Below are 55,320 nucleotides of genomic sequence, written 5' to 3'. Positions count from 1 at the left end.
AACGGCGGGCGCATTGCGCTTGGATGAGTGCTGCTGCATGTGACAGTCGGAAGCGTTGAACGGAGGTGCCGGCCATGGGGGTGACGGACGACGGAGTGGCTACGCGGTCATTGATGCGCACCTGGCATGTACGCGGCAGCACCAGGCTGAAATCCAGCGGTGCATGGCCCTCGAGGCGGAACTGCACCTGATCGGGTTGTGCATTCCACTCGGTGAGGCGGGCATTGGCTTCCGAGAGGGCGATGGGTGCGGACGGCGCATCCGCAGCGGTGCGCAGCAGGGCGGAGCTGCCGGTCAGGTGCACATAGGTATTGGCATCGGCGGTTTTGCTGCCGGCAATGCCTTCGCTGTGCGCCAGATCCACTGCACCCCAGGATTGGGGGATGCGCACGGTGCGCAGATCGCCGCGGCTGCGGATGCGCCAGCCCTCCCCATCACGCGCCAGTGCCATGGCATAGAAATCGTGCACCTTGCGGATGTACTCCGAAGCGAACACCGGGTGCAAGGGCTGCTTCATGGCCCAGCCATACACCTGGTGCAGCGCGGTCAGACTGGCTGGCTTGCTGGCGGAATAGGTGTGGTAGTAAATGTCCACAGCCTTGAGCCGGCGCGGCGTTTCCGTCATGGAGAAGGTTTCGATGACCCGCTCGAAGCCGTAGAACGGACCCCGCCAGAGGTTGGTGTAGAGGTTCTCGTTGGTGATGGGGGCGTAGACCTGCAGATTGCCTTTCTTGAAGATGCCGTGGCTTCTGACGGCTGTCAGCGATGCGCGGCTGCGGGTGATGAAGGTGTCCCCGCCGTTCATGTTCAGCAGACCGTTCTTGGCCACGATCTCCAGCGCATCGGCGCCAGGGGAGGTATCGCCTGACCACAGCAGGATGTTGACGGGCTTGCCTCCGGCCAGACGGTCGCGGATGTACTGCACCGAGCCCACGATTTCGCGCTCCAGGTCGATCTCATAGCCGGGAATTCCCAGATTGATCGCGGCTTCATGGTTGTGCTCGAACAAGCCATGGCGTACCGAGGGGTCCCAGAGATAGGGGTGCGAGTAGCTGTGGCTGGCAATTTCCACGTGGGGCAGCGCGAAGATGCGTTTGGCAATGTCCTCCAGCTGCGCGCTGAACTGTGGATAGATACCCTGTGGCGACACTTCCGCTTCAATGACGGAGACGGTGTGCGGGATGCGGTACTTCTGCAGGATGTCGGTCAGTAGCCAGTCGGCCGCAAAGCGGTTGCCCGGCATTTCCGCCTTGGAGGGAAATGCGTCGCCATCGATGTGGGCGAAAAGCAGGCGGCGTCCGTTTTCGGTGGTGACATCGGGCGCCGGCAGGGGTGTCAGGCGCAGCGCCTGCTGCAGAAAGGCAAAGGGATTCAGGGCCCAGCGTGAGTCCTCCGTGCCGGGCACATCCTGTATGACATAGGGGGTGTGCATGAACCCGCCCCATGCCGTGACGGCTCCGGCCGTGTAGCTTTGCCCCTTGCTGTCCTTGAGCGTCAGCAGCGCGCGCGCATTGGGGGCGGAGGGGGCGAGCAGCACGTCCTGGGGGGTGCGGTCGGCCGGGAAGTCGCGGATTTCAAAGCCGACCATGGCATCTTGCTGCGAGATCTGCAGCAATCCCGTGGAAGGCTCCTTGGTCTGCAGACCCAGTAGTCGGCTCCAGGTGGGCGTGAGGTCGAAGCCGAACTGTCCCATGGCGGCCCAGGGGAGTTGCTGCTGCACGACCTGGTACAGCCAGCGCTGCAGGGCGGGCTGGGACGCACTGGCCACATCGCCGCCCAGCCAGGTCACCACCCCTGCGTAACGGTCTCCATACAGGTTGGGCGGCAGCGGTTGGCGAACATCGAAGTACTCCGAGATGTAGCCCAGATAGTTGGTGGGCATGTCCAGGAACCGGTGCACATCGGAATAGTTGGGGGCCGGGTACTCGTCGCTGCTGTAGAGGACGGCAATGCGGCGCGGCACAAACTCCACACTGCCGATGCCGATGGTGTTGAGCTGCTGGTCCGTGACCCAGGGGGTGAATCCCAGGTCCTTGATCTGGCGGGCGGTTTCACGCGTCTTGGCGCGGTCCTGGGGTGGTACGTAGTCAATCACCAGCACGGGGATGCCCAGCTGATCACGCGTGTTCTGCAGCTGCTGCAGCAGCCATTCACGGTCTTTGGCACTGACCGGGGTGTACTGCTTGCTTTGGGCATTCCAGCCTTGGAACAGTGATTCCGCCGCCACCATCTGGACCTTGTCCTTGACGCGCGGCAGCACGTCAAAGCCGCGGTTCAGAATCAGCCGGATGCCGGGAAAGCGGCGGTGGAGTTCTTCCAGCACCGCGACGACACCGTCTTGCTGCTGCTGTTCATCGAAGCGGGCCGCCAGACGGTAGGAGTCCAGGGTGTCCAGAAAGAAACCCCGAAAGCCCCGTTCCCACAACGGTGCGATCACCTGCTCGGCAAAGAAGCGGGGCCATTCCGGCTGGCTCTGGTCCACCAGCACCGAATCCCAGTCGGCGTTGCGGCCCAGGCGCCACTGCGCCGGAATGCGCTGGAAGTAGCTGCGGGTGGGGTGGACCTCGGTCAGGGCCGCGTAGGCATAGAGCTGACTGTCCTGGCTGCGGTAGGTGGACGGGCTGTAGCCATGGTCGGCATCCACCACCACGATGTCGAATACCTTCAGGTCCTCCAGCGGGGCTTGTGCACCGTAGTGCAGCGCCACGGAGGGCGCGGCCTTGGAAGGGGCGGAAGGAGCGGGAAAAGCGGCTGCTGCCAGGCCCATGCTCAGTGCCATCACGCAGAATCGAACCAGGTTCAACACGTAAGCCACCTCCCCAGGTTTTATAGATCTTCGCTATTAATTTCTCACTCTGATTGCCTGCCGGTCGCTGTGCGTCGGAGAAGGCTGTTACATGCGCGCAATGGACCTTGTCTTCCGTTATGGTTGATTGAAGCCGTGCAACTTGAAAAGTGCAATGGTTGGGCGACGTACGTACATTTGCACAAGGAGGAATAAATTTGATTCTCATTACTGGTGGCGCTGGATTCATTGGCTCACATACCTGCGTAGCGCTCGCGGCCTGCGGTGAGCCGTTTCTGATACTGGATCATTTCGGCAACAGCCGACGGTCGGTACTGGAACGCATGGGGCGCATCAGCGGGAGGGTTCCACAGTGCATCGAAGGCGATATCCGCGATGCCGGGTTGCTGCGGCGGATCTTTGCGCAGCACCCGATCACCGAGGTGATCCACTTTGCGGCGCTCAAGTCGGTGGGCGAGTCGGTGCGCGAACCTCTGCGCTATTACGACAACAACATTGCCGGTACCGTGACCCTGCTGCAGGCCATGCGCGCGGCGAATGTCCGCAGCATGGTGTTTTCCTCGTCGGCCACGGTGTATGGCGACCCCGCCTCGCTGCCCATCCGCGAGGACTTTCCGTTGTCCGCCACCAACCCCTATGGCCAGACCAAGCTGATGATGGAACAGGTGCTGGCCGATACGTCCGCCTCCGAGCCCGGGCAGTGGCGCATTGCGCGGTTGCGCTACTTCAACCCGGTCGGGGCGCATGAAAGCGGCCTGATCGGTGAAGACCCGCAGGACGTGCCCAACAACCTGGTGCCTTATGTGGCCCAGGTGGCGGCCGGTCAGCGCCCTTGCCTGAGCGTGTTCGGCAATGACTACCCCACGCCCGATGGCACGGGGACGCGCGACTACATCCATGTGATGGACCTGGCGGCAGGCCATGTGGCGGCCTTGCGCTATCTGCGCCAGAACACGGGACTGCTGACCGTGAACCTGGGTACCGGCCGTCCGGTGTCGGTGCTGGAGATGGTGCGCAGCTTTGAAAAAGCCAGCGGCCGTCCCGTGCCCTATGCGGTGGTGGCGCGCCGCCCGGGCGATGTGGCGCAGTGCTGGGCCGACCCCGGTCTGGCCGAGCGGCTGCTGGGTTGGAAGGCCGAACTGGATGTCGATCGCATGTGTGCCGATGCCTGGCGTTGGCAGAACGGCGTGGCACGCAGCTTGCTGGAAGAAAGTGCCCTGGCGGCGCACTGAGCGCCGGCTGTGGCAGAGGGGCGGATGCTCGCGTGGGCCGCAGTGCCATGCCTGGGCGCTGGAAAGCATGACCAGGCCGATGGGCGGCGGTACGCGTGGTATCTTGTGACCCTTTTCCAACCCGCCATACGCTTTTCAGTCCCTATGCTCGCCAAACGCATCATCCCCTGCCTGGACGTGACCGGTGGTCGTGTCGTCAAAGGCGTTAATTTTCAGGAGTTGCGGGATGCCGGCGATCCGGTGGAAATCGCGGCGCGCTACAACGCCCAGGGCGCGGACGAGCTGACGTTTCTGGACATCACCGCCACCAGCGACGGGCGTGATCTGATCCTGCCCATCATCGAGTCCGTGGCTTCCCAGGTGTTCATTCCTTTGACAGTGGGCGGCGGCGTGCGCACGGTAGACGATGTGCGCCGCCTACTCAACGCCGGCGCGGACAAGACCAGCTTCAATTCCGCCGCCATTGCGAACCCTGCCACCATCAACGCCTGCAGCGACAAATATGGCGCGCAGTGCATCGTGGTGGCGATTGATGCCAAGCGCCGTACGCCCGAAGACGAGCAGCGCATCGGCCCCGGCGGCACGGCCATGGGCCCCGGCTGGGATGTCTACAGCCACGGTGGCCGCAAGAACGTAGGCCTGGATGTGGTGCGTTGGGCGGCGGAAATGGCGCAACGCGGCGCCGGCGAGATTTTGCTGACCAGCATGGACAAGGACGGCACCAAGAGCGGCTTCGATCTGCAGCTGACCCGTGCAGTGGCCGATGCCGTGGGCGTGCCGGTCATCGCCTCGGGTGGGGTGGGCAATCTGGACCACCTGGCCGACGGCGTGCAGCAAGGTGGCGCCGATGCGGTGCTGGCGGCCAGCATCTTCCACTACGGGGAGTACACGGTGCAGCAGGCCAAGGAGCGCATGCGCGAGCGCGGCATTCCGGTGCGTCTGTAAAAGATTTTCAACATGCGGGCTGCAGGTGCTTTGGCCGCGCAGTCCCCGGGTTTTGTCTTCAAAATGGCAGCCAGGGCGGACCTGGCCGCCAGGCTATCAGGGAATTGCCAATGAACTGGCTTGACGAAGTGAAGTGGGACGACCAAGGCCTGGTGCCTGTGATCGCCCAGGAAAAAGGCTCGGGCGATGTGCTCATGTTCGCCTGGATGAACCGCGAAGCCCTGCAAAAGACGGCCGAACTGGGCCGCGCGGTCTATTTCAGCCGCTCGCGCGGCAAGCTGTGGTTCAAGGGCGAAGAATCCGGCCATGTGCAGACCGTGCACGAGATGCGCATCGACTGCGACAACGATGTGGTGCTGCTGCAGGTCACCCAGCTGGGGCATGAACCCGGCATCGCCTGCCACACCGGCCGCCACAGCTGTTTTTTCAGCATTTACAAGGACGGGGCCTGGGTTGCCAGCGATCCGGTCTTGAAAGACCCCGAATCCATCTACAAGTGAAGTGCACCATGTCTGAATCCTCTCCCAGCGCATCGGTGGAAGGCGGCCTGGCCCGTCTGGCCGCCGTGATCGAAAGCCGCAAGGTCGCCAACGGCGGCGACCCCGAGAAAAGCTATGTCGCCCGCCTGCTGCACAAGGGCCCGGATGCTTTTCTGAAGAAGATTGGCGAAGAGGCCACCGAAGTGGTGATGGCCGCCAAGGATGTGGACCATGGCGGCGACAAAGGCAAAATCCTCTACGAGGTTGCGGATTTGTGGTTCCACTCCATGATTGCGCTGTCGCACTATGGGTTGACCCCTGCCGACGTGGTGGCCGAGCTGGAACGCCGTGAAGGCACCAGCGGTCTGGAAGAAAAAGCATTGCGCAAAGCCAAGGAAAGGGCCGCGCAGGAAGGAGCTGCCGAGTGAACAACGACATCGTCGACGTCCACGCCGTGGACCAGGCCACCCTCGATGGGCTGAAGGCCTGGGGCTGGGTCAGTTACGTGCTGCACCTGATCGTGGCGGTCACCGCCGTGCTGCCGGGCACACAGGCCTCGGTGGCGCTGCTGATCGTGGCGCTGGTCATCGATCTAGTCAAACGCTCGGCCGCCAAAGGCACCTGGCACGAATCGCACTTTGAATGGCGCATCCGCAGCGTGATCTGGAGCGGGGTGCTGTATGTGCTCACCGCCCCGCTGTGGCTGTTGTTCCTGATCCCCGGTTGGATTGCCTGGGCGCTGATCTCGCTGTGGTTTCTCTACCGCATTGTGCGCGGCATGCTGGCCATGAGCCGGCAAGAGCCCTTGCCCGCCTGATTCTTTCTTTTTCAGCACTGCTACACCGCCCATGGCCGCACGCCAAGCCAGCGCTCCCACCTGTCTGAACCTGGCCTTGCAGGGTGGCGGCTCCCATGGGGCTTTCACCTGGGGGGTGCTGGATGCCCTGCTGGAGGACGGCGGTTTTGGCTTTCCCGGTGTCAGCGGCACCAGCGCCGGTGCCATGAATGCGGCGGCCCTGGTCAACGGGTTTGCCAGTGCGGCACTGGAATTCCCGGACGACGCCGAACGCCGCCATACCGAGGGCTGCGTCCGTGCCCGCGAGAGCCTGAAGGCCTTGTGGGACGGGGTTGGAACCATGGGCAGTCTGATGTGGGGCGTGCCGGCCGCCCACCAGGCGCTGATGGGCATGATGACCCAGTGGCTGTCGCCCTACCAAACCAACCCGCTGGACTTCAACCCGCTGCGCAGCCAACTGGAGCGGGTGGTGGATTTCGCGGCGCTGCAGCGCGCCGCCGGCCTGAAAGGCGTGCCCCAGGCCTTTGTCTGTGCCACCAATGTGCGCACCGGCCGGGGCAAGATCTTCAAAGGCGCGGAAATCACGGCCGATGCGGTGATGGCATCGGCCTGCCTGCCGCAGATGTTCCGTGCGGTGGAAATCGACGGCGAGCATTACTGGGACGGCGGCTATTCCGGCAACCCGGCGCTGTACCCGCTGATCTACGACACGCAGTGCAGCGACATGCTGCTGGTGCAGATCAACCCCATCGAACATGCCGACCTGCCCAATACCGCCGCCGAAATCATGGAACGCATGAACGAAGTCACGTTCAACGCGGGCCTGCTGGGGGAGCTGCGCGCGATTGATTTCGTGCGCCGCCTGCTGGCCGAAGGCCGGCTGGATGCCAGCCGCTACAAGAGCGTGCTGCTGCACCGCATCGACGGCGGCGCGGCGCTGGCGGAATTCGGTGCGGCCAGCAAGACGCGCGCCGACAGCAGCTTTTTGCGCAAGCTGTTTGCGCTGGGCCGTGCCGAGGGCGAACGCTGGATCACCGCCCACCGCGACGATGTGGGTGTGCGCCAGACGCTGCAGATCGTCGACAATCCCTGAGTTTGTGAACCCTTGCCCGAGCCAACCGGCCGGGCGCCTTGCCTGAGCCATGACCGCTACCCACCACGACCACGATCCGAATTGCATCTTCTGCAAGATCATTGCAGGGCAGATTCCCTCGCGCAAGGTGTACGAGGATGAAGACGTCTTCGCCTTCCACGACATCCAGCCCTGGGCCCCGGTGCACTTCTTGCTGGTGCCCAAGAAGCACATTGTCTCCATGGCCCATCTGACCGCCGAAGACGCACCGCTGATGGGGCAGCTCATGGCACTGGTGCCCCGGCTGGCCCAGGAACAGGGCTGCAACCCCTATCCGGAAGGCGGCTTCCGCGTGGTGATCAACACGGGCGCCGAAGGGGGGCAGGAAGTGCACCACCTGCATGTGCATGTGATCGGCGGCCCCCGTCCCTGGAAAAAGGGCTGAGGCATCAGCTGATCTGACCCTTATTACTGGCCGCAGCCATACCCCTAATGCCGCGATAGCCCTAAGGCTTGGTCGAGCAATGAGGCATGGCGGGCCGTCTACAATGAAACGCATTCGTTAGGAGAATATTCATGGGCTCGTTATCCCTTTGGCACTGGCTGATCGTGCTGCTCATCGTGGTTCTGGTGTTCGGCACCAAGAAGCTCAAGAACATTGGCAACGACCTGGGCGGTGCCGTCAAGGGCTTCAAGGATGGCATGAAGGAAGGCGGTGTCGGTCCGGCTGCGGACGCCAGCAAGACCGAGGCCCCTGCAGGCCAGGTCACCGCCACCACCACGGCCGACAAGGCCACCATCGACGTCGAAGCCAAGCAAAAGAGCTGAGCGGCGTGAAGGTGTGCGCACATGATTGATATCGGCCTGTCGAAAATGGCGTTGATCGGTGCGGTGGCCCTGGTGGTCATCGGTCCCGAGAAACTGCCGCGCGTGGCCCGCACCGTGGGCACGTTGCTGGGCAAGGCACAGCGTTATGTGTCGGACGTCAAGGCCGAGGTCAACCGCTCCATGGAGCTCGATGAGCTGCGCAAGATGAAGGAGACCGTGGAAACCGCCGCACGCGACGTGGAAAAGTCGGTGCACGAAACCTCCTCCAGCCTGGAAAAGGACTGGCGCGAGGCCACCGACTTCGACGGCGACAGCGGCAGCGACAGCCCGGGCACCGCCTATGACAGCTACAGCACCGTCACCCCGGTGTACAAGCACCCGGGCAAGAACTTCCGCCTCAAGCGGGGGGCCGTGCCCCAGTGGTACAAGGCCCGCTCCCGCGTGCGCACCAAGGTGCAGTCGGGGGCGGCGCGTGTGGCGCGGTTCCGGCCGAAGCGCTTTCACTGACACAGCGCAGGCATTGCCTGCAGGGCCGGCAACCCCCTAGGTGGTGACCGGCCCGTTTTCGTTTCAGGGCATCGGGCCTGCATGGCAGGCGATGTCCGGTACATTTCCCCCACCATGTCCGAAAAACCTTCCCGCGAAGACGAAATGGCCGGCACCGAGCAGCCCTTTGTGCAGCACCTGATGGAGCTGCGCGACCGCCTGCTGTACTGCATCTACGGCATTGCCCTGGCGGTCGCGGTCCTGGCCATCTGGCCCGGTCCCAACGGGCTGATCGATTTCATCGCCCACCCCATCAAGATGCACATGCCGCCCGATGCGAAGCTGATTGCGGTGGGCGTGTTCTCGCCGTTCTTTGTGCCGCTGAAGGTGCTGATGATGGTGGCCGTGCTGGCCGTGCTGCCATGGATCATGTACCAGCTGTGGGCCTTCGTCGCCCCGGGCCTGTACAGCCATGAAAAGAAGTTTGCCCTGCCGCTGATCATCTTTGGCAGCTTCCTGGCTTATGTGGGCATCGCTTTTGTGCAGTTCTTCGTGCTGGACAAGATGTTCGCCTTCATCCAGGGTTTCACGCCCGAGAGCGTGGCCGCCACACCGGACATCGCCTCCTATGTCGAAGCCATCCTGTCGCTGTATCTGGCATTCGGTCTGGCTTTCCAGGTGCCCATCGTGGTGATGCTGCTGGTGCGCTTTGGCGTGGTGGACATCGACAAGCTCAAGAGCTTCCGCGGCTACTTCATCGTGCTGTCCTTCGTGATTGCCGCCGTAGTCACGCCGCCGGACGTGATTTCGCAACTGGCGCTGGCCATTCCCATGTGCGTTCTGTATGAGGTGGGCATCATCGGCGCGCGCTGGTTCAAGAAGGCTGCGCCCGATTCCGAGCCCGAGGAAGAGGGCAAGACCTCGGTGGACAGCCACAGCTGATGTCTGGTGCGGCAGGCCGCACCTGCTCCAATCCCTGAAGCCCGGCGCAGACCGATCTGCCCGGGCTTTTTTGTGCCCGGCGGTCGTGTGCAAAGGGCCGCACCGTAGCCGCCTTCATGCAGGCCCGTTGAAGGCATGGTCCACGGGGTCAGGGCGGAGGGAGCGCCGCCGCCTGCAGACCGGGGTTGCCGCCATGGACGGCGCGCGCACTGACTGCGTGCCGCTGCACAGGGGCTGTGGGGACATGCCGGTCCGGCACCGGCACAAAAAAGCCCGGCCAAGGGGCCGGGCGGGTGGTGTGCGATGGCGCTGCTGGCGGACTGCCAGCAGGCACCTCAACGCCGGTTCACCTGTTGCGGCGGGCTGGGGCGCACGCCCGGAGTGATTTGCAAGGTGGTGCTGCCGTCGGCGCGCTGCACGGTGAAAGGCGCCGCCGTGCCGGGCGGCAGCGCGGCGACGTTGGTCATCAGCTCAGCCACATTGCGCACCGGCTTGCCGGCCACTTCGGTGATCACATCGCCTGGGCGCATACCGCCCAGGGCGGCCGGGCCGTTGTGCAGCACACCGGTGATGATGATGCCCTGCCCGGCCTTTACCCCGAAGGTCTCGGCCAGTTCGGGCGACAGCTCATTGGGCTCCACGCCAATCCAGCCGCGCGTGACCTTGCCTTCCTTGACGATGCCGTCCAGCACCAGCTTGGCGGTTGAGACGGGGATGGCAAAGCCGATGCCCAGGCTGCCGCCGGAGCGCGAATAGATGGCCGTGTTGATGCCCAGCAGATTGCCGTTGATGTCCACCAGCGCGCCGCCGGAGTTGCCGGGGTTGATGGCCGCATCCGTCTGGATGAAGTTCTCGAAGGTGTTGATGCCCAACTGGTTGCGTCCCAGCGCACTGACGATGCCGCTGGTTACGGTCTGGCCCACGCCGAAGGGGTTGCCGATGGCCAGCACGGTGTCGCCCACGGCGGCCTGGTCGGAATTGCCCAGCACGATGACCGGCAGCTTGTCCAGTTCCACTTTCAGCACGGCCAGGTCGGTCTCCGGGTCGGTGCCGATGATGCGGGCCTTGGCGCGGCGGCTGTCGGAGAGGGTGACTTCGATCTCGTCCGCACCGGACACCACGTGGTTGTTGGTCAGGATGTAGCCATCGGGGCTGATGATCACGCCGCTGCCCAGGCCCGCCTGCTCCTGCGTGCCGGCCTGGTCACCGAAGAAGAACTGGAACCAGGGATCGTTGGCGCGCGGATTGGGGATGGACTTGCTGGTGTTGATGCTGACCACCGCCGGCATGGCCTGCTTCGCTGCGGCGCTGAGGCTGCCGGGAACGGGCTCCGGGCGCGGCTCGGACGGGGCTTCGAGCAGGGAGATGCCGGCGCGGCTCACGGTGGCGCCGCTGCGCAGCCAGCTGGGTTGCAGCGTGGCCACAATGAAATAGGCCGCCAGCAGCACGGTGACCGCTTGCGAGAACAAAAGCCAGTAACGCTTCATACAGAGGTGATCAGAGGGTGGGTGAGGGCGTCGATGCCGCCCAGAAACCTGAGCGTACGTCGATTTGCGCCAGGCCGCAGCGATTGTGCGCCATCGCGGCTGGGAATGGCTGACTTCGCCGTCCGTGTGGGTGCGGGGTTAATGTCGGCAGGGCGTCAGTTACATAGTGTTAACCCTAGAATATTTGCTCGACTGCGCCACGCCGCGTTCACTCTCCGTCCCGCACACCCGCGAGGCGGGGAGATGGTTCAAGCCTCCCCATCCAGAAGTCTTGCAGAACGGTCCGCCACCGCATGTTCACCCCTGCCGTGGCACCCACCGCGCTGTCTGGCCGAATAGATTTCTGGAAAGACGCTCCTATGAGTAAGACTGCCAATGCACGCGCCCACCAAGTGGCGGGCGGTGCGCACCATCGTCCTTTGAATCGTGAGGACTACAAGACACTGAGCCTGTCCGCGCTGGGCGGCACGCTGGAGTTCTACGACTTCGTCGTGTTCGTGTTCTTTGCGAACGTCCTCGGTTCGCTGTTCTTCCCGCCCGAGCTGCCGGACTGGATGCGCCAGCTGCAGACGCTGGGCATTTTTGCGGCCGGCTACCTGGCCCGGCCTCTGGGCGGCATCATCATTGCCCACTATGGCGACAAGATCGGCCGCAAGAAGATGTTCACGCTGTCCATCTTCCTGATGGCCGTGCCCACCCTGGTCATCGGTCTGCTTCCCACCTACGCCTCCATCGGCATTGCCGCGCCGCTGCTGCTGCTGCTGATGCGCGTGTTGCAAGGCGCTGCCATCGGCGGTGAAATGCCCGGTGCCTGGGTGTTCGTGGCCGAGCATTCGCCCGCCAAGAACTATGGCCTGGCCATTGGCACGCTGACCTCCGGCATCACCGGCGGCATTTTCCTGGGCTCCATCTTTGCGGTGTGGCTCAACAGCACCTACAGCCAGGAAGAGATCCACGACTGGGCCTGGCGCCTGCCGTTCATCCTGGGCGGGGTGTTTGGTCTGGTGTCGGTGTACCTGCGCAAGTTCCTGCAGGAAACCCCGCTGTTCCAGGACATGCAAAAGCGCAAGGCGGCCGATGCCGAGCTGCCCATCAAGACCATCCTGCGTGACCACCGTGAAGCCTGCTGGCTGGTGGCACTGATGACCTGGGTGCTGTCCACGGCCATCGTGGTGGTGATTCTGTTCACGCCCTCCTACCTGCAGAAGGTGTTCCACATCCTGCCCGCCGATGCCATGAAGGCCAATGCGGTGGCCACGGTCACGTTGACCATCGGTTGCGTGTTCTGGGGCTGGCTGAGCGACAAGATCGGCACCCGCTGGACCATGGTGCTGGGCTGGGGCGGCATGACGCTGACGACCTACTTCTTCTACCTGAACCTGCCCGGCCAGGACACCCTGGTGCTGCGCTATGGGCTGGTGGGCTTCTTCGTGGGCGCCATTTCGCTGCTGCCGGTGGTGGGCGTGCGTGCTTTTCCGGTGGCTGTGCGCTTTACCGGCCTGTCCTTTGCCTACAACATGGCGTATGCCGTGTTCGGTGGCCTGACACCGATGCTGGTGTCCATCTGGCAGCAAGCCGACATCATGGCACCGGCCCACTACGTGGCCGCCATGGGGGTGCTGGGTGCAGCCCTCGGCTTCTGGAAGCTGGCCTGCTATGGCTGGCAGCCCAAGGTGGCCAAGACCTGAGTCCGTTTTTCCTCTCCAAGGTCAGGGCAGCTGCGGCTGCCCTTTTTTGTGCCTGCGATGTGCCTGTGAAGTGCTTGTGAATTGAGGGGCCGGGTGCGGGCAGGTACGGCGGCATGGGCACAATCGGGCCCATGATCCTGCGACACGACCTTCTGGCCCAGTTTGACGGCCTGCTGCAACCCGAACGCTTCAAGGACTACGGGCCCAACGGCCTGCAGGTGGAGGGCAAGGCCGAGATCCGCCGCATCGTCAGCGGCGTGACGGCCAGCCGCGCGCTGATCGAAGCTGCCATTGCCGACGGAGCCGATGCCATCTTCGTGCACCACGGTCTGTTCTGGCGCGGCATGGATGGGCGTATCACCGGCTGGATGAAGGAGCGGATCCGCCTGCTGCTGGCCCACGACATCAATCTGCTGGCCTACCACCTGCCCTTGGACGCGCACCCCACGCTGGGCAACAACGCCCAGCTGGGCCTGCAGCTGGGCCTGCAGCACGATGCCACCTTTGGTGACCAGAATCTGGGCATGGTGGGTGATGGCCGCTTTGCCAATGCGGCGGCGCTGGCTGCTCAGGTGCAGCAGACGCTGGGCCGTGCGGTGACCTGCGTCAGCGGTGCACCAGCCGCTCCCATCCGTCGCGTGGCCTGGTGCACCGGCGGAGCGCAAGGCTTTTTCGAAGGGGCGCTTGCCGCAGGGGCCGATGCCTTCATCACCGGCGAAATTTCCGAACCCCAGGCACACCTGGCGCGCGAAACCGGAACCACCTTCATTGCGGCGGGCCACCACGCCACCGAGCGTTATGGCGCGCCGGCGGTGGCGGCCCATGTGGCGCAGCAGCTGGGGCTGGAACACCGCTTTATCGACATCCACAACCCGGCGTGACCTGGCGCCGGCCGACGCGTATACCCTCAGCCTCGCCAGCATCGCAGGCTGTCTGCGCGATGCCCCAGGGCTGGAGGGCGCAGGATTGCCGGTCAAGTGCCGTGGGGGGGCCATGCACCGATGGGTGCGTGGAGCCCGTAGCGTCCCTGCCGGCCGCCGCCGTGGTCGGGCCGGTTGATGTAAAAACAGGAACTGGACATGCCGACCCGGTCTGCACGTCCAGCCTATTTGGATCCATACACGATGTCAGCATCCCGCATGCCACTGCCCGTGGCCATCACCCAGGGCGATTCGGCCGGTATCGGCCCGGAGATCATTGCCAAGGCCTTCCGCGACCATGGTCCGTTGTTGCGTGGCTGCTTTGTGGCCGGGGATGTGGAAACCATCCGCCGCGGTGCCCAGGCGGTGCTGCGTGGGGGTGAAACCTACTTGCCGGTTGCCGCCATTGCCGCTCCAGCCCAGGCGTGGGAGGTACCGGTGCGCTGCATTCCGGTGCTGCAACTGCCCGATATGCCTGCCGCCGCGCCCTGGGGGCAGGTCAGCCGGGCGGCCGGCGATGCCGCCGCACGCAGCGTGCAGTGGGCAGCGCGGGCGGCCCTGGCGGGCGAAGTGGCGGCCTTGGTGACCGCCCCGTTGCACAAGGAAGCGCTGGCGCTGGCCGGTGTGGACTTTCCCGGCCACACCGAGTTGCTGCAGGCCGAAGCGGCGCGCCACGCCGGCGTGCCCATCGCCCAGATGCCGGTGCGCATGATGCTGGCCAACGACCAGCTACGCACCGTGCTGGTGAGCATCCATGTGTCCTTGCGCGAGGCGCTGGATGCGGTGACCCAGCCCCATATCCTGCAGACCCTGCGGATCACCCATGCGGCGCTCAGCCGCAGCCTGGGGCGCGCACCGCGCATTGCCGTGGCCGGACTGAACCCGCATGCGGGGGAGGGCGGTCTGTTCGGGCGCGAGGAAATTGAGGTGATTGCTCCCGCCGTGGCCCAGGCCCAGACCGAGGGAATGCAGGTCTGGGGGCCGATTTCCCCCGATACCGTCTTCATGCGGGCCCGTAACACCCCGCAGCGTGCTGGGGAATTCGACGTGGTGTTGGCGATGTACCACGACCAGGGTTTGATCCCTGTCAAATATCTTGGTGTAGAGGAAGGGGTCAACGTGACCCTGGGACTGCCCTTGGTGCGCACCAGTCCGGACCATGGAACGGCGTTCGATATTGCCGGTCGGGGCATCGCCGATGCCTCCAGCATGGTGGAGGCGGTACGGGTGGCCAAGCGCCTCGCCGGCCTGCCGGTGGACTGAGGTTGAGGAGCCTTTCTTCATGCGTTTGCACCAATGTGGTGCTGCATAAAACCCGGCGGAAGCCGGCAGCAAAAAGCCCCGCTGAGCGGGGCTTTTTGCTGGGTGCGCAGGCGTTTCAGCGCTGCGGATTGCGCAGGCTGTCGCGGATTTCGCGCAGCAGCACCACGTCTTCCGGCGTGGGGGCCGGAGCCGCGGGTGCGGCCGGTGCTTCCCGCTTCAAGCGGTTGATTTGCTTGACCATGATGAAGATGATGAAGGCCAGAATCAGGAAGTTCACGGCCACCGTGATGAAGTTGCCATAGGCAAAAACAGGTACCCCGGCCTTGCGCAAAGCATCCAGCGTGCGGGGGATGCCGTCGGGCACGGTCCCCAGGATGACGAACAGGTTGGAGAAGTCCAATTTGCCGAAAATCAGGCCCACGACGGGCATGATCAGGTCGTTCACGACGGAGTCCACGATCTTGCCGAAGGCCCCGCCGATGATCACGCCGACGGCCAGATCCATCACGTTGCCCTTGATCGCGAACTCGCGAAATTCTTGCATCATTCCCATGGCTGACAGCTCCATAAAACGGGTTGAAATTGGGAGCGAGTATGGGGGTGAACACTGGTTTTTCATGTCGGACAGGCACTGGAATAACCCTAATCGCTCCGCTACAATTTTTCGATTGACCCCAATCTAGCGATGTTCATCGAGGATTCCCATGAGTGAAACTCCAGTCGACTCCAGCAAACGGACGTGGATCATCACGTCCGCTTGTGCCGGTGCGGTGGGCGGCGTGGCTGCTGCCGTGCCTTTCGTGAGTACGTTCCAGCCCTCCGAGAAGGCGAAGGCGGCCGGTGCTGCCGTGGAGGTGGACATTTCCACCCTGAATCCCGGTGAAAAGATCACCGTGGAATGGCGCGGCAAGCCGGTGTGGATCATCAAGCGCACCCCCGAGCAGCTCAAGGAGCTGCCCGAGCAGGATCCGCTGCTGGCCGATCCCCAGTCGCTGCGCCATCCCGACCAGTTCACCCCGGTCTATGCCCGCAACGAAGGCCGTTCCATCAAGCCCGAAGTGCTGGTGGTCGTCGGCATCTGTACCCACCTGGGCTGCTCGCCCACGGACAAGTTCGTGGCCGGTCCCCAGCCTTCGCTGCCTCCCGACTGGAAGGGCGGCTTCCTGTGTCCCTGCCACGGTTCGACCTTCGACATGGCGGGCCGCGTGTTCAAGAACAAGCCCGCTCCAGACAACCTGGAAGTGCCGCCCCACATGTACCTGTCGGAGACCAAGCTCCTGATCGGTGAAGACAAGAAGGCTTGAGGGAGTCGACATGGCCCACGAATTCAAAGAAATCGATCCCAATGCGTCCACGGGCGCCAAGGTGACCAACTGGTTCGAGAACCGTTTCCCCACGGCGTTCTCGGCCTACAAGGTGCACATGTCGGAGTACTACGCTCCGAAGAATTTCAACTTCTGGTACATCTTCGGCTCACTGGCGCTGCTGGTGCTGGTGATCCAGATCGTCACCGGCATCTTCCTGGTGATGCACTACAAGCCGGATGCCGAGAAGGCATTCGCTTCGGTGGAATACATCATGCGTGATGTGCCCTGGGGCTGGCTGATCCGCTACATGCACTCCACGGGGGCCTCGGCCTTCTTTGTGGTGGTGTATCTGCACATGTTTCGCGGTCTTCTGTACGGTTCTTACCGCAAGCCGCGCGAACTGGTCTGGATCTTCGGTTGTGCCATTTTCCTGGCGCTGATGGCCGAAGCCTTCATGGGCTACCTGCTGCCCTGGGGCCAGATGTCGTACTGGGGCGCCCAGGTGATCGTGAACCTGTTTGCCGCCATTCCCTTTGTCGGTCCCGATCTGGCCATCCTGATCCGTGGCGACTATGTGGTGGGTGATGCCACGCTGAACCGCTTCTTCAGCTTCCACGTGATCGCCGTGCCCCTGGTGCTGCTGGGTCTGGTGGTGGCGCACTTGCTGGCGCTGCACGATGTGGGCTCCAACAACCCCGACGGTGTGGAAATCAAGGCACCCAGCGCCCCCAAGGACGCGCAAGGCCACCCGCTGGACGGCATTCCCTTCCACCCCTACTACACGGTGCACGACATCTTCGGCGTGGCGGTGTTCCTGTTCCTGTTCTCGGCGGTGGTGTTCTTTGCACCCGAGTTCGGCGGCTACTTCCTGGAATACAACAACTTCATTCCGGCCGATCCGCTGAAGACGCCCAACCACATTGCCCCGGTCTGGTACTTCACGCCCTTCTACTCGATGCTGCGTGCGATCACTTCCGAGATGATGTATGTGCTGGTCGCCTGCGTGGTCCTGGCTGCGTTGTTCACCTTCGTGAAGACCAAGCTGCCCGGCATTGCCAAGGCCATCGTGGGTGGTGCTGCCGTGGTGGCCGTGGCCCTGATGCTCTCCATCGACGCCAAGTTCTGGGGTGTGGTGGTGATGGGCGGTGCCGTAATCATCCTGTTCGCGCTGCCCTGGCTGGACTGCAGCCCGGTCAAGTCCATCCGCTACCGTCCGAGCTGGCACAAGTACCTGTACGCCGTGTTTGTCGTGGTGTTCGTGGTGCTGGCCTATCTGGGTGTGCAACCTCCGTCGCCGATCGGCGAACGGGTGTCGCAAGTCGGAACCCTGTTCTACTTCGGTTTCTTCTTCCTGATGCCCTGGTGGAGCCAGATCGGCACGCCCAAGCCGGTGCCCGATCGCGTGACTTTCAAGCCCCACTGAGCCTAGGAGAGAACAACAATGAAAAAACTGATCCTCACGCTGGTAGCCGCTCTGGGCATCGCCACCGGTGCCCAGGCATCGGGCGACCTGCTGGTTCCGCTGGACAAGGCCCCGGTCGACACGACCAACCAGGCTTCGCTGCAAAACGGCGCCAAGCTGTTCGTGAACTACTGCCTGAGCTGCCACTCGGCCGCCTTCATGCGCTACAACCGTCTGCAGGACATCGGTCTGACCGAGCAGCAGATCAAGGACAACCTGCTGTTCACCACCGACAAGGTGGGCGAGACGATGATTTCGGCCATCGATCCCAAGCAGGCCAAGGACTGGTTCGGTGGCAACCCTCCCGACCTGACCGTGATTGCGCGCTCGCGCGCCAGCGGCAACGGCACGGGGGCGGACTACCTCTACACCTTCCTGCGCACCTTCTACAAGGACGAAACCAAGCCCACCGGCTGGAACAATCTGGCCTTCCCCAGCGTGGGCATGCCCCACGTGCTGTGGCAGCTGCAAGGTGAGCGCCGCGCCCTGTTCGAAGAGCAGGAAGTGCATGGTCAAAAGACCCATGTGTTCAAGGGCTGGGAGGAGTTGACTCCGGGCACCATGACGCAGGTACAGTACGATCAGGCAGTTGGCGACTTGGTGAACTACCTGCAATGGATGGGCGAACCAGCGCAAAATACCCGCATTCGCCTGGGTGTGGGCGTGCTGATCTTCCTGGGGCTGTTCATCTTCATCGCCTGGAGACTGAATGCCGCATTCTGGAAAGATGTCAAGTAAGTAGTCGGTCTGCAGCCGCTTTCAGCCCCGGTTGAAAGCGGTTCGGTCTTTGTGGAGTGGGCGCTGTAGAGCGTCCCACTCTTTTTGATTTTTAGGAGCTTCCACCATGATGGTGCTTTATTCGGGAACTACGTGCCCTTATTCCCACCGTTGCCGCTTTGTGCTGTTCGAGAAGGGCATGGACTTCGAGATCCGCGACGTGGATCTGTACAACAAGCCCGAAGAGATCAGCGTGATGAACCCGTACGGCCAGGTGCCCATTCTGGTGGAACGTGACCTGATCCTGTACGAATCGAACATCATCAACGAATACATTGATGAGCGCTTCCCCCATCCCCAGCTGATGCCTGGTGACCCGGTGGACCGTGCCCGCGTGCGCCTGTTCCTGCTGAACTTCGAAAAAGAGCTGTTCGTGCACGTGAACACGCTGGAAGAGCGCAATGTCAAGGGCAACGAAAAGGCCATCGAAAAGGCGCGTGCCCACATCCGTGACCGCCTGACGCAACTGGCTCCCGTGTTCCTGAAGAACAAGTACATGCTGGGCGAAGGCTTCTCCATGCTGGACGTGGCCATCGCACCGCTGCTGTGGCGTCTGGACTACTATGGCATCGAGCTGAGCAAGAACGCTGCGCCGCTGCTGAAGTATGCCGAGCGCATCTTCTCGCGCCCTGCCTACATCGAAGCGCTGACACCTTCTGAAAAGGTCATGCGCAAGTAAGACCTGCCGGCCCTGTTCCCCTGAAATCTGATCCACCGCTTGCTGCCATGAATGCCCAGGACTCCACGTCGACCCGCCCCTATCTGATCCGGGCCATTTACGAGTGGTGCACCGACAACGGCTTTACGCCGTATCTGGCCGTGCGTGTGGACCAGACGGTACAGGTGCCGCGCGAGTACGTGAACGACGGCGAGATCGTGCTCAACGTCAGCTACGACGCCACCAGCGGCTTGCAGATGGGCAATGAATTCATTGAATTCAAGGCCCGTTTCGGCGGCAAGCCACGCGAGATCATGGTGCCGGTGGAGCGCGTGCTGGCGATCTACGCCCGCGAAAGCGGCCAGGGCATGTCTTTCCCCGTGGTGGACGGGGCCGTGGTCGACGCCGAAGGTGACGCGGAACCTGTGGTGGATGCCGCGGAAGATGGCGTGGAAACGGATGCGTCCGACCGGGTGGTGCAGCTGGTGCCTGCGGACACCGCTGCGGCACCATTGGCCGCCGTGCCGCGCGCGGAGGACGATGACGGCGACAAGCCGCGCCCGCCTTCGGGTGGGGGCCGTCCTTCGCTGAAATTGGTGAAGTGACAGAAAACATGCAGGACTGCCCTTGGAGCAGATTATTCCTGCATTAGAATCAGCGGTTAGCCGGTTTAGCTCAGTTGGTAGAGCACCCGCCTTGTAAGCGGTAGGTCGTCAGTTCGAATCCGACAACCGGCACCATCTCTTTTTGCTGCATGCGCTGGCACGCAGCCCGTGTTTTGATTTCCGTCCTGCACACCGCTGCAGTGTCAGAACGCCGGTTTAGCTCAGTTGGTAGAGCACCCGCCTTGTAAGCGGTAGGTCGTCAGTTCGAATCCGACAACCGGCACCATCCCCCCCCTTCCCACGTCTCTTTTGTGTGCAGCCCGCATGGCTCACCGTGCTTCCCATTCCTGGGTGCTGCGCACCTTCAGGCGGATGTGCTGCACATCCCATCCTTTGACACGCAGGTGCGCCTCCATGCCTGGCAGCAGGTAGCGCAGCTTGCTGGCGGCGGCGTTGTTGCGCACCAGCAGGCACCAGGTGCTGCCTTCAATGGGGCCGGCTTCCAGGCAGTTGCGCAGGGTGGGGGGCACCAGCGGCAAGATGGAGCGCAGGCGCTCCTTGGAGTCCTGGGTCAATGCCACCAGCTGGGCCAGCGTGGGGGATTCGCGCGCGGCCTGCTCCACGGAGACGGCATGGTGGCGGCGGGTGATGGGGCTGTGGGACATGAAAAATACCGGGCTGGGGAGCACAGGATTATGCGGGGCACTGCTGCTGGGACAAGGGCTGTGGCGCGGCGGCATTTCCCCCAGGGTGGCAGACAGTTAGAATCAATTTTTGGCTTGCACTGCTTTCCGGCTCTTGCAGGAAGCAGCGCCAGTCCCCATCTGCAGTTTCATCTTAGGGATTCTGACCCGCCGCAGGGCCTGTAGGGCTGTGCTGGTTGGGTCTGTTCGCATGGCCACCAACTTCCTCACCAAACTATTCGGCAGCCGCAACGACCGGCTTCTCAAGCAATACCGCAAGACGGTGGCTCGCATCAATGCGATGGAGCCTGAGTTCGAAAAGCTCGGCGACGAAGCTTTGCGTGCCAAGACCGATGAGTTCCGTGGCCGCCTGGCGCAGGGGGAAACGCTGGACCAGATCCTGCCCGAAGCCTTTGCGGTGGTGCGTGAAGCCTCCAAGCGCGTCATGAAGATGCGCCACTTCGACGTGCAGATGATGGGCGGCATGGCGCTGCACGACGGCAAGATCGCCGAAATGCGCACCGGTGAGGGTAAGACCCTGACCTCCACCCTGCCCGTGTACCTGAACGCGCTGTCGGGCAACGGTGTGCACGTGGTGACAGTCAACGACTACCTGGCCAGCCGCGATGCGGCCACCATGGGTCGGCTGTACCACTTCCTGGGCATGGCCGTGGGCGTGAACCTGCCCAATGCGCCGCGCGATGAAAAGCAGCAGGCCTATCTGGCCGATGTGACCTACGGCACCAACAACGAATTCGGTTTCGACTACCTGCGCGACAACATGGTGTACGACGCGGCCGACCGCGTGCAGCGCAGCCTGAGCTACGCCATCGTCGACGAGGTGGACTCCATCCTGATCGACGAAGCGCGCACGCCGCTGATCATCTCGGGCCAGGCCGACGACAACACGGCCATGTACCTGGCCATCAACCAGCTGGTGCCTCAGCTGGTGCGCCAGGAAGGCGAGGAAGATCCCCGCACCGGCGAAGGCGTGACCAAGCCCGGCGATTTCACGCTGGACGAGAAGAGCCACCAGGTCTTCCTGACCGAGCAGGGCCATGAAGTGGCCGAGCGCATTCTGGCCAATGCCGGCCTGTTTCCGGAAGGCGCTTCGCTGTACGACCCTGCGCACATTGCGCTGGTGCACCACCTGTACGCCGCGCTGCGTGCCCACCACATCTACCACCGTGACCAGCACTATGTGGTGCAGAACGGTGAGGTGGTCATCGTCGACGAGTTCACCGGGCGTCTGATGTCCGGCCGCCGCTGGAGCGACGGCCTGCACCAGGCGGTCGAAGCCAAGGAAGGCGTGTCCATCCAGGCCGAGAACCAGACCATGGCCTCGATCACCTTCCAGAACTATTTCCGCCTCTACGGCAAGCTGTCCGGCATGACCGGTACGGCCGACACCGAGGCCTACGAGTTCCAGTCGATCTACGGTCTGGAAACCGTGGTGATCCCGCCCAACAAGCCCAGCAAGCGCCAAGACCAGCTGGACCGTGTCTACAAGACCACCAAGGAAAAGTACGACGCCGCGATTGCCGACATCCGTGAGTGCCATGAGCGTGGCCAGCCGGTGCTGGTGGGCACCACCTCGATCGAAAACTCCGAAATCATCGACCAGCTGCTGCAGCAGGCCGGCCTGCCGCACCAGGTGCTGAACGCCAAGCAGCATGCCAAGGAAGCCGACATCATTGCCCAGGCTGGTCGTGAAGGCATGATCACCATTGCCACGAACATGGCCGGTCGCGGTACCGACATCGTGCTGGGTGGCAACATTGAAAAGGAAGTCCAGGCCATCGAAAACGATGACAGCCTGGATGCAGGCACCAAGCAATCCCGGATTGCCGCGCTGCGTGCACAGTGGAACGCCGACCACGAGAAGGTGCTGGCCCTGGGTGGTCTGCGCATCATCGCCACCGAGCGCCATGAATCCCGCCGCATCGACAACCAGCTGCGTGGCCGTTCGGGCCGCCAGGGCGACCCCGGTTCCTCGCGTTTCTACCTGAGCCTGGACGATTCGCTGATGCGCATCTTCGCGGGTGACCGCGTGCGTGCCATCATGGACCGCCTGAAGATGCCCGAGGGCGAAGCCATTGAAGCCGGCATCGTCACCCGCTCCATCGAATCGGCCCAGCGCAAGGTGGAAGCCCGCAACTTCGACATGCGCAAGCAGCTGCTCGAATACGACGACGTGGCCAACGACCAGCGCAAGGTCATCTACCAGCAGCGCAACGAGATTCTGGACGCCACCGAGCTGGATTCCATGATCACCGCCATGCGCGAGGACTGCATCAGCGATGTGGTGCGCCAGTACGTGCCGGCCGAGTCGATGGAAGAGCAGTGGGATGTGCCCGGGCTGGAAAAAGCCCTGGCCCAGGACTGGCAGGTCGAAGTGGATCTGGTCGAATGGCTCAAGACCAACGACCACGCCACCGACGAAGAGATCCTGGAGCGTGCCGTGGCCGCCGCCAACGCGGTCTACCAGGCCAAGGTGGATCTGGTGGGCTCCGAGCAGTTCATGAACTTCCAGCGCGCCGTGCTGCTGCAAAGCTTCGACACCAACTGGCGCGACCATCTGGCGGCGCTGGATTACCTGCGCCAGGGCATTCACCTGCGCGGCTATGCCCAGAAGCAGCCCAAGCAGGAATACAAGCGCGAAGCATTCGAGCTGTTCCGCCAGCTGATCGACCAGGTCAAGAACGAAGTCACCCGCGTGCTGCTGACCGTGCGCATTCAACAACCCGAAGCGCTGCAGGAAGCGGCGGCCGGTATCGAGCACCGCGCCGAGCATGTGCAAGGCCTGCAATACGCCAGCGCCGACGGCGACAAGAGCGATGCGCCCGAAGCCTTCCAGCTGCCCGAAGGTGCGCGTGTGGGACGCAACGATCCCTGCCCCTGCGGCAGCGGTGAAAAATTCAAGAACTGCCACGGCAAGCTGTCCTGATGGACGCCCCGGCATGAATCTCTGACAACACGGGCTGCGGCCCGTGTTGTGCTTTGTACGTAGGCCTGCGTAACGTGGAGGCCGCATGATCGGCCGATAATCGGCCCCTGTTTGTAATTTCTGTAGGAAGCCCTGCAATGCCCGTGAATCTCCCCGCTCCCGTTGCCGCAGACCTGCACCCGGTCGCAGGCGTGCGCATTGGCGTCACCGAAGCCGGTGTGCGCAAAGCCAACCGCAAAGACCTGACCGTGTTCCTGCTGGACGAAGGCACCACGGTGGCCGGCGTGTTCACGCAAAACCGCTTCTGCGCCGCACCCGTGCAAGTGGGGCGCGAGCACCTGCAGGCTGGCAAGGGCATCCGCGCCATGGTCATCAACACCGGCAATGCCAACGCCGGCACCGGCGTGGCCGGCCTGGCCAACGCCCGCGCCACCTGCGCGGCACTGGGCAAGGAACTGGGTCTGGCCCCCGAGCAGATCCTGCCGTTCTCGACCGGCGTGATCATGGAAGAGCTGCCGGTGGACCGCATCGTGGCCGGTCTGCCCCAGGCGATTGCCGCTGCCCAGGCAGACAACTGGGCCAACGCAGCCGAAGGCATCATGACCACGGACACCCAGCCCAAGGCCTACAGCCGCCAGGTGCAGATCGGCGGCAAGACCGTCACCGTGACGGGCATCAGCAAGGGCGCGGGCATGATCCGTCCCAATATGGCCACCATGCTGGGCTTTGTGGCCACCGATGCTGCCATTGCCCCGGCGCTGCTGCAGGGTCTGGTCAAGGAACTGGCCGATGGCTCGTTCAACCGCGTGACGATCGACGGCGACACCTCGACCAATGACAGCTTTGTGCTGATGGCCACGCACCAGGCCGGGCATGCACCCATCGCCAGCTGGGACGGTGCCGAGGCCCAGGCCCTGAAGGCCGCGTTGCTGGAGGTGGCCCGCCTGCTGGCCCAGGCCATCGTGCGCGACGGCGAAGGTGCCACCAAGTTCATCACCGTGCAGATCGATGGTGGCAAGACCGAAGAAGAATGCCGTCTGGCTGCCTACGCCATTGCCCATTCGCCCCTGGTCAAGACCGCGTTCTTTGCTTCCGACCCCAACCTGGGCCGCATTCTGGCGGCCGTGGGCTATGCCGGCATTACCGACCTGGACCAGACCGGCATCGATCTGTTCCTGGACGATGTGCATGTGGTGGTCAACGGTGGCCGCAACCCGTCCTACCAGGAGGCCGACGGCCAGCGCGTGATGAAGCAGCAGGAAATCACCGTGCGCGTGGTGCTGGGCCGTGGCAATGCCAGCCAGACCGTGTGGACCTGCGACTTCAGCCACGAGTACGTGACCATCAACGCCGACTACCGTTCCTGAGCACCCGGGGCTGGCGGTTCGCACCAAGTCGAGTCCCGTGGCAGCCTGCCATGGTGTCGGCGCGGCACCTGGCCTGCAGGCTCCTCCCTGGCAAGGTCGAACCCGCGCGAACCGCTGCTGCCGGCCTCAGCCATGGCGAGCCTTGCTCGCGTGCTGCATGTGCTGGGGCTCCCTCAAAACCACTATTTCCGGAGACCGACCCTGCCATGACCGATTCCACCCTGTCCGCCTTGAGTCCGCTGGAGCGCCTGGTGGCCCGTGCCGAGCAATTGATGCAGCGCATTGAAACCGTGCTGCCCCAGCCGCTGCAGGCGCCGGCCAGCTGGGACGATGCTATTGCCTGGCGTTACCGCAAGCGCGCCAATGGCTGCGGCGTGCTGGAGCCGGTGCGCCATGTGGGGGCCATGCAACTGTCCGATCTGCAGAACGTGGACGTGCAAAAAGACAAGATTGCCCGCAACACCGAGCAATTTGTGCAGGGCCGTACAGCCAACAACGTGCTGCTGACCGGCGCACGCGGGACGGGCAAGTCCTCGCTGATCCGCGCCTGCCTGCACGCGTATGCGCCCCAGGGCCTGCGCCTGATCGAAGTGGACAAGGCCGACCTGACCGATCTGCCCGACATCGTGGACGTGGTCGCCGGCCGGCCCGAGAAGTTTGTCATCTACTGTGACGACCTGAGCTTTGAGGAAGGAGAGCCCGGCTACAAGGCCATGAAGTCCATCCTGGACGGTTCGGTCAGCGCCGCCACCCCCAATGTGCTGGTCTACGCCACCAGCAACCGCCGCCATCTGCTGCCCGAGTACATGACCGACAACCTGGCCCAGTCCAAGGGCGAGAACGGCGAGATCCACCCCGGCGAAGTGGTGGAAGAGAAGATTTCGCTGTCCGAGCGCTTTGGCCTGTGGGTCAGCTTCTACCCCTTCAGCCAGGATGAATACCTGCGCGTGGTGGCGCAATGGCTGTCGGCATTGGGCGTGTCGGCCGAGGAGATCGAGGCTTCCCGGCCCGAAGCCCTGGTCTGGGCGCTGGAGCGCGGCTCGCGCAGCGGCCGCGTGGCCCACCAGTTTGCCCGGGACTGGGCCGGGCGTGCGCAGCGCCAGGTGGAAGGCCGCCAGCGCATCGCCGATGTGGACGGTCTGGGCGAAGAAGCTGAAACCGATTGAAGCCCGGTGGCCTGGGGCCGCCGTGAGAGGAAATACTGTTGTGACCGATACCCCTGCCGTCCGTACCCACACCGAAGTCGCTGTGGGCGTGCTGATCCGCGAAAGCGATGGCGCGCTGTTGATCACCAGCCGCCCCGCCGGCAAGCCGCGGGCGGGCTGGTGGGAGTTTCCGGGCGGCAAGCTCGAAGCCGGCGAGACCGTGGAGCAGGCCCTGCGCCGCGAACTACAGGAAGAGCTGGGCATCACCATCACCAATTGCATCCCCTGGAAAGTGACGGAACACGATTACTCCCACGCCCTGGTGCGGCTGCACTGGTGCAAGGTCACGCAGTGGGACGGTGCGTTCGAGATGCGCGAAGGCCAGCAGATGGCCTGGCAGCAGCTTCCGCTGACGGTGCGTCCGGTGCTGGAAGGTTCCTACCCGGTGCTGGAGTGGTTGAGCGCCGAGCGCGGTCTGCCGTTCGATGGGGCGTTGTATGCCCACGATGTCGCTGCCGCAGAAAAATAAATGCCAGCCTGTGCGCGTGCTGCACGGGCTGCAGAGACTCTGCACGCGTGGCATGCCATGCTGCCTCTTGTGTACTGAAAAAATCTTTGCAGACCACCTCTGCGGCGCCGGTCTGTGGACAAGTTCACAGCCGCCGCCGCAGTCCACATGCGGTCGTGCGCAAGCTGCCCCGTACGGGCGCTCAAGCAGGGGGAGGAAAGCCTGGCATCGCAAGCCGCTGCCTGTGTGCAGCGATGCGTTCAACCGGCGGATTCAGTCTTCGAAGCGCGGATCGCCGTACTGTGCGTCCTGCGGCGGGGTCTGGACGGGAACGCGGAATTCCTCGTTGCCCCAGGCACCCAGGTCGATCATCTTGCAGCGTTCGCTGCAGAAGGGGCGAAAGCGGTTGCTGCGCGCGAACAGCGTGGCCTGGCCGCAGGTGGGGCAGTTGACCACCGGTGCATCCGGGTTGGCAGAGGACGGGGAAGAGGGATCGGCAGGTGTCGTCATAGGGCGGCTAGCCTAGCGCAAAGCCTGCTCAGGCACAGAGCGTGAGCTCAAAAGCCGCCTCTTCCGTGGTGGACTGCAGCTTGCCGTCCTCGTCGGGCCGCATCAGCCGCACCGACACCATCAGGCGGTTGCCGCTGATTTCGGGCACCAGATTCAGTGCCGGATCGATGCGCAGGCGCAGCAGATGGTAGCTGCGGCCGGCGGGCAGGTACTGCTGGAAGTGGCCGTTGGTGGCCGCCACTTTCTGCGGTGTACCGGTATCACGCAGCAGGCCCAGCACCAGAAACAGCGCATCCGACAGCGGCTGGAAGCAGGCGGACCAGCGCTGCAGATCGGCGCGCCGGCGTTCGCTGGGCTGGTGTTTCCAGGTGTGGTAGGCAGGCAGGTCGAAGCCGCAGGTGCCGCCGGGAATGCCCATGCGGCTGCGCACGGCCATCAGCCAGTCGTTTTCGGTCAGTGTCTGGCCGGTTCTTCCGGCCTGGCTGTTGAGGGCGGTGAAGGCGGTATCCAGCCGGCCGATGATGTGGTCCAGCATTTCCTCGGCAATCGATGGATTGCCGCGGTAGCTGTCCAGCTGGCCCTTGTGGCGCTCCAGATCCTTGAGGACATCGGCCTTCAGATCGGCGCGGGCCGCCACATCCATCAGCTCGAACAGCGTGGCCAGCGCGTAATGGTGGTCCAGCGCGGTGTCACGTTCCAGCAGCTCACCGAGACGGCGGAACAACTGCTCCAGGCGCAGATAGGTTCTCAGCCGTTCGTTGAAGGGATATTCGTAAAGGATCACGCTGGCGGCTTCCGGGGAGGCTTATCCAATCTGGGGACACATTGCGGAAATCGTGCAAAGGCAGAATGCGCTTCGATCTGATCTTCAGACTTTATAGCATCATAGCTGGAAGAAGTCAGCAATTTGATGCGCATGATCCCGCAATTGATCCAGCGTAATGCCGTCGTTGTAGATCACCCAGTCGGCCGCGGCGCGGCGTTGGGGCCGTGTGGCCTGGGTGGCGATGATCGCTTGTACGGCGCTGCGTTCCAGCCCGCTGCGCTGCATCACGCGCGCAATCTGGGTCTCGGTGGCGCAATCCACCACCACGATTTGGTCCAGGCGTGCCGGCCAGCGGGGCGATTCCACCAGCAGCGGAATGTCGAACACCAGCAGCGGCGCACCGGCCGCGATGGCAGCCTGGGCATGCGCCTCGGTGGTGCTGCCCACCAGCGGGTGGATGATGGCTTCCAGCTGGTGGCGGGCATCGGCATGCTGGAACACCAGGGTGCGCATGGCCGCCCGGTTCAGGCTGCCATCGGCGCCGATCACCTCGCTGCCAAAGCGTTCGCGAATCAGCGGCATGGCCGCGCCGCCAGCGGCGGTCAGACTGCGGGAGATGGCATCGGCATCCAGCAGGGCCGCACCCCGTGCGGCCAGCATCTGGCCCACGGTGCTTTTGCCGCTGCCGATACCGCCTGTCAGACCCAGGCGCAAAGGGTGTCGGTGCATCACATTCCTGCCAAAGCAAACAGGCTGCGCAGCACCGTGTCGGAACCGAACACCATGGCGGCGAAGCCAGCCCCTGCCAAAAAGGGACCAAAGGGAATGTAACCGCCTTCCCGCAGCCGGTGGAGCAGCAGCATGGGGAGGGCCACCAGCACACTGCTTACCGAGGCGATCAACAGCAGGGGCACCAGTGCCTGCCAGCCCAACCAGGCGCCCAGCGCCGCAAACAGCTTGAAGTCGCCATAGCCCATGCCTTCCTTGCCGGTGAGCAGCTTGCAGGCCCAGTACACCAGCCACAGTGACAGATAGCCGGCCGCGGCGCCAAACACCGCATCCGGCAGCGCCACGCTGGTCCACGCGAGGGCACTGGCCAGCAAGCCGGCCCACGCCAGGGGCAAGGTGATGCTATCGGGCAGCAGCTCGGTGTCCCAGTCGATCAGTGCCAGTGTCAGCAGCGCAGCGCTGAAGCCGCACCAGGCCAGCCCCGTGGGGCTGAACCCCCAGCGCGCGGTGCAAAAGGCAAACCCTGCGGCCGTGGCCAGCTCCACCAACGGATAGCGCAGGCTGATGCGGCCGTGGCAGCTGCGGCAGCGTCCCCGCAGAACCAGGTAGCTGAGCACGGGAATGCGGTCGTGCCAGGCGATGGCCTGGCTGCAGTGCGGGCAGTGTGGGCGTGGGTGGGTCAGGGTGAGCAGCGCTGTGGTGGCCGCATCAGCCCCGATGGCGCCGCAACGGCAGTGGGCCTGGTGGTGTGCAGCGCATTCTGCGGCGAATTCCTGGTCCATCATGCGCGGCAGCCGGTGGATGACGGTAGTCAGAAAGCTGCCGACCAGCAGGCCGAGCAGGGCCCCCCCCCAGGCGTCGAAACCCCAGGCCAGCTCCATCACGCGCCCTGTCCCTGCAGGAATGCCGGCCGATACAGGGATGCGGCAAGGCTGTCCATGAGCGAAGGCAGAGGGGTGTCGGTCGATGTCCTGGACTGCGGCATGCGTGGCCGCCCTGCAGAAGCAAAGCCGGAGCCCCGCAGGCTCGCGACTGGGCCCCTGGATGGTGCCCCCCTGCTGCACACAGCCCTGGCCATCTGCACGCGCGCCAACCCGGCAGGTCCGGGAGATTCCATCGGAGGGGAGGGCAGCGGGGCAGGCATGTAACGGTGTGGCGGATGGACGGTGGAAGGCTTCCATCATCCGTGATCCCACACAGGCTGCATAGACACAAAAGCCTGCTTTCGCAGGCTTGTGGTGGCAGAAAATGGATGGTCGGGGTGAGAGGATTCGAACCTCCGGCCTCTACGTCCCGAACGTAGCGCTCTACCAGGCTAAGCTACACCCCGACTTCTTCCGGCCTGCGTTGCAAGCGGAAGCTGAAATTCTAAACCCAAATCAGGTGCGGCGCAGCAAAAGCTGCGAGGCCAGCTGGCGCATGGCGTCGGTGTGCGTGTTGGCGGGCAGGGAGTCCAGCGCTTGCATGGCGCGCATGGCTTCGTTGTGGGCGGCCTGGCGGGTGGCGTCCAGGGCGCCGGTGCCGCGCACAATGGCCAGGATTTCCGGCAGCTTGTCGGTGGAGCCCTGCTCGATGGCTTCGCGGATCACGGTGGCCTGTTCGGCCGTGCCGCGCTGCATGGCAATGATGAGCGGCAGCGTGCATTTGCCTTCGCGCAGGTCATCGCCCAGGTTCTTGCCCATTTCGGCAGCATCGCCGTCATAGTCCAGCACATCGTCAATGATCTGGAAGGCGGTGCCCAGGGCCTGGCCGTAGGTGACGCTGGCGGCTTCCTGCTCCGGGCTGGCGCCGGCGAGGATGGCGGCAATCTGGGTGCTGGCTTCGAACAGCTTGGCCGTCTTGGAGCGGATCACATGCAGATAGCCGGCTTCGCTCAGCGACGCGTCGTGGGTGTTGATCAGCTGCTGTACCTCGCCTTCGGCAATGATGTTGGTCGCATCCGACAGCACCTGCAGGATGCGCATATTGCCGGCCGCCACCATCATCTGGAAGGAGCGGGTGTGCAGAAAGTCGCCCACCAGCACGCTGGCGGGGTTGCCGAAGTTCTCGTTGGCCGTGGGGCGGCCACGGCGCAGGGTGGACTCGTCCACCACGTCGTCGTGCAGCAGGGTGGCGGTATGGATCAGTTCCACCACGGTCGCGAGGTCGAAGCGGCGGGCATCTTCGCAACCCAGGGAGCGAGCCACCATCAGCAGCAGCGCAGGGCGCAGGCGTTTGCCACCTGCAGCAATGATGTACTGGGAGATCTGGCCGATCAGCGGAACACTGGTGGTCAGGCACCGCGCAATGACGCGGTCAACTTCGCGCATGTCATCGGCGATGAGGGCCAGCGGGTTGGTGTTGGAATGAACTGTAGTCAAGATATGCCGCCTTCGAGAGGCCGGATTATAGGAAAGCTGCAGTGCCCCTAGGGCGCCCACTCGGGCGTGTTGTTCAGGCCTTGCACACAAATCTGGAATAGGTGGTACAATCTTCGGCTCCATGGAAATTAGTCCGTGGACGATTCCCCTTTGAAAGAGGTTTACATGTACGCGGTCATAAAAACCGGTGGCAAGCAATATCGCGTTGCTGCTGGCGAAAAAATCAAAGTAGAACAGATTGCTGCGGACGTAGGCCAGGAAATCGTGATCGACCAGGTTCTGGCAGTCGGAAACGGCGCTGAACTGAAGGTTGGCACGCCCCTGGTGTCCGGCGCAACTGTGAAGGCAACTGTGGTTGCTCACGGCAAGCACGACAAGGTGCGCATCTTCAAGCTGCGTCGTCGTAAGCACTACGCCAAGTCCCAAGGCCATCGCCAGCAGTTCACCGAACTGCAAATCGTGGCGGTTGCTGCTTAATTCTGAAGGAGCTCAGTCATGGCACAGAAAAAAGGCGGCGGCTCTACGCGCAACGGACGTGATTCCAAGCCAAAAATGCTGGGTGTGAAGGCCTTTGGTGGTCAGCTGATCAGCGCTGGTTCCATCATCGTGCGTCAACGTGGCACCAAGTTCCACCCCGGCACCAATGTCGGCGTGGGCAAGGACCACACCCTGTTTGCTCTGGTCGAAGGCAATGTGGTTTTTGAAACCAAGGGCGCCTTGTCCAAGCACACGGTCAGCGTGACTCCCGTCTAAACAGACGGTCTTCACCGACCCAGGCAAAGCCCCGCACAGTCGGGGCTTTGTTGTTTATTCCGGGCGAAAGCCCTGCCATACCCGGCGCTGTGCGCCAGACGGTATGCTTGCCCGGTGCCGGATGCGCCGGTTATTTCAGTGGAACGGGATCCCCCATGAAGTTCGTCGATGAAGCTTTTATTGACATTGCCGCAGGCGATGGCGGCAATGGCTGCGTGTCGTTCCGGCACGAGAAGTACAAGGAATTCGGCGGTCCGGACGGGGGCGACGGCGGCCGTGGCGGCCATGTGTTCGCCGTGGCCGATCCGGCCCTGAACACCCTGGTGGACTACCGCTATTCGCGCCGCCATGAAGCCAAGCGCGGTCAGCACGGCATGGGCTCCGACATGTTCGGCGCGGCTGGCGATGACATCACCCTGAACATGCCGGTGGGCACCATCATCACCGACGCCGAGACCGGCGAAGTGCTGTTCGAGCTGCTCGAAGCCGGCCAGAAGATCACCATTGCCAAGGGCGGCGATGGCGGCTTCGGCAATCTGCGCTTTAAGAGCGCCATCAACCGCGCCCCGCGCCAGAAGACGCCAGGCTGGCCCGGTGAGCGCCGCAATCTGAAGCTGGAGCTGAAGGTGCTGGCCGACGTGGGTCTGCTGGGCATGCCCAATGCGGGCAAGTCGACGTTCATTGCCGCCGTCTCCAACGCCCGCCCCAAGATTGCCGATTACCCCTTCACCACCTTGCACCCCAACCTGGGTGTGGTGCGCGTGGGCCCGGAGCAGAGCTTTGTGATCGCCGATATTCCCGGCCTGATCGAAGGTGCGTCCGAGGGCGCCGGCCTGGGGCATCTGTTCCTGCGCCACCTGCAACGCACCCGCCTGCTGCTGCACGTGGTGGACATGGCCCCGTTCGACGAGGGGGTGGACCCCGTCGCCCAGGCCAAGGCCATTGTGGAAGAGTTGCGCAAGTACGACGAAGGCCTGCACAGCAAGCCGCGCTGGCTGGTGCTGAACAAGCTGGACATGGTGCCGGTCGAAGAGCGAGCGGCCCTCGTCAAGGACTTCGTCAAACGCTTCAAGTGGAAGGGCCCGGTGTTTGAAATCTCGGCGCTGACCCGCGAAGGCTGCGAGCCGCTGATCAAGACCATCTACCAGCATGTGCGTGCGCAGCAGCTGGCCGAACTGGCACCGGACCCCAAGGACATCGATCCCCGCTTCGCCGATGCCGATGACAGCGGACTCGATCTGAGCAACGATCCCCGTTTCGCCCCCCGCGATGCGGACTGAGCTGCACCGCTAGAACCAACAGCGCTCATGGGCGCTGTTTTGTTTTCCATTCAATCGCTGTTGGCGCGCCTGCAGAGTGCGCCAGAGCCTAAAAACGCTGATATTTCATGGCTTCCAATGTGCTGCGCGATGCCCACCGCATCGTGGTCAAGGTCGGTTCCAGTCTGGTCACCAACGAGGGCCGCGGCCTCGACGAGGCGGCCATTGAAGAGTGGTCGCGCCAGCTGGCCAGCCTGGTGCATGGCGATGACGGGAGCAAGCGCGAAGTCATCATGGTCTCCAGCGGCGCCGTGGCCGAAGGCATGAAGCGCCTGGGCTGGGCCAGCCGTCCCAAGGAACTCCACGAGCTGCAGGCCGCGGCGGCCGTGGGCCAGATGGGCCTGGTGCAGATGTACGAAACCAAGCTGCGCGAGCAGAACGTGGGCAGTGCCCAGGTGCTGCTGACCCATGCGGATCTGGCCGACCGCGAGCGCTACTTGAACGCCCGTGTCACGCTGCTGACCCTGCTGCAGCTGGGTGTGGTGCCGGTGATCAACGAAAACGACACCGTCGTCAACGACGAAATCAAGTTTGGCGACAACGACACCCTGGGTGCACTGGTGGCGAACCTGGTGGAAGCCGATGCGCTGGTGATCCTGACCGACCAGAAGGGCTTGTACACCGCCGATCCGCGCAGCAACCCCGATGCCCAGTTCGTGCACGAGGCCCAGGCCGGAGACCTGGCGCTGGAAGCCATGGCCGGCGGCGCAGGCTCCAGCATTGGCAAGGGCGGCATGCTGACCAAGATTCTGGCGGCCAAGCGCGCCGCCGGTTCGGGCGCCTCCACCGTGATCGCCTGGGGGCGCGAGCAGAACGTGCTGCTGCGCCTGACGCGCGGCGAAGCCATCGGCACGCTGCTGGTGGCGCCCACACACAAGAACCAGGCGCGCAAGCAGTGGATGATGGACCATCTGCAGCTGCGTGGTGCCGTGACGGTGGACGAAGGTGCCGCCCGCGTGCTGCGCGCAGAAGGCAAGAGCCTGCTGCCCATCGGCATGACGGCGGTGGAGGGGGATTTCTCACGCGGTGAAGTCATTGCCGTGCGCGACCCGCAGGGCCAGGAGCTGGCCCGTGGCCTGGCCAATTACGCCAGCTCCGAAGCGCGGCTGCTGTGCCGCCATGCTTCCAGCGAGATCGAGCGCCTGCTGGGCTACACGGCGGAGCCGGAAATGGTGCACCGCGACAACATGGTGCTGACGACGCACTGAAGCGCACCGGAGCGCGCTACAGGCCGTGCGGCGGCCATGCAAAAAGGAGTGGCATGCCACTCCTTTTTTGTTGGGGATCAGACCGGCTGCGGATGCCGCTCAGGACTGGGGTGCCTGGGGGTCCGGGTCAAAGCTGGCGCCGGGAGGCAGTTCCAGCCCCGGGTTCAGCAGCAGGCCGGTGCGCTGCGGAGGAATCAGGGGATCGGGCTCGCCGGCCAGCGGAGAACCATCGCGTCCCCGCATGCCGCTGCGCAGATAGCGATTGCGCTGTTCATGGCGGGGCAGAAAGCGGGCCAGTTCGGTCAGGGCCAGTTCGTACACCCCGCGTTTGAACTCCACCACCACATCCAGCGGCACCCAGTAATCGTTCCAGCGCCAGGCATCAAACTCGGGGTGGTCGGTGGCACGCAGGTTCAAATCCCAGTCGTGTCCGGTCAGCTGCAGCAAATACCAGATCTGCTTTTGCCCCTTGTAATGGCCCCGCGCGTCACGGCGTATGTAACGGTCTGGCACCTCGTAGCGCAACCAATCCCGGGTGCGGGCCACCACGCGAACGTGGTTGGGCTTCAGCCCCACTTCTTCATGCAGTTCCCGGAACATGGCCTGTTCGGGCGTTTCGCCCCGATCAATGCCGCCTTGTGGGAATTGCCAGCTGTGGGTGCGGATGCGTTTTCCCCAGAACACCTGGTTCTTGTGGTTGAGCAGGATGATGCCGACGTTCGGGCGAAATCCGTCCCGGTCAAGCATAATCGAACCCCAATTTTGTCTATTGCGGCCATTATGCACGGTGCTCTGCACCCGGCAAGGTCGCCGACCCGATATTCCGTTTTCCTGCCCATGAAAGCTTCCCAATTTCTCATCTCCACCCTGAAAGAAGCTCCGGCCGACGCCGAAGTGGTCAGCCACAAGCTCATGACGCGGGCTGGCATGATCAAAAAACTGGGTGCAGGCATTTACAACTACATGCCCATGGGCCTGCGGGTGATCCGCAAGGTCGAAGCCATCGTGCGCGAGGAAATGAACCGCGCCGGGGCCATTGAGGTGACCATGCCTGTGGTGCAGCCTGCCGAGCTGTGGCAGGAAACCGGCCGCTTCGAGAAGATGGGCCCCGAGCTCCTGCGCATCAAGGACCGCCATGAGCGCGACTTCGTGATCCAGCCCACTTCCGAAGAAGTGGTCACCGACATCGCCCGCCAGGAGTTCAAGAGCTACAAGCAGCTGCCCAAGAACCTCTACCAGATCCAGACCAAGTTCCGCGATGAGCGCCGTCCGCGTTTCGGTCTGATGCGTGGCCGCGAGTTCATCATGAAGGACGCCTATTCCTTCGACAAGGACCGCGACACCGCCCAGATCAGCTACCAGACCATGCGCGAAGCCTACAAGCGCATCTTCGACCGCTTCGGCCTGCAGTACCGCGCGGTGCGGGCGGACTCGGGCGCCATCGGTGGCGATCTGAGCGAGGAATTCCAGGTGATTGCCTCCACGGGTGAAGACGCCATCGTCTACTGCCCCCAGAGCGACTACGCTGCCAACATTGAAAAGGCCGAAAGCCTGGCTCCCACCCAGGCCCGCCCTGCGGCCGGCCAGGTCATGGCCAAGGTCGCCACGCCCGGCAACAGCACCTGCGAATCAGTGGCCGCCCAGCTGGGTCTGCCGCTGGCGCAGACCGTCAAGTCGCTGGTGCTGGCCACCGACGAGCTGGACGACAAGGGTCTGATTGCCAAGACCCAGGTCTGGCTGCTGCTGCTGCGCGGCGACCATGAGATGAACGAGATCAAGGTCGGCAAGGTGGACGGTCTGGCCGGTTTCCGCTTTGCCTCGGTGCCCGAGATCGAAGACCACTTCGGTTGCAAGCCCGGCTACCTGGGCCCCATCAACCTGAAGAAGCCCGTGAACATCGTGGTGGACCGTGATGTGGCGGTAATGGCCGACTGGGTCTGCGGTGCCAATGAGGAAGACTTCCACATCACGGGCGTGAACTTCGGCCGTGATCTGCCCGAGCCCGCCCTGGTGGCCGATCTGCGCAACGTGGTGGCCGGTGACCCCTCGCCCGACGGCGCCGGTGCACTGGCCATCGAGCGCGGTATCGAGATCGGCCACGTGTTCTACCTGGGCACCAAGTACTCCCAGGCCATGGGTGCGACCTTCCTGGGCGACAACGGCAAGCCCCAGCACTTTGAAATGGGCTGCTACGGCATTGGCGTGACCCGTCTGCCGGCCGCGGCCATCGAGCAGAACCACGACGAGCGCGGCATCATCTGGCCCGACGCGATTGCACCCTTCACCGTGGTGGTCTGCCCCATCGGCATGGGCCGCAGCGAAGCCGTGAAAACCGCCGCCGAGCAGCTCTACCGCGAACTGCTGGCACTGGGCGTGGACGTGATCCTGGACGACCGTGACGAGCGCCCCGGCGCCATGCTGGCCGACTGGGAACTGATCGGCGTGCCCCACCGCGTGGTGCTGGGTGACCGTGGCTTGAAGGACGGTGTGGTCGAGTACCAGCACCGCCGCGATACCGAAGCCACCAAGATCGCGGCGGGCGACATCCTGTCGGACCTGAAGGGCCGGCTGGGCTTGAACTGAGCCCCCGCGCCAGCGCGATGAGCAAAAAAAGGCAGCCTCGTGGCTGCCTTTTTTTCATGCCGTGCACACAGGCCGGGTGCTCAGGGCACGCTGGGGGTCGGGTTTTCGCGTCCGGCCGCCGGCTGCTGCGGCGACTGGAGGGGAGGATGGGCCACGCCGGTGTGCAGCGGCGGGGGCAGCTCGGGCGCCGGCGGGGCGGGGGGGAGCGGGGTCTTGCCGTCGTCCGAAAGGCGGGAAACCAGCACCTGGTCAATGCGGTAGCTGTCCACGTCGATCACCTCGAACTTGTAGCCCCCCCAGTTCACGCTGTCGGTGCGGCGCGGTACGCGGCGCAGCATCACCATCAGAAAGCCGGCCAGGGTCTCGTACTCTTCTTCGTGGGGCATCTCTTCCAGGTTCAGTGCCCGCAGCACGTCGTCGATGGGTGTGACCCCGTCGATCAGCCAGGAGTGTGTGTCGCGGCGCACAATCTGCTGCTCGTCGTCATCGGGGGTCACCAGGTCGCCCATGACCGTGCTCATCACGTCGTTCAGCGTGACCACACCCACCACCAGGCTGTACTCGTTCAGGATGATGGCAAAGTCTTCGTGCACCTGCTGGAACTGGTCCAGCACCTCAGCCAGCGTCAGCCGGTCCGGCACGATCAGCGCCTTGTGCACCAGGGGACTGCCGTCCTTGAGCGAGATGGGCTGGTTGTTCAGCGCGCGCTGGAACAGGTCCTTGGCGTCCACATAGCCCACCACATGGTCGATATCGCCATCGCATACCGGGTAGGTGGAGTAGGGCTCCTCGGCAATGCGGGCGCGGATCACCGGGTCCGGATCGTCGCGGAGAAAGTAGGCGATGCGGTCGCGCTGCGTCATGGCCGACGACACGGTGCGCGAATCCAGCTCGAACACATTGGCGATGACCTGCTGCTCGCGGCGGGCCAGCACGCCGGCGCGGGCACCGGCTTCGGTCATGGCCAGAATGTCGTCCGAGGTGATTTTCTCGTCACGCTTGTCCGGCAGGCCAAACAGCCGGAACAGCGCATCGGTGATGCGGCTGTAGAACCAGACGATGGGCTTGAACAGGGTGATGCACAGCTGCATGGGGCGCAGCACGCGCACCAGCAGGTATTCCGGCTCGGTCATGCTCAGGCGCCGGGGCAGCAAGTCGGCGAACAGAATGAACAGCGAGGTGATGACGAAGAAGGACAGCACCGAACCCGCGCTGTGCGCCGAGCCCGCTGGCAGCCACCAGGCCAGCAGCTCGGCAAAGCCGGCACTGAACGTGCCTTCGCCCACGATACCGCCCAGGATGGCGATGGCGTTCTGGCCCACCTGCACCACGGTGAAGTAGTCACCGGGCTGCTCCTGCATCTTCATGGCCTTTTCTGCACGGGGGTCGCCTTCGTCGGCCATCTGGCGCAGGCGCAGACGGCGGGAAGCGGCCAGGGAAATTTCGGCCACGGCCACGAAGGCACTGGCGGCTATCAGCAGGGCAATGATGAGCAGGCTTTGGGTCAAGGTCATAGGTCAGTGGGGTGGCTGGTGACTGCCTAGCGTCACCATTGTGCATGCCTCCTTCGCATGCAGGCAGGAGGGATTCCGTGCCGCTGCCATGCGGCCAGAAACGAAAAACCGCCCAGAAGGGCGGTTTCGGACAAAGCAGGGGCCATGCCAGCCAGACTGGTCATCGGAGTTGGCATTGGTCCCAGCAGGTGCATGGCGTGCGGTGCCTCAGGCCTGGCCGTCCAGCAGCTGCTTGAGTTCACCGGATTCGTACATCTCCATCATGATGTCCGAGCCGCCGATGAATTCGCCCTTCACATACAGCTGGGGAATGGTGGGCCAGTTGCTGTAGTCCTTGATGCCCTGGCGGATTTCCTGGTCTTCCAGCACGTTCACGGTGGAAATCGCCTTGGGTTCCACGCCGCAGGCCTTCAGGATCTGAATGGCGCGGCCGGAGAAGCCGCACATGGGGAAGCTGGCGCTGCCCTTCATGAACAGCAGGATGTCGTTGTTCTTGACCAGTTGGTCGATGCGTTGTTGAACGTCGCTCATGGGGTTCTCCTTGTAGGGGAGCTGCAGGCGCATTGCTCTGCAGCATTGCCTCTGATTATTTCACTGTCTGGCCACCACCGGGTGCGCACGGTATTTGCCCACCTGTGCAACGGGCAATCCCGGCCAGGTCCTGGCGGCTGTGCACCTGGGTGAAACCGGCGGTTTTCAGCAGTTGTTGGACTGCCTCCGACTGGTCCCAGCCGTGCTCGATCAGCAGCCAGCCGCCGGGCACCAGGTGCGCCGGGGCCTGGGCGCAGATGGTGCGGATGTCATCCAGCCCGTCGGCACCACTGGTCAGGGCCTGGCGTGGCTCGTGCTGCAGCGCGGGCATGTGGGGGTCGTCCTCGCGGATATAGGGCGGGTTGCTGACGATGACATCGAACCGGCCTTCCACCTGTTCCAGCCACGACGAATGCAGCACACGCACCGGCAGCTTCAGCTGCGCAGCATTGGCGCGCGCCACGGCCAGGGCATCCTGACTGTAGTCCACCGCAGTGACCAGGGCGTCGGGGCGCTGGTGCTGGATGGCCAGCGCGATGGCGCCGCTGCCCGTACCCAGGTCCACCACTTTCGGGGCGGGCAGCGCTTGCAGCACTTCCAGTGCCCATTCCACCAGGATCTCAGTGTCGGGGCGGGGGTCCAGCACACGGGCATCCACTTGCAGCGGCAGGCCAAAGAATTCCTTGTGGCCGGTCAGATAGGCCACGGGCTCGCCGTTCAGGCGGCGCGCCAGCAACTGTTCCCACTGGGCGGCCTGCGCGGGGGACAACGGCTCGCTGTCGTGCGTCAGCAGCCAGGCGCGCCCGGCATCCTGCCGGCCCACACAGTGCAGCAACAGCAGTTGCGCATCGATGCGGGCCAGACCGCGCTGGGTGGCGTGCTGCAGGGCCTGGGCCAGGGTGGGGGCGTTCATGGTGACAGTCTGTCCGGTTGCGGGGCGGGTTGGCGGGCTGAACCGTGGGGAGCGTGGCGGTACGCAAGCACAGCGTGTGTCTGCACAAGCCTCGGCTTCAGCCGTTGACTTCCAGCTCGGCCAGAAGCTCAGCCTCGCGGGCATGCTGCAGCGCGTCCAGCACATCGCCCAGATCCCCCTCCATCACTGCCAGCAGCTTGTACAGCGTCAGGTTGATGCGGTGGTCCGTCAGGCGGCCCTGGGGGAAGTTGTAGGTCCGGATACGGTCCGATCGGTCGCCCGAGCCGATCAGGCCCTTGCGCAATGCGGCCTCTTTGGCGGCACGCTCACTGCGCTCCTTTTCCTGGATGCGCGCCTGCAGCACCTGCAGAGCCTTGGCCTTGTTGCTGTGCTGGCTGCGGCCATCCTGGCATTCGGCCACGATGCCGGTGGGCAAGTGCACCACGCGCACGGCCGAATCGGTCTTGTTGATGTGCTGGCCGCCGGCGCCGCTGGCGCGGAAGGTGTCAATGCGCAGATCGGCCGGGTTCAGGGTGATGGCCTGGTGCTCGTCCGGCTCGGGCATCACGGCCACCGTGCAGGCGCTGGTGTGGATGCGGCCCTGGGTTTCGGTGGCGGGCACGCGCTGCACGCGGTGGCCGCCGGATTCAAAGCGCAGGCGGCCGTAGACGTTGTCACCGTCCACGCGCAGCACCACTTCCTTGTAGCCGCCGATTTCGTTCTCATTGGCGCTCATCACTTCCACCTTCCAGCCCACATTGGTGGCATGGCGGGTGTACATGCGGGCCAGGTCGCCGGCAAACAGCGCGGATTCATCGCCACCGGTGCCGGCGCGGATTTCCACAAACGCAGGGCGGGCGTCGTCCGGGTCTTTGGGCAGCAGCAGGCGCTGCAGTTCGTCCTCCAGCTGCACCAGCGCGGCTTCGCCGCCGCTGATTTCGTCCTGTGCCATCTCGGCCATGTCGGGGTCTGCCAGCATCTCGCGTGCGGCGGCGATGTCGGCCTCGGTCTGCAGGTAGCGCTGGTAGCGGCCGGCCACGGCGGTCACATCGGCGTGCTCGCGTGAGATGCTGCGGTACTTCTGCATGTCGCCCATGATGTCTTCACGGGAGAGCAGAAAGTCCAGTTCTTCCAGGCGCTGGGCAAAGCGCTCCAGCTGGTTGCGCAAAAAAGGCTTCATGGCGGGGCAGGGGGCGGATGGGTGCTATCCGAAGGATAGCTGCTCACGCAGATGGATATGGCGTGAGAGGGCGATCTGACTGCAGCACGCCGAGCGCGGCCGCAGCCTGGCAGGTGGTCTGCGCTAACGGTCGCTGCGACGGGCGCGCAGGAACAGGCGGGAGACGGTGGCGGCGGTCTGGGCGCGTTCTTCCGCATCGCCCTGGTGCAGCGCCGCCATGGTGCCGTGCATCATCTTCTGGGTCAGGCCGCGGGACAGGGCTTCCAGCACAGTGTCCATGTCTTCCCCCTTGGCCAGCAGCTTTCTGGCGCGGGCGATTTCCAGGGTGCGCCATTCGTCGGCCTGGGCATTGATCTGCTGGATCAAGGGCACCACACCGCCCAGGGAGCGCTGGTCCATCCACTGCACGAAATTCAGCACGCCGGCATCGATGATGGCTTCGGCCTGGGCTACGGTGGCCTGGCGGCTGGCCTGGGCGGTCTTGACCACGCTGGCCAGGTCGTCGACGGTGTACAGGTACACGTCGCGCAGGTCCTTGATTTCGGGCTCGATGTCGCGCGGCACGGCCAGGTCGACCATGAAGATCGGGCGGTGCTTGCGTTTCTTCAGCGCACGCTCCACGGCCCCCAGTCCGATGATCGGCAGGCTGGAGGCGGTGCAGCTGATGATGGCGTCGTACTCGTGCAGGTGGTCCGGAATGTCGGCCAGGCGCATCACGCTGGCGCCCAGGCGGCACGCCAGTTTTTCGCCGCGCTCCAGCGTGCGGTTGGCGATGGTGATCTGCTGCGGGTTGCGCGCCGCAAAGTGGGTGCTGGCCAGTTCGATCATCTCGCCCGCGCCCACGAACAGGATGCGGATCTTGGAGAGGTCTTCAAACAGCTGGGCGGCCAGGCGCACGGCGGCAGCGGCCATCGAAATGCTGTGCTCGCCGATTTCGGTGGAGCTGCGCACTTCCTTGGCCACGGCAAAGCTGCGCTGGAACAGCTGGTTCAGGGTGGTGCCCAGGGCGCCCGCATCTTCGGCGGCGCGCACGGCGTTCTTCATCTGGCCCAGGATCTGGGTTTCACCCAGCACCATCGAGTCCAGGCCCGAGGCCACACGGAAGGCATGGCGTGCGACCGAGCCGCTTTCCAGCAGGTAGGAATGCTGGCGCAGCACATCGGGGGTGACACCGCCGGACTGGGCCAGCCAGCCCAGCGTGTGGTCAAGCGCGGGGGCGTCGGCGGCGCAGTAGATCTCGGTGCGGTTGCAGGTGGAGATGATGGCCGTTTCCACCTCGGGGTGGCGGGTGGCACTGGTCAGCGACTGGCGCAGACCGGTCAATGTCGGTGCAATCTGGTCGAGTGCGAACGCAAACCGGCCCCGTAGATCCAACGGTGCCGTGTGATGGTTGATGCCGAGAGCCCAGACTGCCATAGACCATGATTATAAAATTCAGCGGCCTTTTGCGTTGGACCACAACGCAAAGACTTGATCTGTGTCATTTTCATGCCTGCCCTGACCTTCCTCAACCACCTGCTCAATTTTCTGGCACCGGCCGTTTTTCTGGCGGTGCTGCTGGGCGTGGGAGGGCGAATCTTCTGGCGCTCGGCCACGCCGCTGGTGAACCTGTGGGAGCAGATGCTGCTCAACGCCGTTCTCGGCGCAGCTGTGCTGGGCCTGTGTTTGGCGCTATGGGGCCGTGACGGCAAGCTGGCCACCTACGCACTGCTGGTGCTGGCTATGGGCAGCTGCCAGTGGCTGCTGCTGCGCGGCTGGAAAGCCTAGCGCGGGTGGCGAAGGCGGTGGACAACCGCTCTGGAGCAGGCCGGCTGGCCACCCCCATATATCTGCTGACCTCAGGGGTATAGCGCCGCGCGGGCGGGAGAACTGGGGGCTTGGGACTGCTACATAAAAAGCGCTTTTAGAGCGGCTCGGCGGCTGCCCCGTGTGGCTGCGCCGCACGGTCCAGGGCCGCCTGCTCCAGCACCCAGTGGCGGAAATCCTGCAGCTCGGCGCTGGCGGGGCGCTGGGCCGGGCGGCAGAGAAAGTAGCCGCGCTCGATGCGGAATGCCCGTTGCACCGGCACCACAATGCGCCCGCTCGCCAGGTCCTCCTCGATCAGGCAGCGCTGCACCACGGCCACGCCCATGCCGGCAATCACGGCCTGCACCAGCAGCGTTACCTGCTCGAAGTCAGCCACCGGCGCGGGACACAGATCCTCGCAGCCCATCTTGCTGAACCAGCGCGCCCAGTTATCGGGGTAGTTGGTATGGGCCAGCAGGGGGCGGACCATCAGGTCTTCGGGCCTGCGGATGGCCTGTGCGCCTTCCATGTCCTGGGGACGGCAGATGGGCACCAGGTCCTGCCCTACCAGGTAGTCGGCAGCCAGTTGGTCCGGCCACGGGTCGGCGCCGATGCGCACCCAGGCATCGGTCTGGGGATCGGTCAGCGGGTCGTCGCGGCGGTAGGGGGCAAAGCTCAGCACCGTGCCGGGATGGCGAGCGGTGAAATCTGGCAGGCGCGGAATCAGCCAGTGGCTGAAAAGGGTGGGCGGCACCGACAGACGCAGCTGCCGCCCGCTGCGGCGGCGGCGCATGGCGGCGGTGGCAGATTCGATGGTGAAGATGGCCGGGCCGATGGCGTCCAGATACTGCCGGCCGGCGGTGCTCAACACGCTGCGGCGTCCCAGGCGTTCGAACAGGGCAAAGCCCAGATGCTCTTCCAGCCGGGCGATGGCGCGGCTGATGGCGCCTTGGGTGACGCTCAGCTGCTCGGCCGCCAGCGTGTAGCTGCCCAGGCGCGCCGCCTGGGCAAAGGCATGGAGTTCGGACAGGGAAGGAGACTGGATGCGCATGGGGGTCGGGAAGCAGAAGGATGCCGAGGAGCACCATCCCTGCAAGCAGCTTTTGCGCCCATTATGAGCATTGGTAATGCATGCGTGCCTTTTTGTCCCTTTTCGCCAGGTGCGCCGCAGCCAAGAATGGTCGCATTCACAACAATCCCCGAATTCTGAGGAGAAGCACCCCCATGCAACTGCGCCGTACCCTGCTGGCTTCCGTGGCCGCTGCCGCCGCCCTGAGCGCCCTGGCGCCCGCTGTCTTTGCGGCCGACGCCGTCTACCCCAGCCGACCGATCCGGCTGATCGTGCCGTTTGGCGCTGGCGGTTCCACCGACATGGTGGCCCGGCTGCTGGCCGAGAAGATGGGCCCCATCCTGGGCCAGACCGTGGTGATCGAGAACAAGGGCGGTGCCGGCGGCTCGATTGGCGCTTCGGAAATCGCCAAATCCGCACCGGACGGCTACACCATCGGCATGGCGACGGTGTCCACCCACGGCGCCAATCCGGCCATCATGACCAAGCTGCCGTATGACGCGAAGAAGGACTTTGCCCCCATCACCAATGTGATGAGCGTGCCCAGCGTGTTTGTGGTCCACCCCAGCGTGCCGGCCAAGACCATGAAGGAGTTCATTGCCCTGGCCAAGGCCCATCCCGGCAAGTACACCTTCGCCTCGCCCGGCACCGGTTCGCTGGGCCACGCCAACATCGAGAACTTCATGAATCTGGCGGGCATCGAACTGCTGCACATCCCCTACAAGGGCGCAGGCCAGGCCCTGACCGATGCGCTGGGCGGCCAGGTCAACGCCATGACGGACAACCTGCCCTCCTCGCTGTCCAACATCCAGGCCGGCAAGCTGCGTCCGCTGGCCGTGCTGGCCTTCAAGCGTGCCGAGGTGCTGCCGGATGTGCCGACTTACACCGAGCTGGGCTATGCCCAGATGGGCGACGGCGGCTGGTTCGGTCTGGTGGCCCCGGCTGGCACGCCCAAGGCCGTGATCGCCAAGCTCAATGCCGCGGCACACAAGGCGATGCAGGACCCTGCCTACCTGGCCAAGCAAAAGGAAATCTCCGGTGAAGGCATGGCCAACACGCCCGAACAGTTTGCCAAGCAGATCGACACGGCCATTGCCCGTTACACCGCCGTGGCCCAGCGCGCCAACATCAAAATCAACTGATGACTGCGACTGCTGCCTTGCCTGATTTCCTGCAACCCCTGCCCCAGCAGCCGGTGGTGGTGCGCCCGCCCCAGGGCGCGGTACTGCCGCTGGTGTGCGATTCGCCGCACAGCGGTACCGCCTACCCGGCCGACTTCGGTGTGGCGGTGCCCCTGGCGCTGCTGCGCCGCGGAGAAGACACCCATGTGCACCGTCTGTGGGATGCCCTGCCCGACTACGGCGCCACGCTGATCGAGGCCACGTTCCCGCGCACCTACATCGACCCCAACCGCGCGGAAGGGGACATCAACCCCGCCATGCTGGACGGGGAGTGGCCTGTGGCGCTGCAGCCCGGTCCCAAGACGCTGCAGGGCCTGGGCCTGGTGTGGGAGCGCATCAGCCAGGCCGGCCAGTCCACCCCGGTGTACGACCGCAAGCTGAGCGTGGCCGAGGTGCAGCAGCGCATCGAGCGCTACTGGCGCCCCTACCATGCGGCGGTGAGCCAGGCCATCCGCTGGAGCGTGGACCGCTTTGGCGGTGTGTGGCACATCAATCTGCACTCCATGCCCAGCGATGTCTACCAGCGCCTGGGTACGCCGGACAAGCAATTGGCGGATTTTGTGCTGGGCGACCGGGACGGCACCACCTGCGCGCCGGAGTTCATCCACCTGATCGGTGACACGCTGCAAGCCCAGGGTTACAGCGTGGCCTACAACGAACCCTACAAGGGCGTCGCGCTGCTGGCCGACATCGGCCAGCCCCATCTGCAGCGCCACAGCATGCAGATCGAGATCAACCGCCCGCTCTACATGGACGAGGCCACGCGCGAACCCAACGCCGGCTTTAAGCCGCTGCGCCAGAACCTGCAAAAAGTGATGGCCGTGGTGAGCGACTACGTGCGCCAGCAGTTGCCCGTACGTGGCTGATGGCCCTGCCTGGGGCCACGGCGGCGTGCATGCCGCTGTCGCCCAGGCAGCTTGCACAGGCTGACGGCTGGGGTTGCCCCCGTCCGTCCGCACGGTTCCCGTTTCTACAATCGCGCCAACGGCCCCGGTAGGGGCCGGATTTGCGTGGGCTGTTCGCACCGGCCTGCGCAGACCTTGCATTGCCAAAAAAACGGGAGACAACACCATGCAAAAAATCGTGCGCACCAGCCTGGCCCTGGCGGATGGTGGGCGGCGACTGCGGTACGACGACAATCGGCCACAACCTGACCTTCGCACGTAGCTCCCGATGACCGTCGAAAACACCTCCATCGTTGACGCCATTGGGACAGACAAGGCGACTGGCGCGGTGTATCTCACTATCACGGATCATTTGCACTGGGACACGGCACACCTCCGACTGCTGCAGGAGAAAATTAACCTGTACCTTGGCTTCATCGAGTCCGGTGAAATCTATGCCTCATTCCCCAACGCCAAAGGCGCGCCGCTGGTCATCGATGTGTTCACAAAACTTCGGCCGTCCGAGGACGCTGTACGCTTCCTGAAGCAGGCCGAGGCCGTCGTCGCGAGCTATGGCGCGTCCTTGCGTCAGGCCCCGTCCACCGACGGCTATGCCGATGATGCGGCGTAGCCGCTCACAGGCTACAGTCGGCCAACACCGGACCTCCCGACTTCGGTCGGAATTTCGCTCCGAACTAATTCCCTATCCCCATACGCCATGAGCCCTTGGTTATCGAATCCGGTCGTTCACACATCCATCGGCGACATGGCCGTCGAGCTCCAGATGCCGGCCGGTGGGCGGCCGAGCTCGGCGATGCTTGAGTTGGTGTCGAAGCTCGTCGAGTACGCGAAGCAAAATGCGGAACACATCCTGGACCTCATCTACGCGCACTACCGGTACGCCGAGGCTAATGAGTGGCTCGACTTCTGGGATGTCCCTGGGGGGCTGGCCAGAGCCGAGGTCATGAACGAGGTAGAATCAGTCGCGCTTGTGGTGGACGACGAACTCGTCGCAAGCGTGTACGTCAACCCGCATTGGGACCCAGAGCACAAGCTCGACCTTCTCTTTGAAGGGACGATTACTGCTGTCAACGGTGAAGCGTTCGACCTGGTCGACGGTACTTTGATCCTGCGCTGAGTTGCATGGCCGTCGGCCAGAATGCGGGTCAGTAACGGACATTGAATCTATGACATTGCGCTACAAGCGAGAGGGCTACTCCGAAACACGAGACGGGCTTTGCATGGGTCATGCTGAGTGCTCCGAACTTCAAGTACGGGCTAACCCTCGACGAGGTATTCGCTGGGCTTGAACATGGTTACCAGTCCGTGCGTCCAAAACTCAAGGATGCGGAGCGCATTGCGCAGTGGGAAGCCTCACATCAGAAGATGCAGGAGGCCTATGCTTTCTACAGGTGGGCTATTGCCGGTTTCAAAGACACCTTGTTGAGGTGGAAGATGAAACCTGAGGTGGGTTATGGGAGCGAGACGGCAATTCAGCCGGGAATTCAAGATTGAAACGGTCAAGCTGGTGATCGAACGAGGCGTTGCAGTGGCGCAAGTTGCGCGCGACCTTGATGTGCACGAGACACGGCTGAGAGTATGGTTGCGCGAGTTGACGGCAGACCCGCTGCAACGCCACAGCATGCAGATCGAAATCAACCGCCCGCTGTACATGGACGAAGCCACACGCGAACCCAACGCCGGCTTTGAGCCGCTGCGCCAGAACCTGCAAAAAGTGATGGCCGTGGTGAGCGACTACGTGCGCCAGCAGTTGCCCGTACGTGGCTGATGGCCCTGCCTGGGGCCACGGCGGTGGGGATGCCGCTGTCGCCCAGGCAGCTTGCACAGGCTGACAGCTGGGGTTGCCCCCGTCTGTCTGCACGGCCCCCGTTTCTACAATCGCGCCAACGGCCCCTGCAGGGGCCGGATTTGCGTGGGCTGTTCGCAGCGGCCTGCGCAGACCTTGCATTGCCAAAAAAACGGGAGACAACACCATGCAAAAAATCGTGCGCACCAGCCTGGCCCTGGCGGCCGGCGCTCTGCTGTCCGTGGCCCAGAGCCAGGCCCTGGCCCAGACTTTTCCCAGCAAACCCATCCGCGTGGTGGTGGGCTTTCCCGCCGGCGGCCCGCTGGACCAGCATGCCCGCCTGCTGAGCGACAAGCTGCAGGCCGTGCTGGGTCAGCCCATCGTGATGGACTACAAGCCCGGTGCCGGCGGCACCGTGGGCGCGCAGGACGTGATGAAGGCACCGGCCGACGGTCATACCCTGATGGTGGCCAACACCGGCGTGATGGCCATCAACCCTGCGCTCTACCCCAAGCTGCCCTATGGCACGCTGAAGGACTTCACCCCCATTGCCCGCACCGCCATGCAGCCGCTGGCGCTGCTGGTCAACAACCAGGTGCCGAGCAAGACGCTGCCGGAATTCATTGCCTACGCCAAGGCCAATCCCGGCAAGGTCAACTATGGCTCGGCCGGCAACGGGGGCATCAGCCACCTGGTGCCCGAGATGTTCAAGATCGCCACCGGCACGCACATGGTGCACATCCCCTATCGCGGCAGTGCCCCGGCGTTTGCCGACCTGATGGGCGGCCAGGTGCAGTTCATGGCCGAAAGCATTCCCCAGGCCGCCAACTACCACAAGCAGGGCAAGGTGCGCGCCCTGGCGGTGACCAGCAAGACCCGCAACCCCGCACTGCCCGATACGCCCACGGCCATCGAAAGCGGCCTGAAGGGCTTTGAGGTGGTGGGGTTCTACGGTTTCCTGGCCCCGGCCGGCACGCCCAAGGACGTGGTGGCCAAGCTGAGCGACGCCTTCCAGCAGGTGATGAACAACACCGATGTGCGCGAGCGCATGGTGACCCAGGGGGCCGACCCGGCCTTCCTGGGCGCGGACGATTTCGCCAAGTTCCTGGGCGGCGAGCTGCCGCGCTGGGCGGCGGCGGTGAAGTCCTCCGGCACGAAGATGGATTGACCGCCAGGGTCCTTGCCTCTTCGCCTTGTCGTCGCTGCTCCGGTGCGGCGTGGGCACAGGGAGGGCGGGGTCCATGCCAAGGCCTGCGCACAGAAGGCACCGCCATCAAAAAAGCCCGGGACTGCCGGGCTTTTTTGTTGACGATGCTCCTGCTTACAGCTGGCTGTGGGTCTGCGCCGGGCTGAACAGGTCCACGCGGTCGGTGATGATGCCGTCCGTGCCCAGGTCGATCAGGCGCTGGGCGGCCCATTCGTCGTTCACCGTGTAGCTGCTACAGCGCAGGCCGGCGCCGTGCACCTTGGCCACCAGCTCGGGGGTCCACAGGGCGTGGTTCAGCACCATGGCGCTGCAATCGAGCTCCAGGGCGGTCTGCAGTTCGGCATCGCCGCTGCCATCGGCCAGCTTGTCCACCAGCAGGCCGCGCGGAATGTGGGGGGCGACTTCCCGGGCGCCGCGCAGGGAGTCCGGCTTGAACGAGGTGAACAGCGGCGGCACTTCCGCCTGGGGCCAGATGCGGTTCATCAGCACACCGCAGGCGCGGCCGGTTTCCAGCTCCTGGCCGGGCGTGGGCTTGATTTCCACATTCAGGTGCAGGTGGTTGGCCAGGCACCAGCGGGCCAGGGCCTCCAGCGTGGGCAGCGCTTCGCCCGCATAGGTACGCGAATGCCAGCTGCCGGCGTCCAGCTCGGCGATCTGGCCCATGGTCAGCTCGCCACCGATGCCGTGGCCGTTGGTCGTGCGTTCCAGCGTGGCGTCGTGCATCAGGAACAGCACGCCGTCGCTGCTGAGCTTGGCATCGCATTCGAAGAAGCGGTAGCCGTGCAGGGCGCCCAGGCGGAAGGCGCTCAGGGTGTTTTCCGGTGCCAGCTTGCCGGCGCCGCGGTGGGCCACCCAACGGGGGTAGGGCCAGGGTTTCAATGCAGTAGTCATAGTCTTGCCAGTGCGAACGTGACAAGAGCACCACAAGCTGGGCCTGGGGTGCTCTTCTTTCAGGATTCAGTGAGCCCGGGGGCGGGCTTTATGCGCGCTTTCCCGTTTCGGCGTTGAACCAGTGCAGCCGGTCTTCGCGGGCCGAGATGCGGGCCGTTTCGCCGGGCTTGGGGAAGGGCTTGCCTTCTTCGATGCGGACGGTGACGTCCTCATCGCCCACCTTGCCGTACAGCAGGCGCTCGGCACCCAGCAGTTCCACGGTGTGCACCTTGAATTCCACGCCGCCGGTTTCGACCAGGTCGATGTGCTCGGGGCGGATGCCCAGAATCAGGCCGGGCTTGCCATTGGGCGAGTGCTTCAGCAGGTTCATGGGAGGCGAACCGATGAAGCCGGCCACGAAGGTGGAGGCCGGGGTGTGGTAGACCTCTTCGGGCGTGCCGAACTGTTCCACATGGCCGCCGTTCATCACCACCATGCGCTGGGCCAGGGTCATGGCCTCGACCTGGTCGTGGGTCACGAACAGGCTGGTGATGCCCAGCTCGGCGTGCAGCTTCTGGATTTCCAGGCGGGTCTGGCCGCGCAGCTTGGCGTCCAGATTGGACAGGGGTTCGTCAAACAGGAACACCTGGGGCTGGCGCACGATGGCGCGGCCCATGGCCACGCGCTGGCGCTGGCCGCCGGACAGTTGGCGGGGCTTGCGGTCCAGCAGGTGGCTCAGTTCCAGAATCTTGGCCGCCTTGTCCACGCGGCGCTTGATCTCGTCTTCCGGCACCTTGGCGAGCTTCAGGCCATAGGCCATGTTCTCGTAGTTGCTCATGTGCGGGTACAGCGCGTAGTTCTGGAACACCATGGCGATGTTGCGCTTGGCGGGTTCCAGGTCATTGACCTTCTTGTCGCCGATGACCAGATCGCCATCGGTGATTTCTTCCAGGCCGGCAATCATGCGCAGCAGCGTGGACTTGCCGCAGCCCGAGGGGCCGACCAGCACGACGAATTCGCCGTCCTTGATCTCGACGTTGATGCCGTGGATGACGGGCACGGCAGTCTTGCCGATGCCGTAGCGCTTGACGATGTTCTTGAGGGAAATGGAAGCCATAACAGTCGTATTTCGTTCAATGGGTCACAAGGTGGTGGGTGCAGCCAACAGGGTCAGGATTGGTCGAGATTTACTTCTCGGTATCCACCAGGCCTTTGACAAACCACTTTTGCATCAGGATCACCACGGCCGTGGGCGGCAGCATGGCCAGGATGGCGGTGGCCATCACGATATTCCAGTCCACGGCGGCTTCGCCACCGGCCAGCATGCGCTTGATACCGATCACCACGGGGTACATGTCTTCCGAGGTGGTCATCAGCAGCGGCCACAGATACTGGTTCCAGCCGTAGATGAACTGGATCACGAACAGTGCGGCAATCGAAGTCTTGGACAAGGGCACCAGGATGTCCTTGAAAAAGCGCATGGCGCCGGCGCCGTCGATGCGGGCGGCTTCCACCAGCTCGTCCGGCACCGTCAGGAAGAACTGGCGGAACAGGAAGGTGGCGGTGGCCGAGGCGATCAGCGGCAGGGTCAGACCGGCATAGCTGTTGAGCAGGCCGAGCTCGGCCACGACCTTGTAGGTCGGCAGGATACGCACTTCCACCGGCAGCATCAGCGTCAGGAAGATGGCCCAGAAGCAGACCATCTTGAAGGGGAAGCGGAAGTAGACGATGGCGAAGGCCGACAGCAGCGAGATGGCGATCTTGCCCACGGTGATGATGATGGCCACCCAGAAGGAGACCCACATCATGTGCACGACGTTGGTGTTCGAGCCGAGCTTGCCGGAGCCCAGCAGGGCTTCGCGGTAGTTTTCCCACATGTGGGCGCCGGGCAGCAGCGGCATGGGCGACTGGACGATGGCTTCCGCGGTGTGGGTGGAGGCAATCAGGGCCAGGTACAGCGGGAAGGCCACGATGGCCACGCCGAGGATCAGCACGGCATGGGACAGGATATTCAGCCAGGGGTTGCGATCAACCATGATCAGTACTGCACTTTCTTCTCAACATAGCGGAACTGAACCACAGTCAGCACGACAACGATCAGCATCAGGATCACGGACTGGGCTGCCGAGCCGCCCAGATCCAGCGCCTTGAAGCCGTCCTGGTAGACCTTGTAGACCAGGATGGAGGTGGACTGGCCGGGGCCGCCCTGGGTGGCAGCGTCGATGATGCCGAAGGTGTCAAAGAACGCGTAGACGATGTTGATCACCAGCAGGAAGAAGGTGGTGGGCGACAGCAGCGGCAGCTGGATGTTCCAGAAGCGGCGCCAGGGGCCGGCACCGTCGATGGACGCGGCTTCGATCAGCGCCTTGGGAATGGACTGCAGGCCCGCCAGGAAGAACAGGAAGTTGTAGGAAATCTGTTTCCACACCGAGGCGATGACGATCAGGGTCATGGCCTGGTTGTCGTTCATCATGTGGTTCCAGTTCACACCCAGCTTGCCCAGGTAGTAGGTCACCACGCCGATGGACGGCGAGAACAGGAACACCCACAGCACGCCGGCGATCACCGGGGCCACGGCGTAGGGCACGATCAGCAGGGTCTTGTAGACCATGGCGAAGCGCACGATGCGGTCGGCAAAGATGGCCAGGGCCAGCGACACAGCGATGCCCACGCCAGCCACCAGCACCGAGAACAGGGCCGTGCGGTTGAAGGAATTCAGGTAGGTCGGGTCGGCGAGCAGGTTGCGGAAGTTATCCAGCCCCACCCATTCGGTGCTCATGCCAAAGGCGTCTTCCATCTGGAATGACTGGAGCACGGCCTGGCCTGCGGGCCAGAAAAAGAAGACGCCAATGATGAGCAGCTGGGGTGCGATCAGCAACCAGGGCAACCATTTGGACCGGAAAAGTACGCGTTTTTCCATGGGATTCACAAACTCAAAAGCCGCCGTTGCCCATGAAAGGAACTGCGGGGGGCTAGGGTCGCTGCCTCCACCGCAGCAGGTGGGGAAGCGAGTCGAAACGAAACGAAACGCTTTTTAGCGAATTTGCGCGTATTGTGCCCAGTGAAAAGCCGCTGCGCCAGAGGCTGCAGCGGCTCTACCCCCAAATCGAGGGGAATTACTTATTACTTGTAAGAGCGCTCGAAGCGTGCCAGCAGTTCGTTACCGCGCGACACGATGGAGTCCAGCGCTTGTTGGCCGGTCTTCTTGCCTGCCCACACCTGCTCGAGTTCTTCGTCCTCGATGGTGCGGATCTGCACGTAGTTGCCCAGGCGGATGCCGCGCGACTTGTCGGTCACCTTGCGGATCATCTGCGTCACGGCGGTGTCCGTGCCAGGGTTCTTCTGGTAGAAGCCGGACTTGTTGGTCAGGTCATAGGCGGCCATGGTCACAGGCAGGTAGCCGGTGCGCTGGTGCGAAGCGGCCTGGACCTTGGTTTGCGACAGGAATTCGAAGAACTTGGCCACGCCCTTGTACTCTTCGGACTTCTTGCCAGCCATCACCCACAGCGATGCGCCACCGATCACGGTGTTCTGGGGCGCGCCCTTCACATCGGGGTAGTAGGGCAGGGGAGCCAGTGCATAGGCAAACTTGGCGTTCTTGGCCACGTCGCCGTAGAAACCGGACGAGGTCTGGATCATGGCGCATTCACCGGCGGTGAACGAAGCCTGGGCGGTGGAGGCGCGGCCCTTGTACACAAACTCGCCGGCCTTGGCTGCGGCAGCCAGGTTGTCGATGTGCTTGACGTGCAGGGGCGAGTTGATCTTCAGGCGAGCCTTGTGGCCGTTGGCGCTCAGACCGTTCTGCTCGGTCGCGAATTCGACGTTGTGCCAGGTGGAGAAGGATTCCAGCTGGGTCCAGCCCTGCCATGCCAGGGTCATGGGGCAGCTGTGGCCGCTGGCCTTGAGCTTCTTGGCAGCTTCGAACACTTCAGGCCAGGTGGTGGGGGCCTTGTCGGGGTTCAGGCCGGCCTTCTTGAAGGCGTCCTTGTTGTAATAGAAGATGGTGGTGGAGCTGTTGAACGGGAAGCTCAGCATCTGGCCGTTGGGGGCAGTGTAGTAACCGGCCACGGCAGGGATGTAGGCCTTGGGGTCGAAGGACACGCCGGCGTCCGACATCACCTTGCCCACGGGAACGGTGGCGCCCTTGGAAGCCATCATGGTGGCGGTGCCCACTTCGAACACTTGCAGGATGTGGGGGGCATTGCCCGAACGGAACGCGGCAATGGCGGCCGTCATGGATTCGTCGTACACGCCCTTGAAGGTCGGGACGATCTTGTATTCCTTCTGGCTTTCGTTGAATTCCTTGGCCAGATCGTTGACCCATTCGTTGTTCACGGCGGTCATCGAGTGCCACCACTGGATTTCGGTGGCGGCGTGGGCGGTGCCGATGGCGGCTGCGGTCATTGCGGCGGACAAAGCCAGGCGCTTGAATTGCATGCAGGAACTCCTTGGATTGCTATGCGGGGAGAGATATGCCAGCCATATTAAAGGGCGAGCATGGCGTTTGTGTGACGGGCGCATGACGGGGTTTCCCCCTGGCGCGGATGCCACATGGCTCCGATTTCATGCAGTTGTCACTAAACGTTGTGGCGCATTCTATGTTCGCTTCTATTCGATGTCGTTCCTGATTTTTCCTATCTGGGGTCTTGAAGCCGTGCGCTGGATCAGAGAATGCAGTGGCGGCGCGGTGGCTTAGGGTGAACCCCGGCAGAAACCGGGGCCCTGGCATAAAATCACGCTCCCCATGGCTAAGGAGCGCCCTCCAGGGTGCCCACCCCCGGTCCACCACATGAATGCACCGATTGCGCAGGCCGCCTTGTTGGGCAAGACGGCTGAACCTGCCCGACTCCGCGAGATTCCCTATAACTACACCTCGTTTTCTGACCGGGAAATCGTGATCCGCCTGCTTGGCGCGCCCGCCTGGAGCGTGCTGGAGCTGTTGCGCAGCGAACGCCAGACCGGCCGTTCTGCCCGCATGCTCTACGAAGTACTGGGCGACATCTGGGTGGTGCAACGCAACCCCTATCTGCAGGACGACCTGTTCCACAACCCCGACCGGCGCAAGCAGCTGGTGGAGGCGCTGGAACACCGCATGGCCGAGGTGCAAAAGCGCCGCGTGCCCGAGGCCGATGCCCAGCGCGACGCCTTGGTGGGCGAGCTGATCGAGGCGGCCAACAACGCCGTGCGCGAGTTCGACCGCACCTTTGACGAAGCCGGTAAGCTGCGCCAGCGCGTGCGCAAGACGCTGGGCAAGCTGACGCACAAGGACAACATCAAGTTCGATGGCCTGTCGCGCGTCAGCCATGTGACCGATGCCACCGACTGGCGGGTGGAATACCCCTTTGTGGTGCTGACCCCGGATTCCGAAGTGGAGATGGCCGGCCTCGTCAAAGGCTGTATCGACATCGGCCTGACCATCATTCCGCGCGGAGGCGGCACCGGCTACACCGGTGGCGCGATTCCTCTGACCTGGCGCTCGGTGGTGATCAACACCGAGAAGCTCGATGCCATCACCGAAGTCGAGATGGTGCAGCTGCCCGGCGTGAGCCACCCCGTGCCCACGGTGTGGACCGAGGCCGGCGTGGTAACCCAGCGCGTGGCCGATGCGGCCGAACGTGGCGGCTTTGTATTCGCCGTGGACCCGACATCGATTGAAGCCTCCTGCATCGGCGGCAACATTGCCATGAATGCCGGTGGCAAGAAAGCCGTGCTGTGGGGGACGGCGCTGGACAACCTGGCCAGCTGGCG

Annotated in this window: 57 protein-coding genes, 3 tRNA genes and 1 pseudogene (3 of these 61 running past the window's edge); 38 read left to right on the top strand and 23 right to left on the bottom strand. The window is 63.9% G+C overall.

What is annotated here, in order from left to right:
- Positions 1-39: the 5' end (the start) of a tetratricopeptide repeat protein gene (locus B3349_RS06765; protein ID WP_291587500.1), read on the bottom strand. It extends 3,792 nt beyond the left edge of the window; 39 of the gene's 3,831 nt are visible here — the first part of the coding sequence; it begins with the start codon at positions 37-39; the stop codon falls past the left edge of the window.
- A protein-coding gene (locus B3349_RS06760; protein ID WP_291587924.1) for a bifunctional glycoside hydrolase/polysaccharide deacetylase family protein crosses the window boundary here: on the bottom strand, positions 1-2,806 show its 5' portion. The gene continues 2 nt to the left of window position 1, outside the view; 2,806 of the gene's 2,808 nt are visible here — the first part of the coding sequence; the start codon lies at positions 2,804-2,806; the stop codon is cut by the window's left edge — 1 of its three bases falls inside, at position 1. Before B3349_RS06760 ends, B3349_RS06765 begins: the two co-directional genes overlap by 41 nt.
- A gap of 197 nt (positions 2,807-3,003) precedes the next feature.
- Here B3349_RS06760 and galE point away from each other — a divergent pair, with 197 nt between their 5' ends.
- From galE to tatC, 10 genes are all read left to right on the top strand, one after another.
- Positions 3,004-4,038: a UDP-glucose 4-epimerase GalE gene (gene galE / locus B3349_RS06755; protein ID WP_291587498.1), complete on the top strand. Its 1,035-nt coding sequence runs from the start codon at positions 3,004-3,006 to the stop codon at positions 4,036-4,038.
- Between the two features lie 144 nt (positions 4,039-4,182).
- A complete protein-coding gene (gene hisF / locus B3349_RS06750) occupies positions 4,183-4,983 on the top strand; it encodes an imidazole glycerol phosphate synthase subunit HisF (RefSeq protein ID WP_291587497.1) in 801 nt (266 codons plus the stop codon).
- A 110-nt stretch (positions 4,984-5,093) separates the two neighbouring features.
- On the top strand, positions 5,094-5,483 hold the full coding sequence (hisI, locus tag B3349_RS06745; protein ID WP_280012336.1) for a phosphoribosyl-AMP cyclohydrolase: 390 nt from the start codon (positions 5,094-5,096) through the stop codon (positions 5,481-5,483).
- A gap of 8 nt (positions 5,484-5,491) precedes the next feature.
- Positions 5,492-5,890, top strand: a complete 399-nt coding sequence (locus B3349_RS06740) for a phosphoribosyl-ATP diphosphatase (protein ID WP_066540855.1) — start codon at positions 5,492-5,494, stop codon at positions 5,888-5,890.
- The gene (locus tag B3349_RS06735; RefSeq protein ID WP_192334732.1) at positions 5,887-6,279 is read left to right on the top strand and encodes a DUF4870 family protein; all 393 of its coding nucleotides are present in this window, start codon (positions 5,887-5,889) and stop codon (positions 6,277-6,279) included. Before B3349_RS06740 ends, B3349_RS06735 begins: the two co-directional genes overlap by 4 nt.
- 31 nt (positions 6,280-6,310) lie before the next feature.
- Positions 6,311-7,351, top strand: coding sequence for a patatin-like phospholipase family protein (locus tag B3349_RS06730; RefSeq protein ID WP_291587491.1), 1,041 nt, complete (start codon positions 6,311-6,313; stop codon positions 7,349-7,351).
- Between the two features lie 49 nt (positions 7,352-7,400).
- Positions 7,401-7,775 (top strand): histidine triad nucleotide-binding protein, encoded by a 375-nt coding sequence (locus B3349_RS06725; RefSeq protein ID WP_291587489.1) that lies wholly within the window; start codon positions 7,401-7,403, stop codon positions 7,773-7,775.
- A gap of 131 nt (positions 7,776-7,906) precedes the next feature.
- Positions 7,907-8,158 carry a Sec-independent protein translocase subunit TatA gene (gene tatA, locus B3349_RS06720; RefSeq protein ID WP_272970902.1) on the top strand — a complete coding sequence of 84 codons (252 nt, stop codon included), beginning with the start codon at positions 7,907-7,909 and terminating at the stop codon, positions 8,156-8,158.
- 21 nt (positions 8,159-8,179) lie between these two features.
- Positions 8,180-8,665, top strand: a complete 486-nt coding sequence (gene tatB, locus B3349_RS06715) for a Sec-independent protein translocase protein TatB (protein ID WP_291587484.1) — start codon at positions 8,180-8,182, stop codon at positions 8,663-8,665.
- Positions 8,666-8,779: 114 nt separating this feature from the next.
- On the top strand, positions 8,780-9,586 hold the full coding sequence (gene tatC / locus B3349_RS06710) for a twin-arginine translocase subunit TatC (RefSeq protein WP_291587482.1): 807 nt from the start codon (positions 8,780-8,782) through the stop codon (positions 9,584-9,586).
- Between the two features lie 335 nt (positions 9,587-9,921).
- Here the strand turns inward: tatC and B3349_RS06705 are convergent, their stop codons facing one another.
- A complete protein-coding gene (locus tag B3349_RS06705) occupies positions 9,922-11,073 on the bottom strand; it encodes a trypsin-like peptidase domain-containing protein (RefSeq protein ID WP_291587480.1) in 1,152 nt (383 codons plus the stop codon).
- Positions 11,074-11,432: 359 nt separating this feature from the next.
- On the opposite strand from B3349_RS06705, the gene B3349_RS06700 reads away from it, so the two are divergent.
- The 3 genes from B3349_RS06700 (at position 11,433) to pdxA (ending at position 14,944) form a co-directional block, all read left to right on the top strand.
- Positions 11,433-12,761, top strand: coding sequence for an MFS transporter (locus B3349_RS06700; protein ID WP_291587478.1), 1,329 nt, complete (start codon positions 11,433-11,435; stop codon positions 12,759-12,761).
- 131 nt (positions 12,762-12,892) lie between these two features.
- On the top strand, positions 12,893-13,642 hold the full coding sequence (locus B3349_RS06695) for a Nif3-like dinuclear metal center hexameric protein (RefSeq protein ID WP_291587476.1): 750 nt from the start codon (positions 12,893-12,895) through the stop codon (positions 13,640-13,642).
- Between the two features lie 243 nt (positions 13,643-13,885).
- A complete protein-coding gene (gene pdxA / locus B3349_RS06690; RefSeq protein ID WP_291587474.1) occupies positions 13,886-14,944 on the top strand; it encodes a 4-hydroxythreonine-4-phosphate dehydrogenase PdxA in 1,059 nt (352 codons plus the stop codon).
- A gap of 115 nt (positions 14,945-15,059) precedes the next feature.
- On the opposite strand, the gene mscL is transcribed toward pdxA, so the two are convergent.
- Positions 15,060-15,497: a large conductance mechanosensitive channel protein MscL gene (gene mscL / locus B3349_RS06685; protein WP_066540862.1), complete on the bottom strand. Its 438-nt coding sequence runs from the start codon at positions 15,495-15,497 to the stop codon at positions 15,060-15,062.
- A 151-nt stretch (positions 15,498-15,648) separates the two neighbouring features.
- Between mscL and petA the strand changes: the two genes are divergently transcribed.
- The 7 genes from petA (at position 15,649) to B3349_RS06650 (ending at position 20,039) form a co-directional block, all read left to right on the top strand.
- Complete coding sequence (gene petA, locus B3349_RS06680) at positions 15,649-16,248, top strand: ubiquinol-cytochrome c reductase iron-sulfur subunit (protein ID WP_066540484.1); 600 nt, start codon at positions 15,649-15,651, stop codon at positions 16,246-16,248.
- A gap of 10 nt (positions 16,249-16,258) precedes the next feature.
- On the top strand, positions 16,259-17,674 hold the full coding sequence (locus B3349_RS06675) for a cytochrome b (protein ID WP_066540486.1): 1,416 nt from the start codon (positions 16,259-16,261) through the stop codon (positions 17,672-17,674).
- Positions 17,675-17,692: 18 nt separating this feature from the next.
- Positions 17,693-18,451 (top strand): cytochrome c1, encoded by a 759-nt coding sequence (locus B3349_RS06670; protein ID WP_066540488.1) that lies wholly within the window; start codon positions 17,693-17,695, stop codon positions 18,449-18,451.
- Positions 18,452-18,557: 106 nt separating this feature from the next.
- Positions 18,558-19,169, top strand: a complete 612-nt coding sequence (locus tag B3349_RS06665; protein WP_291587469.1) for a glutathione S-transferase N-terminal domain-containing protein — start codon at positions 18,558-18,560, stop codon at positions 19,167-19,169.
- Between the two features lie 47 nt (positions 19,170-19,216).
- On the top strand, positions 19,217-19,753 hold the full coding sequence (locus B3349_RS06660; protein WP_291587467.1) for a ClpXP protease specificity-enhancing factor: 537 nt from the start codon (positions 19,217-19,219) through the stop codon (positions 19,751-19,753).
- 59 nt (positions 19,754-19,812) lie between these two features.
- Positions 19,813-19,888 (top strand) — tRNA-Thr (locus B3349_RS06655).
- A gap of 75 nt (positions 19,889-19,963) precedes the next feature.
- A tRNA-Thr gene (locus B3349_RS06650) sits at positions 19,964-20,039 on the top strand.
- Positions 20,040-20,082: 43 nt separating this feature from the next.
- Here B3349_RS06650 and B3349_RS06645 read toward each other — a convergent pair.
- Entirely contained in the window at positions 20,083-20,418 is a 336-nt protein-coding gene (locus B3349_RS06645) for a hypothetical protein (RefSeq protein ID WP_083520580.1), read from the bottom strand.
- 229 nt (positions 20,419-20,647) lie between these two features.
- Here B3349_RS06645 and secA point away from each other — a divergent pair, with 229 nt between their 5' ends.
- The 4 genes from secA to B3349_RS06625 all read left to right on the top strand — a co-directional run bounded on the left by secA (position 20,648) and on the right by B3349_RS06625 (position 26,424).
- Complete coding sequence (gene secA, locus B3349_RS06640; protein ID WP_291587463.1) at positions 20,648-23,383, top strand: preprotein translocase subunit SecA; 2,736 nt, start codon at positions 20,648-20,650, stop codon at positions 23,381-23,383.
- Between the two features lie 137 nt (positions 23,384-23,520).
- On the top strand, positions 23,521-24,750 hold the full coding sequence (argJ, locus tag B3349_RS06635) for a bifunctional glutamate N-acetyltransferase/amino-acid acetyltransferase ArgJ (protein WP_291587461.1): 1,230 nt from the start codon (positions 23,521-23,523) through the stop codon (positions 24,748-24,750).
- A 206-nt stretch (positions 24,751-24,956) separates the two neighbouring features.
- The gene (locus B3349_RS06630) at positions 24,957-25,916 is read left to right on the top strand and encodes an ATP-binding protein (RefSeq protein WP_291587459.1); all 960 of its coding nucleotides are present in this window, start codon (positions 24,957-24,959) and stop codon (positions 25,914-25,916) included.
- A 40-nt stretch (positions 25,917-25,956) separates the two neighbouring features.
- Positions 25,957-26,424, top strand: a complete 468-nt coding sequence (locus B3349_RS06625; protein WP_291587457.1) for an NUDIX domain-containing protein — start codon at positions 25,957-25,959, stop codon at positions 26,422-26,424.
- A 252-nt stretch (positions 26,425-26,676) separates the two neighbouring features.
- Here B3349_RS06625 and B3349_RS06620 read toward each other — a convergent pair whose 3' ends face one another.
- From B3349_RS06620 to B3349_RS06595, 6 genes are all read right to left on the bottom strand, one after another.
- Positions 26,677-26,913, bottom strand: a complete 237-nt coding sequence (locus B3349_RS06620) for a DNA gyrase inhibitor YacG (protein WP_291587455.1) — start codon at positions 26,911-26,913, stop codon at positions 26,677-26,679.
- A 28-nt stretch (positions 26,914-26,941) separates the two neighbouring features.
- Positions 26,942-27,697, bottom strand: a complete 756-nt coding sequence (zapD, locus tag B3349_RS06615; protein ID WP_291587453.1) for a cell division protein ZapD — start codon at positions 27,695-27,697, stop codon at positions 26,942-26,944.
- Between the two features lie 99 nt (positions 27,698-27,796).
- Entirely contained in the window at positions 27,797-28,408 is a 612-nt protein-coding gene (gene coaE / locus B3349_RS06610) for a dephospho-CoA kinase (RefSeq protein WP_291587451.1), read from the bottom strand.
- Positions 28,408-29,289 (bottom strand): prepilin peptidase, encoded by an 882-nt coding sequence (locus B3349_RS06605; RefSeq protein WP_291587450.1) that lies wholly within the window; start codon positions 29,287-29,289, stop codon positions 28,408-28,410. Before B3349_RS06605 ends, coaE begins: the two co-directional genes overlap by 1 nt.
- 372 nt (positions 29,290-29,661) lie before the next feature.
- Positions 29,662-29,738: transfer RNA gene (locus B3349_RS06600), tRNA-Pro, on the bottom strand.
- A gap of 49 nt (positions 29,739-29,787) precedes the next feature.
- Positions 29,788-30,717: a polyprenyl synthetase family protein gene (locus tag B3349_RS06595; protein ID WP_291587922.1), complete on the bottom strand. Its 930-nt coding sequence runs from the start codon at positions 30,715-30,717 to the stop codon at positions 29,788-29,790.
- 216 nt (positions 30,718-30,933) lie between these two features.
- Between B3349_RS06595 and rplU the strand changes: the two genes are divergently transcribed.
- From rplU to proB, 4 genes are all read left to right on the top strand, one after another.
- On the top strand, positions 30,934-31,245 hold the full coding sequence (rplU, locus tag B3349_RS06590) for a 50S ribosomal protein L21 (protein WP_066540532.1): 312 nt from the start codon (positions 30,934-30,936) through the stop codon (positions 31,243-31,245).
- Positions 31,246-31,263: 18 nt separating this feature from the next.
- Positions 31,264-31,521 (top strand): 50S ribosomal protein L27, encoded by a 258-nt coding sequence (rpmA, locus tag B3349_RS06585; protein ID WP_066540535.1) that lies wholly within the window; start codon positions 31,264-31,266, stop codon positions 31,519-31,521.
- 155 nt (positions 31,522-31,676) lie between these two features.
- Entirely contained in the window at positions 31,677-32,801 is a 1,125-nt protein-coding gene (cgtA, locus tag B3349_RS06580; protein WP_066540538.1) for an Obg family GTPase CgtA, read from the top strand.
- A 107-nt stretch (positions 32,802-32,908) separates the two neighbouring features.
- Complete coding sequence (proB, locus tag B3349_RS06575; protein ID WP_291587449.1) at positions 32,909-34,048, top strand: glutamate 5-kinase; 1,140 nt, start codon at positions 32,909-32,911, stop codon at positions 34,046-34,048.
- A 99-nt stretch (positions 34,049-34,147) separates the two neighbouring features.
- Here proB and B3349_RS06570 read toward each other — a convergent pair whose 3' ends face one another.
- Positions 34,148-34,795: an RNA pyrophosphohydrolase gene (locus tag B3349_RS06570; RefSeq protein ID WP_291587448.1), complete on the bottom strand. Its 648-nt coding sequence runs from the start codon at positions 34,793-34,795 to the stop codon at positions 34,148-34,150.
- 90 nt (positions 34,796-34,885) lie between these two features.
- Between B3349_RS06570 and B3349_RS06565 the strand changes: the two genes are divergently transcribed.
- A complete protein-coding gene (locus tag B3349_RS06565) occupies positions 34,886-36,631 on the top strand; it encodes a proline--tRNA ligase (protein ID WP_291587447.1) in 1,746 nt (581 codons plus the stop codon).
- A gap of 80 nt (positions 36,632-36,711) precedes the next feature.
- Here the strand turns inward: B3349_RS06565 and paeA are convergent, their stop codons facing one another.
- The 5 genes from paeA to hemA all read right to left on the bottom strand — a co-directional run bounded on the left by paeA (position 36,712) and on the right by hemA (position 42,185).
- On the bottom strand, positions 36,712-38,145 hold the full coding sequence (gene paeA, locus B3349_RS06560) for a polyamine export protein PaeA (RefSeq protein ID WP_291587446.1): 1,434 nt from the start codon (positions 38,143-38,145) through the stop codon (positions 36,712-36,714).
- Between the two features lie 207 nt (positions 38,146-38,352).
- Entirely contained in the window at positions 38,353-38,676 is a 324-nt protein-coding gene (gene grxD / locus B3349_RS06555) for a Grx4 family monothiol glutaredoxin (protein WP_066540866.1), read from the bottom strand.
- Between the two features lie 55 nt (positions 38,677-38,731).
- The gene (prmC, locus tag B3349_RS06550; RefSeq protein ID WP_291587445.1) at positions 38,732-39,589 is read right to left on the bottom strand and encodes a peptide chain release factor N(5)-glutamine methyltransferase; all 858 of its coding nucleotides are present in this window, start codon (positions 39,587-39,589) and stop codon (positions 38,732-38,734) included.
- A 97-nt stretch (positions 39,590-39,686) separates the two neighbouring features.
- Positions 39,687-40,769 (bottom strand): peptide chain release factor 1, encoded by a 1,083-nt coding sequence (gene prfA, locus B3349_RS06545; RefSeq protein ID WP_291587444.1) that lies wholly within the window; start codon positions 40,767-40,769, stop codon positions 39,687-39,689.
- A gap of 123 nt (positions 40,770-40,892) precedes the next feature.
- Complete coding sequence (hemA, locus tag B3349_RS06540) at positions 40,893-42,185, bottom strand: glutamyl-tRNA reductase (RefSeq protein WP_291587443.1); 1,293 nt, start codon at positions 42,183-42,185, stop codon at positions 40,893-40,895.
- 72 nt (positions 42,186-42,257) lie between these two features.
- On the opposite strand from hemA, the gene B3349_RS06535 reads away from it, so the two are divergent.
- A complete protein-coding gene (locus B3349_RS06535) occupies positions 42,258-42,536 on the top strand; it encodes a hypothetical protein (protein WP_280011671.1) in 279 nt (92 codons plus the stop codon).
- 136 nt (positions 42,537-42,672) lie between these two features.
- On the opposite strand, the gene B3349_RS06530 is transcribed toward B3349_RS06535, so the two are convergent.
- Entirely contained in the window at positions 42,673-43,605 is a 933-nt protein-coding gene (locus B3349_RS06530; RefSeq protein WP_291587442.1) for a LysR substrate-binding domain-containing protein, read from the bottom strand.
- A gap of 173 nt (positions 43,606-43,778) precedes the next feature.
- On the opposite strand from B3349_RS06530, the gene B3349_RS06525 reads away from it, so the two are divergent.
- From B3349_RS06525 to B3349_RS06490, 7 genes and pseudogenes are all read left to right on the top strand, one after another.
- On the top strand, positions 43,779-44,765 hold the full coding sequence (locus B3349_RS06525; protein ID WP_291587441.1) for a tripartite tricarboxylate transporter substrate binding protein BugE: 987 nt from the start codon (positions 43,779-43,781) through the stop codon (positions 44,763-44,765).
- The gene (locus B3349_RS06520) at positions 44,765-45,670 is read left to right on the top strand and encodes an N-formylglutamate amidohydrolase (RefSeq protein WP_291587440.1); all 906 of its coding nucleotides are present in this window, start codon (positions 44,765-44,767) and stop codon (positions 45,668-45,670) included. The genes B3349_RS06525 and B3349_RS06520 overlap by 1 nt, the downstream gene beginning before the upstream one ends.
- A 307-nt stretch (positions 45,671-45,977) precedes the next feature.
- Positions 45,978-46,319 carry a DUF6572 domain-containing protein gene (locus B3349_RS06515; protein WP_291587439.1) on the top strand — a complete coding sequence of 114 codons (342 nt, stop codon included), beginning with the start codon at positions 45,978-45,980 and terminating at the stop codon, positions 46,317-46,319.
- 87 nt (positions 46,320-46,406) lie between these two features.
- A complete protein-coding gene (locus tag B3349_RS06510; RefSeq protein ID WP_291587438.1) occupies positions 46,407-46,826 on the top strand; it encodes a hypothetical protein in 420 nt (139 codons plus the stop codon).
- 110 nt (positions 46,827-46,936) lie between these two features.
- Positions 46,937-47,203 carry a hypothetical protein gene (locus B3349_RS06505; protein ID WP_291587437.1) on the top strand — a complete coding sequence of 89 codons (267 nt, stop codon included), beginning with the start codon at positions 46,937-46,939 and terminating at the stop codon, positions 47,201-47,203.
- Positions 47,163-47,351: pseudogene (locus B3349_RS06500) on the top strand (transposase); the annotation flags it as partial. The gene B3349_RS06505 and the pseudogene B3349_RS06500, both read left to right, overlap by 41 nt.
- 331 nt (positions 47,352-47,682) lie before the next feature.
- On the top strand, positions 47,683-48,663 hold the full coding sequence (locus B3349_RS06490) for a Bug family tripartite tricarboxylate transporter substrate binding protein (protein ID WP_291587436.1): 981 nt from the start codon (positions 47,683-47,685) through the stop codon (positions 48,661-48,663).
- A 153-nt stretch (positions 48,664-48,816) separates the two neighbouring features.
- Here B3349_RS06490 and ugpQ read toward each other — a convergent pair whose 3' ends face one another.
- From ugpQ to ugpB, 5 genes are all read right to left on the bottom strand, one after another.
- The gene (gene ugpQ, locus B3349_RS06485; protein ID WP_291587435.1) at positions 48,817-49,593 is read right to left on the bottom strand and encodes a glycerophosphodiester phosphodiesterase; all 777 of its coding nucleotides are present in this window, start codon (positions 49,591-49,593) and stop codon (positions 48,817-48,819) included.
- An 88-nt stretch (positions 49,594-49,681) separates the two neighbouring features.
- Positions 49,682-50,689 carry a sn-glycerol-3-phosphate import ATP-binding protein UgpC gene (locus B3349_RS06480; protein ID WP_066540567.1) on the bottom strand — a complete coding sequence of 336 codons (1,008 nt, stop codon included), beginning with the start codon at positions 50,687-50,689 and terminating at the stop codon, positions 49,682-49,684.
- 70 nt (positions 50,690-50,759) lie between these two features.
- Positions 50,760-51,608, bottom strand: coding sequence for a sn-glycerol-3-phosphate ABC transporter permease UgpE (gene ugpE, locus B3349_RS06475; RefSeq protein WP_066540570.1), 849 nt, complete (start codon positions 51,606-51,608; stop codon positions 50,760-50,762).
- A gap of 2 nt (positions 51,609-51,610) precedes the next feature.
- Complete coding sequence (gene ugpA, locus B3349_RS06470; RefSeq protein ID WP_291587432.1) at positions 51,611-52,492, bottom strand: sn-glycerol-3-phosphate ABC transporter permease UgpA; 882 nt, start codon at positions 52,490-52,492, stop codon at positions 51,611-51,613.
- 203 nt (positions 52,493-52,695) lie between these two features.
- The gene (gene ugpB / locus B3349_RS06465; protein ID WP_291587430.1) at positions 52,696-54,009 is read right to left on the bottom strand and encodes a sn-glycerol-3-phosphate ABC transporter substrate-binding protein UgpB; all 1,314 of its coding nucleotides are present in this window, start codon (positions 54,007-54,009) and stop codon (positions 52,696-52,698) included.
- 352 nt (positions 54,010-54,361) lie between these two features.
- Between ugpB and B3349_RS06460 the strand changes: the two genes are divergently transcribed.
- A protein-coding gene (locus tag B3349_RS06460) for a DUF3683 domain-containing protein (protein ID WP_291587428.1) crosses the window boundary here: on the top strand, positions 54,362-55,320 show its start. 2,941 nt of this gene lie beyond the right edge of the window; 959 of the gene's 3,900 nt are visible here — the first part of the coding sequence; it begins with the start codon at positions 54,362-54,364; its stop codon lies beyond the right edge, outside the window.

This window comes from Comamonas sp. UBA7528 (assembly GCF_002479375.1).
Classification (GTDB): Bacteria; Pseudomonadota; Gammaproteobacteria; order Burkholderiales; family Burkholderiaceae_C; genus Comamonas.
Note: the sequence above shows the minus strand (reverse complement) of the source record. Positions and strands in the feature narration are given on the sequence as shown.

Bases quoted from the DNA above. Each gene is read 5' to 3' on its own strand.
- hisF (WP_291587497.1), top strand. From the start codon at position 4,183: ATGCTCGCCAAACGCATCATCCCCTGCCTGGACGTGACCGGTGGTCGT.
- petA (WP_066540484.1), top strand. From the start codon at position 15,649: ATGAGTGAAACTCCAGTCGACTCCAGCAAACGGACGTGGATCATCACG.
- secA (WP_291587463.1), top strand. From the start codon at position 20,648: ATGGCCACCAACTTCCTCACCAAACTATTCGGCAGCCGCAACGACCGG.
- prfA (WP_291587444.1), bottom strand. From the start codon at position 40,769: ATGAAGCCTTTTTTGCGCAACCAGCTGGAGCGCTTTGCCCAGCGCCTG.
- rpmA (WP_066540535.1), top strand. From the start codon at position 31,264: ATGGCACAGAAAAAAGGCGGCGGCTCTACGCGCAACGGACGTGATTCC.
- ugpE (WP_066540570.1), bottom strand. From the start codon at position 51,608: ATGGTTGATCGCAACCCCTGGCTGAATATCCTGTCCCATGCCGTGCTG.
- proB (WP_291587449.1), top strand. From the start codon at position 32,909: ATGGCTTCCAATGTGCTGCGCGATGCCCACCGCATCGTGGTCAAGGTC.
- mscL (WP_066540862.1), bottom strand. From the start codon at position 15,497: ATGGGAATGATGCAAGAATTTCGCGAGTTCGCGATCAAGGGCAACGTG.
- B3349_RS06605 (WP_291587450.1), bottom strand. From the start codon at position 29,289: ATGGAGCTGGCCTGGGGTTTCGACGCCTGGGGGGGGGCCCTGCTCGGC.
- ugpQ (WP_291587435.1), bottom strand. From the start codon at position 49,593: ATGACTACTGCATTGAAACCCTGGCCCTACCCCCGTTGGGTGGCCCAC.
- B3349_RS06520 (WP_291587440.1), top strand. From the start codon at position 44,765: ATGACTGCGACTGCTGCCTTGCCTGATTTCCTGCAACCCCTGCCCCAG.
- B3349_RS06660 (WP_291587467.1), top strand. From the start codon at position 19,217: ATGAATGCCCAGGACTCCACGTCGACCCGCCCCTATCTGATCCGGGCC.
- B3349_RS06505 (WP_291587437.1), top strand. From the start codon at position 46,937: ATGCTGAGTGCTCCGAACTTCAAGTACGGGCTAACCCTCGACGAGGTA.
- rplU (WP_066540532.1), top strand. From the start codon at position 30,934: ATGTACGCGGTCATAAAAACCGGTGGCAAGCAATATCGCGTTGCTGCT.
- pdxA (WP_291587474.1), top strand. From the start codon at position 13,886: ATGTCAGCATCCCGCATGCCACTGCCCGTGGCCATCACCCAGGGCGAT.
- paeA (WP_291587446.1), bottom strand. From the start codon at position 38,145: ATGACCTTGACCCAAAGCCTGCTCATCATTGCCCTGCTGATAGCCGCC.
- B3349_RS06620 (WP_291587455.1), bottom strand. From the start codon at position 26,913: ATGACGACACCTGCCGATCCCTCTTCCCCGTCCTCTGCCAACCCGGAT.
- B3349_RS06705 (WP_291587480.1), bottom strand. From the start codon at position 11,073: ATGAAGCGTTACTGGCTTTTGTTCTCGCAAGCGGTCACCGTGCTGCTG.
- B3349_RS06565 (WP_291587447.1), top strand. From the start codon at position 34,886: ATGAAAGCTTCCCAATTTCTCATCTCCACCCTGAAAGAAGCTCCGGCC.
- B3349_RS06535 (WP_280011671.1), top strand. From the start codon at position 42,258: ATGCCTGCCCTGACCTTCCTCAACCACCTGCTCAATTTTCTGGCACCG.
- ugpB (WP_291587430.1), bottom strand. From the start codon at position 54,009: ATGCAATTCAAGCGCCTGGCTTTGTCCGCCGCAATGACCGCAGCCGCC.
- B3349_RS06480 (WP_066540567.1), bottom strand. From the start codon at position 50,689: ATGGCTTCCATTTCCCTCAAGAACATCGTCAAGCGCTACGGCATCGGC.
- B3349_RS06665 (WP_291587469.1), top strand. From the start codon at position 18,558: ATGATGGTGCTTTATTCGGGAACTACGTGCCCTTATTCCCACCGTTGC.
- B3349_RS06645 (WP_083520580.1), bottom strand. From the start codon at position 20,418: ATGTCCCACAGCCCCATCACCCGCCGCCACCATGCCGTCTCCGTGGAG.
- hisI (WP_280012336.1), top strand. From the start codon at position 5,094: ATGAACTGGCTTGACGAAGTGAAGTGGGACGACCAAGGCCTGGTGCCT.
- B3349_RS06695 (WP_291587476.1), top strand. From the start codon at position 12,893: ATGATCCTGCGACACGACCTTCTGGCCCAGTTTGACGGCCTGCTGCAA.
- tatB (WP_291587484.1), top strand. From the start codon at position 8,180: ATGATTGATATCGGCCTGTCGAAAATGGCGTTGATCGGTGCGGTGGCC.
- B3349_RS06730 (WP_291587491.1), top strand. From the start codon at position 6,311: ATGGCCGCACGCCAAGCCAGCGCTCCCACCTGTCTGAACCTGGCCTTG.
- B3349_RS06570 (WP_291587448.1), bottom strand. From the start codon at position 34,795: ATGCTTGACCGGGACGGATTTCGCCCGAACGTCGGCATCATCCTGCTC.
- B3349_RS06595 (WP_291587922.1), bottom strand. From the start codon at position 30,717: ATGCGCGAAGTTGACCGCGTCATTGCGCGGTGCCTGACCACCAGTGTT.
- cgtA (WP_066540538.1), top strand. From the start codon at position 31,677: ATGAAGTTCGTCGATGAAGCTTTTATTGACATTGCCGCAGGCGATGGC.
- B3349_RS06525 (WP_291587441.1), top strand. From the start codon at position 43,779: ATGCAACTGCGCCGTACCCTGCTGGCTTCCGTGGCCGCTGCCGCCGCC.
- B3349_RS06725 (WP_291587489.1), top strand. From the start codon at position 7,401: ATGACCGCTACCCACCACGACCACGATCCGAATTGCATCTTCTGCAAG.
- argJ (WP_291587461.1), top strand. From the start codon at position 23,521: ATGCCCGTGAATCTCCCCGCTCCCGTTGCCGCAGACCTGCACCCGGTC.
- B3349_RS06490 (WP_291587436.1), top strand. From the start codon at position 47,683: ATGCAAAAAATCGTGCGCACCAGCCTGGCCCTGGCGGCCGGCGCTCTG.
- hemA (WP_291587443.1), bottom strand. From the start codon at position 42,185: ATGGCAGTCTGGGCTCTCGGCATCAACCATCACACGGCACCGTTGGAT.
- B3349_RS06675 (WP_066540486.1), top strand. From the start codon at position 16,259: ATGGCCCACGAATTCAAAGAAATCGATCCCAATGCGTCCACGGGCGCC.
- coaE (WP_291587451.1), bottom strand. From the start codon at position 28,408: ATGCACCGACACCCTTTGCGCCTGGGTCTGACAGGCGGTATCGGCAGC.
- tatC (WP_291587482.1), top strand. From the start codon at position 8,780: ATGTCCGAAAAACCTTCCCGCGAAGACGAAATGGCCGGCACCGAGCAG.
- B3349_RS06510 (WP_291587438.1), top strand. From the start codon at position 46,407: ATGAGCCCTTGGTTATCGAATCCGGTCGTTCACACATCCATCGGCGAC.
- B3349_RS06530 (WP_291587442.1), bottom strand. From the start codon at position 43,605: ATGCGCATCCAGTCTCCTTCCCTGTCCGAACTCCATGCCTTTGCCCAG.
- grxD (WP_066540866.1), bottom strand. From the start codon at position 38,676: ATGAGCGACGTTCAACAACGCATCGACCAACTGGTCAAGAACAACGAC.
- prmC (WP_291587445.1), bottom strand. From the start codon at position 39,589: ATGAACGCCCCCACCCTGGCCCAGGCCCTGCAGCACGCCACCCAGCGC.
- B3349_RS06630 (WP_291587459.1), top strand. From the start codon at position 24,957: ATGACCGATTCCACCCTGTCCGCCTTGAGTCCGCTGGAGCGCCTGGTG.
- B3349_RS06740 (WP_066540855.1), top strand. From the start codon at position 5,492: ATGTCTGAATCCTCTCCCAGCGCATCGGTGGAAGGCGGCCTGGCCCGT.
- B3349_RS06515 (WP_291587439.1), top strand. From the start codon at position 45,978: ATGACCGTCGAAAACACCTCCATCGTTGACGCCATTGGGACAGACAAG.
- B3349_RS06670 (WP_066540488.1), top strand. From the start codon at position 17,693: ATGAAAAAACTGATCCTCACGCTGGTAGCCGCTCTGGGCATCGCCACC.
- ugpA (WP_291587432.1), bottom strand. From the start codon at position 52,492: ATGGAAAAACGCGTACTTTTCCGGTCCAAATGGTTGCCCTGGTTGCTG.
- tatA (WP_272970902.1), top strand. From the start codon at position 7,907: ATGGGCTCGTTATCCCTTTGGCACTGGCTGATCGTGCTGCTCATCGTG.
- B3349_RS06700 (WP_291587478.1), top strand. From the start codon at position 11,433: ATGAGTAAGACTGCCAATGCACGCGCCCACCAAGTGGCGGGCGGTGCG.